This is a genomic window from Halobacillus alkaliphilus (assembly GCF_900113125.1).
Taxonomy (GTDB): Bacteria; Bacillota; Bacilli; order Bacillales; family Halobacillaceae; genus Halobacillus; species Halobacillus alkaliphilus.
In genome coordinates this window covers 140,453-191,387 of record NZ_FOOG01000003.1, presented here as the reverse complement: position 1 = coordinate 191,387, position 50,935 = coordinate 140,453, and the positions used below count along the sequence as shown (strand labels likewise).

The window sequence follows — 50,935 nt, the reverse complement described above, 5'->3', positions numbered from 1 at the left end:
GTGCATAAGGGGCCGCCTCCTTTTGGAAAATTGCAGCCAGCCACTCCATTCGGAAACGTTACGTGTAATCTACCCTACGTGCTTCTCCGAGGAGAGCGACAATCCATGGTACACTTGCTTCCGAAGACCCGTCTCTGTTACGAGTTCTAAGACATCACGCCATCTCGACCTTTGGTAGAAGTCGCTGACTGTACTCTTCTAATACCCGTTAGGAAACCATTTTCATATGTCATGGTGCGAAAAAATTAGCATGAATGTCTCTGTTAAACTTCCGTGTTGATATTACAGAAAAGCTCCCTTTTGTTGAAGACTTGATGTCGAGATATTTGTAGAGCGGAAGGTCCTCCGGGGGACGATTTCGCTTTCCGGCCCTGCAAGACGCAGGGTCGTTCGACGTTGCCACACGACGTGGTGTTCTTAGTCGAACCTCTTCTGAGGTGAGCTTCCTCGGGCTTTGTAGCCCTGCGGGATCGGGATCTCACCGATCATGTTCATCCCGCAGGAGTCTTCATCGTCCCCCTCCGGACCTGGCCGAATCAGATGCTCGAAACCACTTAAGACATCGACTGGTTTATGAGAAAAAAGCAAATGTTCATAAGGCTATTTTCATGCTATAACGATGTGAATTAGCTTGTCATAAAAGTATTTAGGACTTATTAAGAAGGATAGCATTCTCTCTTATAAAAGCGTCCGTTATTTCCCCACCAGCCCCTTCCTCATAGCGTAACGGACCCAATTTATCTCGAAACTGAGTCTTCAACTATCCGGCCCTATTGCGTAATAAGCCTCTTATGAAAAATCAACAATAAACTATAACAAAGCCTTATATTTAAGAGCGGTGCTTCTGGTAGGTAATTGGCCTGGTCATGGTTTGGATTTCGCCGAATATTTGTTCCGTAAGCGGGTCAGCTTCCAAGTAGCTTAAGTTATCCTCTACCTGCTCAATTGAACTAGCTCCAAATACAGCTGTAGCTACGGCAGGGTGGTGAAGGACATATTGCAGGGCAAGTGCGGTTGTTGTTCTTGCTTCACTGCCATAATCCTGCCATTTTTCAGTAAGGGCAAGGATTTCCTCCTGACTATATTCTAAAAAGCCGTCTTCGGCTTTTTGGGAAGCTTTTTGGTGTCCTTTTGATGAAAGCATTCCTTTAGCCAGCGGCCCTCTGGCAAGTACACTAATATCATTTTCGGAAAGTAGGTCCAGTATTTCTTCTTCTGGCCTTCTATCAAAAGCATTATACTGCATCATGACACTGGAGATATTTGATCTCTTAACATATTCACGTATAACATTCGGACGAATAGAAGATATTCCATATTCACGAATAAGTCCATCTTGTTTAAGTTCATCAAAGGCTTCGATCGTTTCGTCCATAGGATCATCAATAGTACCGCCATGAAGCTGATAAAGATCTATATAATCAGTGCCGAGACGCTGCAAGCTGTCTTTAACAGCACGTTTAATATGTTTTTTGGATGGATCCCATGTCCAGCCTTCCTGTCCTGGTGTGAAGTTATTTCCTGCCTTAGATCCGATAATAAGGTCTTCCCTGCGCCCCTGGATCGCTTTGCCAACTATTTTCTCATTGGCTCCAAAATCATAAAGATCAGCTGTATCTAAGTAATTTACTCCAGCGTCTATTGCCCTGTCGATAATGGATTTTGCTTTCTTTTCATCAGTACCTAAAGACATGCAGCCTAAGCTGATTTCGGATACATACAAGTCCGATTTCCCAATTTGTCGTTTCTTCATATTATCATCCTTTCTTATTTTCCCATTATACGTATAGGGATTCTTCGGTCTCTCCCTTCCACATATGATAAACTATCCATAGATTAATGGAGAGGATGAGAGACTGTGAAGAAGTTTGAAGAGAAAACTTACCATACTGAAACAATCTATACGGGAAAGATTGTCCAATTAAATATTGACAGTGTTACTTTACCCGATGGAAATACATCTAAACGAGAGTTAATTAAGCACCCTGGAGCTGTAGCCGTGATTGCCCTAAATGATGAAGGCAAATTAATATGCGTCGAGCAGTACAGAAAACCAATGGAAAAAAGTCTGGTTGAAATCCCAGCTGGGAAACTTGAGCCTGGTGAGGAAGCTTCGACGTGTGCGCTTAGAGAATTGGAAGAGGAAACAGGATATACTACAGATTCTTTGGAATGGGTGACCTCTTTTTATACATCTCCAGGTTTTGCTGATGAGATTGTCCATATTTATTTCACAGATCAAATTAAAGTCCTGGATCAACGTCCAGATGGGGATGAGGATGAATTCGTAGAACTTATGGAGTTAACGCTGGAGGAAGCTGAAGAATTAGAAAGAAATCAGAGGATTCAGGATGCTAAAACCGCCTATGCTCTTTTATACTGGAAGCTTCGAATTTCAGAGTAAAGCTTTTACCCCTTGGGTATAGATACGTGACTGTGTCATAAGAGGAAGACCGTATGATCCACTTCAGAAAGTCTAACTTTCCTGAATGAAAGTGGTTCCCGAACACTTTTTTTACCTGGGCTGGGTAAGGGGCTGAATAATTATGTGGGGCGATCATATTGAGAGAGATCGTGGAGGAATGTTAGAAAGGTCAGTTACTACTATATCCCCTTTGTGAAATCTATGAACATTTACTAGAGAGTGTTCGATTAGACAAGCAGTATCTAAGTGTTGATCTTAAATACATTGAATAGTGGTCTACTTTAATCTCTTTCTTCATAGATTGGTCATAGACCGGTTATGAGAAAGGGTGGAGATTCCATGCAGAATAGTATGCGGGTGGCAGGAAAAGAGATACAGAGCCATGTAAATATTTTCGTTTTTATATTCGTCTTATTTATTATGGGGATTATATTCGGAGCTGTAATTGTTAACAGCATGAATTTTGTTCAAAAGCAGGATCTCTTTTTTTACTTAAAACAATTCTTTGAACAAAATATTTCCATGGATGGAACCTCAAAAGCTACGCTGTGGAAGGACAGCATTCTTTACCATTTAAAATATATGCTTCTGCTGTTTTTATTAGGTATCTCAGTTATTGGCATGCCTATTATTACCGTTCTATTATTTATTAAAGGACTTGTTGTGGGGTTTTCTGTAGGGTTTCTAGTAAACCAGATGGGCTGGTATGGTCTTTTGATTTCCTCAGCAGCTATTGCTCCTCAGAATTTACTTATCATACCTGTATATTTAATAGCTGGATCGCTGGCCTTGATTTTCTCTTTGACGCTTTGTAAACAGCTGTTTATAAGAAGAGTGCATCAACCCATTCTTAAAGGTTTTGTTCGCTACAGCGCTTTATTTGGGGCATTAATGCTTTTACTGATCGTTGCTTCTACTATTGAAGTATTTTTTTCTAATACCATTCTTGACTACGTGCTAAAGTGGATTTATCATTAATTTAACAGTGATAATCATATTCAATTTAGAATGATTATAAAGCATAGATTAAAATAATTTTAATTTGACACTCGTTCTGACTCTGCTTATAATTAAATTGATTACGAGGGAGGGACGAACGATATGGAGCATCGTATTGAGAGAATTAAGAAACAATTGCATTCTCAGAGTTATAAGTTAACACCTCAAAGGGAAGCTACTGTTCGAGTGCTTTTAGAAAATGAAGAAGATCATTTAAGTGCCGAAGATGTCTACCTCCTCGTAAAAGAGAAAGCACCCGAAATCGGTCTGGCTACTGTATATCGTACGCTGGAATTGTTATCCGAATTGAAAGTTGTCGATAAAATAAACTTTGGAGATGGAGTTTCCCGTTATGACCTGCGAAAAGAAGGAGCGGAGCACTTTCATCACCACTTAGTTTGCATAGAGTGTGGATCGGTAGAGGAAATCGAGGAAGATTTATTAGGGGACGTTGAAAAGCTTGTAGAAGGACAATGGGGATTCCAAGTTAAAGATCATCGATTAACGTTTCACGGGATTTGCCGCGTCTGCCAGAAACAAGCCGTAGCCGCCTCGGCATCAGAGGGAAACGAAGAGAATTAATAAACTGCCGCTATGAAAATAACATAGTGGCTTTTTTATTTTTGCGAGACTTTTATTTTCTACAGACGGGATACTTCTCGATCTATTTACAAACTGGCGTAAATCGTGTAGGTTTATCGTAGGTAGAACAATCATGTATATTTGACGTCCATCTGGGCATATCCTTTTACATAAAGGATCTAGAAAAGGGGTAGCAGGATGGTTCATTTTCGTCAAAATATACAGGAATTAGTTAAAGTTCTTATTGTGTTTACTTTATGTACTTGTGTTTTTTATATGGCACTTCGTCTTGTACATGAAGAGTATGAAAGGCAACATCGATATGATCCGCCTAATGGAGCGGCAGTAAAGGTGTACAAGCCGCTGGAACCGGTCTGGCCGGATAGACTGTCGATATTCTTTCAATTAGGAGAGTAGATGGGTCATGGATTACGCGTTAGAAGATTTTTTTCATTATTTAACAGTTGAGCGAGGTTTATCATCGAATACCATCCAATCTTATAAGCGTGATCTAACGCAATACCAGCAGTTTTTACGACAGGAGCTAAATCTCTCAGATTGGGATCAAGTAACAAGATCACATATAATGAGATACCTGCATGATTTGAATGATAAAGGGCGCTCTTCTGCTACAGTGGCCAGGCTGCTGTCTTCCATTCGTCTCTACCATCAATTTTTAATAAGGGAAAAGGTGACAAATGAAGATCCAAGTCTCCATATAGAAACCCCCAAAAAAGAACGGAAGCTGCCAAAAGTACTTTCATCTGAAGAGGTGGACAAACTCCTTAGTGTGCAAACGAAGGATCCTCTATCATTAAGAAATAAAGCCATGCTGGAAATGCTTTATGCCACAGGGCTTCGCGTCACAGAACTTGTCTCTTTAAAAGTAAGCGATCTTCATCTCACGATGGGATTTGTACGCTGTTTAGGTAAAGGGTCTAAGGAAAGAATTATTCCTCTAGGAGATTTGGCTAAGGAAGCTGTGCAAACCTATTTGGAACAAGGCCGTGGGGCGTTGGTCAAAAATAAAAAGACAGAAGAATTATTTGTGAATCATCACGGAAATAAACTGTCACGCCAAGGTTTTTGGAAAATACTGAAAGCGGTTGCCCGGGATGCTGGAATTATGAAAGAACTCACTCCTCATACGCTGAGGCATTCATTTGCTACACATTTATTAGAAAATGGAGCGGACTTGCGTGCTGTACAGGAAATGTTGGGTCATGCTGATATCTCTACCACTCAAGTTTATACACATGTAACTAAAACACGATTAAAAGATGTTTATCGCTCGTATCATCCACGAGCATAAACTTTTTTGTTTTTAGTTGTCTGACATCCTACATCTATAGAAATTAGCGTAAAATTATTAAGTTATGGGAAAGTAAAAAATAGGAGGGATCGTTAATGAAATCATTTAAAAGAGTATTTTTAGTAGTTATGGATTCTGTTGGGATCGGAGAGGCTCCGGATGCTGAACAATTTAATGATAAAGGAGCCCATACGCTGGGTCACATAGCTGAACAGATGAATGGGTTGAATATGCCGAATATGGGATCGCTTGGATTGAGTAATATTAGAGAAATTCAGGGGATCGAGCCTTCAAAACAGCCTAAAGCTCATTATACAACGATGAGAGAAGCATCTAATGGAAAGGATACAATGACGGGGCATTGGGAGATTATGGGTTTATATATTGATCAGCCTTTTCGTACATTTCCTGATGGATTTCCAGACGAACTTTTGAATGAAATTAAAGAAAGAACAGGACGCGGCATTGTAGGAAACAAACCAGCATCCGGCACAGAAATCATTAAAGAACTGGGAGAGCATCACATAAATACCGGTGATTTAATTATCTACACGTCTGCCGATTCTGTACTTCAAATTGCTGCTCATGAAGATGTGGTTCCGCCTGAAGAGCTATACGAGATCTGTGAACTTTGCCGCGAATTGACACTAGATGAAAAATATATGGTTGGACGAGTAATTGCGCGGCCATTTGTTGGAGAACCAGGGTCTTTTGAACGTACTTCCAACCGTCATGATTATGCTTTAAAACCTTTTGGAAGGACAGTTATGAATGAAATGAAAGATGAAAAACTGGATGTCATTGCTATCGGTAAAATCTCCGATATCTATGATGGTGAGGGTGTAACTGAAGCAATTCGTACGAATGATAACATGGATGGCATGGACAAACTTGTCCAATCGATGGAAAAAGATTTTACAGGGATGAGCTTTTTAAACCTTGTCGATTTTGATGCAAAGTTTGGTCATCGCAGAGATCCGGAGGGTTATGGTGAAGCGCTTGAAGCCTATGACAAACGTCTTCCAGAAGTACTAGATCTACTAAATGAAGATGATCTTTTGATCATTACGGCAGATCATGGTAACGACCCAGTTCATCATGGTACGGATCATACTAGAGAGCTTGTTCCATTGATTGTCTATCATAATGGAATTAAAGATGGAAAAGAATTAGATCAGCGTCAGACATTTGCTGATATTGGTGCCACAATATCTGACAATTTCTCGATCAAAATGCCTGAACATGGAACTAGTTTTTTAAACGATATTAAATAGGAGGGGTATAATGTATCACTTACACGTAGAAGAAGCTTCCAAATATATAAGGGAACAATTAAATGGTCAGCCTACCGTAGGATTAATTCTTGGTTCGGGTTTAGGAGTGCTGGCTGATGAAATTCAAAACTCCACGACTATCCTTTATAAAGAGATTCCTCATTTCCCTGAATCAACTGTTTCCGGACACAAGGGTCAATTGGTTATAGGGGAGTTAGAAGGAAGACAAGTCATTGCTATGCAAGGTCGCTTCCATTATTACGAGGGATACAATATGCAGCAGGTTACCTTCCCTGTCCGTGTAATGAAAGAACTCGGTATAGATACTTTGTTTGTAACGAATGCGGCGGGAGGAATTAATGAATCCTTTGAGCCTGGAAATCTAATGATTATTAAGGATCATATTAACAATATGGGTGACAGCCCTCTTATTGGTCCGAATGACGATGAAAGGGGACCACGTTTCCCGGATATGTCAGAAGCCTATGACCGTGCTTTAATCGAGCATGCTAGACAGAGTGCTGAAAGACTTGAAATTAATGTGCAGGAAGGTGTTTACGTAGGTAACACAGGTCCAGCCTATGAAACAGGTGCAGAGGTTCGAATGCTTCGTGTACTAGGCGGAGACGCTGTAGGTATGTCTACCGTACCTGAAGTTATTACAGCTAGTCATGCAGGAATTCGTGTTTTGGGGATCTCTTGTATTTCCAATATGGCTGCCGGAATATTGGATCAGCCACTGACTCACGATGAAGTTATTGAAACCACCTCTCAAGTGAGAGAGGATTTCCTTGATTTTGTTAAAGAACTTTTAAAGTCATTACCAGCCTGAAAACATAAATAGTAAAGGGTGAGTTAAATGAGAATGTACGATATCATTGTTAAAAAAAGAGATGGTGGCGAACTAACGAAAGAGGAGATCTACTTCTTTGTAGATGGATACACCAAAGGGGATATTCCTGATTATCAAGCCTCGGCACTTACGATGGCTATTTATTTTCAAGGGATGACTCAGGAAGAAACAGCTACATTGACACAAGCAATGGTGGACTCCGGCGAGACAATTGATCTTTCTGCTATCAAAGGACATAAAGTGGATAAACACTCAACAGGCGGTGTAGGCGATAAAGTTACCTTCATTGTAGGTCCATTAGTTGCTTCTGTTGGTGTTCCCGTTGCTAAAATGTCCGGGCGAGGCCTAGGGCACACTGGTGGTACTTTAGATAAACTGGAATCAATTAAGGGTCTGGAAATTGAAATGACAAAGGATCAGTTCATCCATAATGTGAATACTCATAAGCTGGCTGTAGCTGGACAGACAGGAAACCTGGCACCTGCAGATAAAAAGTTATATGCATTGCGCGATGTAACAGGAACTGTCGATTCCCTGCCTCTCATAGCCGGGTCGATTATGAGTAAGAAACTGGCATCCGGTGCAGACGGCATAGTGTTAGATGTTAAAACGGGCTCTGGTGCTTTTATGAAAACCCTTGAAGATTCAAAGAATTTAGCTCAGGAAATGGTGAATATCGGTAACAATCTTGGGCGTCAAACAGTTGCGGTAATCAGTGATATGAATCAACCGCTTGGGTTTGAAGTCGGAAATGCTAATGAAATTAAAGAAGCTGCTGAAATTCTGCAAGGAAAGAATGTAGAGGATTTAAGAGAATTATCTTTAGAACTTGCCTCTCATATGACCGTTCTTGCTGAAGTGTTTACTTCCTATGAAGAGGCTTATGAGGCTTTGGCTAAGAATTTGGAAAATGGAAAAGCATTTCAAAGTTTGCGGAATCTGGTGGAAGCGCAAAATGGTGATGTATCGATGATCGATAACTTAGACAACCTTCCCAAAGCCAAGTACAAGATCGATGTGAAAGCGGAGAAGAGCGGCTATGTAGCTGCAATTGATGCAGAGTCCATCGGCATTGCCGCTATGTACTTGGGTGCTGGACGCGCTACCAAAGATGATGAGATTAATCACGGCGTCGGTATTACCTTGAACAAAAAAATAGGAGATTGGGTGGAAGAAGGAGAAGCTCTAGTTGTTCTGCAGAGCGATGATGAAGATTCTCAAGCATCCATTACTAAAGTATTAGATGCTTATTCTATTGCCGAAGAAAAGGTAGAAAAACCTACGCTTATTTATACAGTCATCAAATAAAATTTTGAGTTTTTTCGAGTCACAATATCTCGACCAGAGTTCTTCGCTATCCTTTTAGTGGAGAACTTTTTTTATTAAATTCTTTCCATAAACGACTCCTTAACGTTTTGGAGCAGAAAGGAGGAGGAAGTTTGAATTCTTGTATTTTTTGTTACCCCGAACTGGATTCCTCCCAACGGGTATTTATGGAGTATAAGAATTGTTTATTTCTGCAGAAGGAACAAAAAACCTTACAGGGATCGGGATTAATTGTTCCTAAAAATCATAAACAGACGGTATTTGATTTGACCAGGAGGAATGGGAGGATAAACATCATTTAATGCTTAGGGTAAAGAAGGGGCTCGATGATGAATTTAATCCAGATGATTACAATATAGGCTACAGCTGGAGCGCAGCATATATTCCACGCCCATATGTACATCATATCCAGGTTTCAAGAGGAACCTTATGCTGGAAAGGGAATTCGTCATTGGCTGAAACAGGACACAAATAGAAAAACGTCAAAAAAACAAGGTGTAGAATCCTATTCTGCACCTTGTTTTTCTTTTCCTAAAACGCTGTATAGAAAACCATATAAAGGGAAAAATAGGGGCACTTACAGAAATTGGAGGTCAATTGTATGCAAAAACTCATCGGCTCCATCCTTATTTTAATGGTAACTTTAAGCATTTTACAGCCAGCATCCATAAAAGCAGAAGAGAAATCTGCACCCGATCTGGTCAATTCTGCTAAATCAGCCATATTGTTAGAAAAAAATAGTGGAATGACGCTCTACGAAAAAGATGCCCATCAGGAACTTCCTCCTGCCAGTATGACAAAGGTAATGACCCTTTTGCTTATAATGGAAGCTCTGGAAAAAGAGAGCATTAGTCTGGATGAAAAAGTAAGAATCAGTGAGCATGCGGCTTCAATGGGAGGATCACAGATCTTTCTAGAAGCTGGCGAAGAGATGACTGTTCAGGACTTGTTAAAAGGAATAGCTGTAGCTTCTGGTAACGATGCAAGTGTAGCCATGGCTGAGCGTATCGCGGGTTCTGAGAAAGAGTTTGTTAATCAAATGAATAAAAAAGCACAAGATTTAGGTCTTAAAAACACACATTTTGAAAACCCGACCGGGCTCCCGGCAAAAGGACATTATAGTACAGCGCACGATATGGCTGTAATGGCTCGTGAACTCTTACTGCACGATGAAGTCACTCAATATACAAGTATCTATGATGATTATTTACGAAAAGGCAAGGAGAACGAATTCTGGCTGGTCACTACAAATAAATTAATTAAAACCTATCCTGGTATGGATGGTTTAAAGACAGGTTACACTTCTGAAGCAAAATATTGTCTAACTGCTTCAGCGAAGCGGGATGACATGCACATGGTTGCGGTCGTAATGGGAGCGGAGACACCAAAGGATCGTAATTCAGATATCACAAGCCTCCTTGACTATGGCTTTGGGCAGTATGAAGGAGTCAAGTTGTACGATAAGAAAGATACGTTAAAAACCATGAAGATCACAAGAGGACAACCTGAAAACATTAAACTTTCTCCTGAAAAAGATGTTGTTATTCTCAAGAAAAAGTCCCAGAAAGAACAGGCTTACGACACTAAAATAAAACTAGTGGAGCAAAAGGAACTCCCTCTTTCCAGAGGAGACCATATGGGATGGGTTATCGTTGAGAAAGATGGAAAAGAAGTAGCTAAAGTCCGTCTCGAAACAAAGGAGAAAGTAGAGAAGGCAAGCTTCATCAACTTATGGGAGCGTTCCTGGAGGAATTTGACGAGCTTTCAGAGGTTTTAGCTTTTTGTCACTAGTATTGTTTTTAAGCAGGAATAAGCAGCAGATTTTACGAAAGACTTAAGGACTCTTATAAGTTAGAGGAGGAAACCAATTGAGTCTTCACGTGGAATTTGTTACTAAAGAGAATGTTTTGGTAGTTCGCTTGGAGGGAGAACTTGATCATCATGAGACCGGTAAACTCCGCGCATCCTGGCGGGATCAGCTTCAGCAGAACAATGTTGACCATGTAGTTGTTAATTTAAAAAAACTTAACTTCATGGATAGTTCCGGCCTCGGGGTTATGCTTGGGCGATATAAAGAGGTTCAAGCTTCAGGGAATGAAATGATTATTTGTTCTATATCTCCAGAAGTCAGGCGGTTATTTGATTTATCCGGGATGTTTAAGATTATGAGGTTAGTTGATAGCGAATCGTATGCTCTTGAACTATTGGGGGTGGCTTCATGCGAAATGAGATGACACTCGAATTCTTGAGTGTAAGTGAAAACGAATCACTTGCGCGCGTGGCGGTAGCGGCATTTGTCAGTCAGATGAATCCTACAATGGAAGAGCTTACGGATATTAAAACGGTTGTTTCGGAAGCTGTCACAAATGCGATCATTCATGGATATGAGGAAAATCCACATCAGAAAGTTATGCTTTCATGTGCAATAGATGGCGAACAAATTGAAATTATTATAAAAGATGAAGGTAAAGGAATCAGCGACATTGAAGAAGCTAAAGAGCCTCTCTTTACTTCAAAACCTGAATGGGAACGTTCCGGTATGGGATTTACAATTATGGAAAATTTCATGGATAAGGTGGATGTCACGTCTGATCCAGATATTGGAACCACAATCCGTATGATGAAGCAGCTCACATCAACTAGAGCTTTATGCAATTGAGGCGGTCGCTATGAGTGATACCACTAAAGAACGCTTATCCGACCAAAATGTCAAAGAGCTGATACGAAGAAGTCAAGCCGGAGACCAGGATGCCAGAGACTTTTTAGTCGAAAAAAACACAAGATTGGTATGGTCGGTTGTACAGCGATACTTACGCAGGGGATATGATCAAGACGACCTTTACCAAATTGGCTGTATCGGCTTGCTCAAATCAATTGATAAATTTGACTTAAGTTATGATGTGCGTTTTTCAACATATGCCGTTCCAATGATTATTGGAGAAATTCAGCGATTTATCCGTGATGATGGAACCGTTAAGGTCAGCCGGAGTTTAAAAGAACTCAATCATAAAGTCAGGGGAAAAAAAGAAGAATTAATGAAGAATCTTGGGCGGTCCCCTACGGTGAATGAATTGGCTGAAGCTCTTGGAATGACAAGAGAGGAAATCGTCCAGGCGGAGGAAGTTGGACGATCTCCTCAATCCATTTATGAAACGGTATATGAAAATGAAGGAGACCCTATAACATTAGTTGACCAAATTGCAGAAGAGGAAGATAACTGGTTTGATCAAATCACACTTCAGGATGTATTAAGCCGGCTTGAAAAAAGAGAACGTCTGATTATTTACTTGCGCTATTATAAAGATCAGACCCAGACAGAAGTAGCCGAACGCTTAGGTATTTCTCAAGTTCAGGTTTCAAGACTTGAGAAGAAAATATTGGCTGATATGAAACAGACGATGAATGATACGAGTTAAACTGCGTTCAATTAGAACGCAGTTTTTTTGTTTTGTGTAATTGTATGTTTTTTTCCAATCACACACATAATAAGCCTATGCCACAGACAGGGAGGCGAAATTATGACGACTCCTGTTTATATCCGTATCAAACAATCGATTAATACAGACCCTTTATCGACGATACGATTAGGAGATATAGCCCGTATCACTGGATCTAGACGTTACGAGACTGTGTTACCAAATATGGTTGTTCACAAAGTAAAAGCTGATGACCAAAACATAGTAGTCATTGATGGCTTCATGATTATTGAACAGGTTCTTTCTAAGTTTCCCCAAGTAGAAGTAGAACTGCTCGGTCCGAGCCAATGTGTGGTGCACATTGAAAAGCATAAAAAGCAGCCTTCTCTTTTACTGATTTCAGGAATTTGGCTGCTTCTTTTTATCGGAGCGGCTATGGCCATTATGAACTTTCATTATGACGTAAGCATGGAATCTGTACAGCAAAAACTCCATTTCATGCTTACTGGAGAAGAGAAAGAACACCCGTTATGGATTCAAGTTCCTTATTCTCTGGGTCTTGGAATAGGGATGATCCTCTTCTTTAATCATTGGTTTCAGAAACGTTTTAACGAAGAACCCAGTCCTATGGAAGTAGAAATCTTCAATTATCAGCAAGATTTAGATCGGTACGTAGCTGTAAAAGAAAATAAGGTGGAAAAACAGGATGCAGATCATTGAAGCACTTATCGGACTTGCCTCAGGTATAGCTGTGGGGACCGGTTTCGTTGCTTTTTTAACTGTATTAGGGATTGTACCTCGATTAATGCAGCTTAGCCACTCAGAGTCTAAGCTGCGCTTGTATGAGGCAGCGGTAATTCTGGGGGTATTCTTTGGAATATACTTATCGTTTGGGGATGGCCCCATACAAGTCTCTATCATTGGTCTCGTTATCTGGGGGCTTTTTCACGGAATCTTTATTGGAATGCTGGCAGCTGCATTAACAGAAGTATTGAATGTATTTCCACTTTTATTTAAAAGAGTTGGTGTAGATGGTTTTTTGTTTACTCTGCTTATGGCTCTCGTTCTAGGTAAAATTGCCGGGTCACTTTTTCAATGGCTGATATTTGTTCGATAACCACTTATAAAATAGAGGAGGTATATGCTTTGGACAAACAAAAACTTAACGAACAGAATTATGAGAAGGCTAGTAAAACGTATCAACCTAAACCTCCTTATGTACTTAATGTAATTAAGGCCTTTATTATCGGGGGATTAATATGTGTGCTGGGAGAATTGCTTACAGAAATGTACGTCCATTGGTTTGATTACTCTGAAAAAGATGCGGGCAACCCGACTGTAGCTACGTTAATTCTTTTGTCTGCACTGGCTACAGGATTTGGGGTTTACGATAAACTGGGACAGTTTGCAGGCGCGGGATCAGCCGTACCAGTAACAGGATTTGCTAATTCTATTACATCTGCAGCGCTTGAGCATAAGAGTGAGGGGCTGGTGCTAGGTGTAGCCACGAACTTATTTAAACTGGCTGGATCTGTCATTGTGTTTGGAGTAGTAGCTGCTTATGTTCTAGGTATTTTACGTTATCTTTGGTCGCTTATTTTTTAGGAGGAATACACTATGGGAAAAACAGGAGTGCAATCATGGTCTTTTATTAATCCAGTTTATATACAGTCTTCAGGTACCGCAGTAGGTCCTCTAGAAGGACAGGGACCACTCAGCAGCACTTTTGATCGTGTTCACGATGATCTTCATTGCGGAGAAGATAACTGGGAGTTAGCGGAACGTCGGTTAATGATAGACGCCGTTCATTCTTGTCTTCAAAAAGCGGGAGTGGACGAATCGAATGTTGATTTATTTTTAGCAGGAGATCTTTTGAACCAAAATGTAACTGGAAACTATGTTGCCAGACAACTAGGCATCCCTTTACTCGGCATGTTCGGTGCTTGTTCTACGAGTATGGAAACTTTAGCTACGGCAGCAGCGCTAGTGGAAGCTGGTTACTCAAAACAGGCGTTGGTAGCAGTAAGCTCTCATAATGCTACGGCGGAAAGGCAGTTTAGATATCCAACTGAATACGGAGGACAAAAACCAAAAACCGCAACATTTACTGTAACAGGAAGTGGAGCGGCGTTAGTATCTAAGACTCCTTCCCCGGTTAAAATTGAAGCAGCTACAATTGGGAAAGTAATGGATTACAAAATTAAAGATCCATTTGATATGGGTTCTGCGATGGCACCTGCTGCATGGGATACAATTAAAACTCACCTGGAAGATATGGGGAGAGTACCTGAAGATTATGATGTCATTGCAACTGGCGATTTATCTTCTGTGGGGACACCGATCTTACGTGATCTTATGAAACAGGATGGTTATGATATCACGCCTGTTCATAAGGATTGTGGTTTAATGGTATATCATAGTGACCAGCCTGTATTCAGCGGGGGGAGCGGATGCGCTTGCTCGGCTGTGGTTACTTACGGTAAATTGCTGGATGATTTAAAACTGGGTACTTATCAGCGTATATTAATCGTTGCAACTGGAGCCCTAATGAGCCCAACAATGATGCAGCAGAAAGAATCCATCCCTGGGATCGCTCACGCTGTAGTTTTAACGAAAGGGGAAGTTTCTCAATGAATTTTTTATGGGCTTTCGTCGTAGGTGGAGGAATCTGTGTTATTGGACAGCTGTTACTTGACTTTGCGAAATTAACTCCAGCTCATGTTATGTCGTCTTTCGTTGTAGCAGGTGCGGTTCTTGATGCATTTGACTTGTATGATAATTTGATTGAATTTGCAGGAGCAGGCGCCACCGTGCCAATTACAAGCTTTGGTCATTCGCTTTTACATGGAGCTATGGAACAAGCGGATGAACACGGAATTATAGGTGTAGCTATTGGTATTTTTGAGTTAACATCCGCAGGTATAGCATCAGCTATATTGTTTGGTTTTATTGTAGCTGTCATTTTTAAACCGAAAGGATAACAAGCAATTAGGGAGGTGACATCTTTGACTGAGCGGGTTAAAACACCAATCGTGATGAAATTAGAACAAAATCGAAAGGTAATGAATGAGCGAGTGGGTGTGGGGCAATCATTTGATATAGGTTTCCGGACGTTGCACCTGCTAAATCATGAAATTAATCTTTACTACGTTACCGGATTATGTGAAACACCTATTATTGTAGAGCTGATGAGACAGCTGTTTGAAATGAATGAAGTTGAAAGTGACAGCGAGAAGCGCTCGGTTTTTCAGCAGATCAAAGATGAAATCCCTCACCAGCAAGTTGAAGTGGTTTCTTCAATTGAGAAATGTATAACTCAATTATTATCAGGATTAGTTGTAATCTTTGTACAAGGCGAAACAGAAGCTTTCATCGTAGATGTTCGATCGTATCCTGGACGAACACCAGAGGAACCCGATACTGAGAAAGTTATTCGCGGATCCAGGGATGGTTATACAGAGAATATTATTGAAAATACCGCACTAACTAGAAGGCGAATTCGTGATGAACGTTTGAGGCATGAAATCATGCAAGTAGGAGAGCGTTCAAAAACAGATATCTGCTTGTCGTATATTCAAGATGTAGCAGACCCGGGACTTGTGGAGCTCCTTAAGAAGGAAATAAAAAATATTAAGATTGATGGGCTATCCATGGCTGACAAAACGCTTGAAGAATTTCTCGTTCATCAAGGGCGGAACCCTTTTCCGCTGGTAAGGTACTCGGAAAGGCCAGATGTTACAGCCGCTCATTTATTTGAAGGTCATGTCGTAATTATGGTGGATACATCCCCGAGTATGATCATTACTCCAACTACCTATTTTCATCATGTCCAGCACGCCGAAGAATTCCGCCAATCCCCTGCTGTCGGCACGTTCGTAAGGTGGGTCCGATTTTTTGGGATATTTGCTTCTGTATTTTTGCTGCCTCTCTGGATGCTGTTTGTTATGCAACCGGACTTGCTACCTGAGCAGCTATCATTTATTGGGCCTAATGAAGAAAGCACGATACCAGTGATCATGCAAATTCTATTAGCAGATTTAGGACTGGAAATGCTCAGAATTGCAGCCATCCATACGCCCACGCCTTTATCCACCGCAATGGGTTTAATTGCTGCCGTTTTAATAGGACAAATTGCTATTGATGTCGGGATGTTTGTACCCGAAGTGATTTTATATGTCGCTGTGAGTGCTATAGGCTCATATGCTACCCCCAGCTACGAACTTTCTGTTGCGAATAAAATGTCCCGCGTCCTGCTTGTCATATTTGTCGCTATGTTTGGTATCAAAGGATTTATGATTGGTATGACCCTGTACATTATAATACTTGCTCATACTAAATCTCTAAACACTCCATACCTCTGGCCGTTTCTTCCATTTAATGCTAAAGCAGCTCTTCAGATTGTTTTACGGATGTCTATGCCTTCATTAAAAGTAAGGCCGAGCATTGTTCATCCCCAGAATAATCAGAGGCAAAGATCGTAATTATATTGCCGGCTCTTTATCAATGTGATAAATTAAAATAAATCAACTTGAGAGATGTTCCTTTTATGAAGGAGCATTTTCTTTTTAAGAGGTACAAAAGGCGGTGTTTTTTATGAATTACGAAACAGATCAGCGAGGAGCTCTGCTGATCGGCGGCATTCCGGCCAAAGACTTAGCCGATCAGTATGGAACTCCCTTATATGTATATGACGTGGATAAAATACGAGCAAATGCCAGGGCGTTCGTAAACACCTTTCAGGATTATGACATCCCTGCGCAGGTAGCGTATGCAAGTAAGGCGTTTTCATCAATCGCTATGCTTGAAGTGGCTCGCCAAGAAGGGTTAAGTCTGGATGTGGTATCAGAAGGGGAACTTCATACGGCTCTGGAGTCTGGCTTTCCTGCTGAGAAGATTCATATGCATGGAAATAATAAAAGTATTCAGGAACTGGAAATGGCGGTTGAGAATAATATAGGCTGTATCGTGGTTGATAACTTCTATGAAATTGAACTGCTTCATGCTATTTTACAAGAACAGCAAAAGGAAATGGACGTTCTGCTTCGCGTAACCCCAGGAATAGAAGCCCATACCCATGACTACATTCTGACTGGCCAGGAGGATTCAAAATTTGGGTTTGATTTGTCCAGTGGGCAAGCAGAAGAAGCCTTTCTAAAAGTTAATGAAGCAAGTCGAATAAACATGAAGGGGCTCCACTGCCACATTGGTTCGCAAATATTTGAAACGAGTGGATTTGAAATGGCTGCCCGTAAACTCTTTTCAGCTCTAAATGATTGGTCTGAAAAGTATGACTACCAAGCTTCCGTCTTAAATTTAGGGGGAGGATTTGGAATTCAATATACGGAAGAAGACCAGCCGTTAGACTTGGATCAATATGCCCACTCCTTAATTAAGGAAGTGACAGAGCTTTCTGCCCGTTACAATTATCCTATTCCTGAAATTTGGATAGAACCAGGCAGGGCAATCGTAGGGGAAGCTGGAATTACTTTATATACAGTTGGGTCTATTAAAGATGTGCCGGGAATCAGAACTTATGTTTCCGTGGATGGAGGAATGACCGACAATATCCGTCCAGCACTTTATCAAGCTAAGTACGAAGCGGTTTTAGCTAATAAAATGAAGGAAATAAACCACCAAGAATATGCTATCGCTGGAAAATGCTGTGAATCAGGAGATATGCTAATCTGGGAGACTGAACTTCCAAAAGTCGAACATGAGGATTTACTTGCAGTTTTTAGTACGGGAGCGTATGGTTATTCTATGGCAAACAATTACAATCGCTTTCAAAAGCCGGCTGTTGTTTTTGTTGAGAATGGCAACCATCAGTTGGTTGTCCGAAGAGAAAGTTATCAGGAAATAACAAGGTTAGATTTATCTTATTTAAACAGAGAGGGGTAGGAAGAGATGAAACAAGCAACAATTGAATTTGAAAATGGAGAAAAAATGCTAGTAGAACTATATGATGAGGCAGCTCCTGGAACGGTAGAAAACTTTGAAAAACTTGCGAATAGTGAATTTTACGATGGATTGACCTTCCACCGTGTCATCCCCGATTTTGTTATACAAGGCGGAGATCCTAATGGAAATGGAACGGGAGGGCCTGGATATACGATCAAATGTGAAACAGAAGGCAATCCTCATAAACATAAGAGAGGTTCTCTTTCCATGGCTCACGCGGGTAAAGATACAGGAGGAAGTCAATTCTTTGTCTGCCACTCTCCACAGCCGCACTTAGATGGTCGTCATACAGTATTTGGACAGGTGATTGAAGGTGTCGATACAGTAGACCGCGTTCGCCCTGGAGATGTTATGTACAAGGTTAGAGTCGAAGACAAGTAATCCAATAAAGGAAGACGTTCATGGTTCTCGATGTTTTTCTCCTGCTCTTCTTAATAGCTCCACTTGGTCTATTTATACACGAGATGGGTCATGTACTGTTCGCAATGATTTTTCGTGCTGAAAAATCTTATATTATTATTGGAGCAGGCAGGACAATATACAATTTCCGTGTTGGAAAACTGCAAGTGTATGTTCGTATGTTTTTCTTTAACGGCGGGCACTCAATCAACGAGAAGACACCATCTTTTTCGTTTAAAGAGAAAGCCTGGATAAGTATGGGAGGGCCTCTGTTAAACGGAGTGGTGGCTTCTCTTCTTTTTCTGCGTCCAGTTACAGAGCAACCGGAAGTATTCTTTTATTTCTATTTGTTCAACGGATATCTGGCCATAACCAATAGCTTTCCCTTTTATATCAAAGGTATAAAATCAGATGGCTACCGTTTCTTTCAATACTTTAGGTCGGTCAAATCTTAGAGGGTTACTACAAAGGGTTGCATCTTCAAGTGAATTTGTTATTCTATATTTTGTATGCAAAACCAAATATTCCGGGGGAAGCTGAATGAGAAAGAAGAATTGGACACTGTTTATTTTTCTGCTTGTACTAGGATTTGCCTGGGGCATCTACTACTGGTTTGGAATTGTGCAGTAGCTTATTGCTGGTGAGAAAACTTCACCGCTCTATAGGATTAGCATCGCCGTTCTATAGAATAGATTAAGAAAAGTTATTTTCATAATTGAGGGGTAACTATGTTAATTCGATATAAGAAATCATTTGAAAAGATTGCAATGGGTCTTTTGTCCTTTATGCCTGAGGTATCAGATTTGAAGATGCTTCAAGGAATCATAAAGGAATATGAGACGAATGAAAATTGGAATTTATTCTTATGGAGAGATGAAGATATTCTTGGAACCATTGGAATTCGAGTGGAAGGTCGGAAAGTGATCATTCAGCATGTATCTGTAAACCCATCCCATAGAAACTCAGGTATTGGCAGACAAATGATCCAACGTATACAAGAGAATTTCGGCAGTCAATACGAAATTTGTGCAGATGAAGCCACGGAATCATTTGTGGTAAAATGTGAATCACAAAGACCTTCTTCACAAGTATAGGAAAGGAGATGTCCATGGACATCTCCTTTATTTGTGCTCACTTTTATTTTTTTCTTAATTTATGTTTGTGAATTATATAGTTATTTTGTAAATTACTCGGGCTTCCATAAGCTACATTCCATTTTGTGCATAGGAGTTGAACCTCTTCAAGCAGCTGTTCATCCTTAATAGGAAGATTCATACTCTTGTAAGAATAACCTTTCTCGATTTGTGTTTTCATTTCTTCTAATTTATTGGATAATAAAGAAAAAGAAATTCCTATATTTTCGATTTCATAAATGTTAGGTTCAAGCTTTTCTAAGCATCTATTTATAAGGGTAAGTGCTCCTCGAAGATTACCCCTTCGGTAATGGTATAGACAAACAGCAATTTGTATGAGTAAAACCCAAACAGAGAGGCGGTTCTTAGGTTCAACTAATTTCCAATGCTCTTCCAGCACTTCATGGCATTCAAAATAATCTCTCGTCCCATGAAAATGAGCTAAAAACTCTATATACTTCTCAGGGTACATACAAGATACCTCCGCAAATTTTCACTTCAATTAATTATTGTAAACGACCGAGGAACAGAATCACAAGCTGTAGTGTACAATTCACTTACTTAACATTTTTTGATACGATGATAATCGTCAATTGATAATAACAAAGGAAGAATACGATGACTAAAAGCTATCAAGTTAAAGTAGATGGATTTGAAGGACCGCTGGATCTTCTTTTGCATCTAGTGAATCGTTACGAAATCGATATATATGATATCCCGGTTTCTAAAATAACCGATCAGTATATGAATTATATTCATACGATGAGAGAATTAGAGTTAGACCTTGCCAGTGAATACTTAGTCATGGCTGCTTCGCTGCTTGCCATTAAGAGTCAGATGCTACTGCCTAATCCTATCCTTGAGGAAGTAGATGAGGAAGGCTTAGAAGAAGATCCTCGGGAAGATCTTATGAGAAAGCTGATTGAATATCGTAAATATAAACAGGCAGCTGAAGGGTTAAAAGAAAAAGAAGTAGAAGCAAACAGAATATACACCCGCCCTCCTATGCGCCAGGAAGATGTACAAGAAGAGGCGCCTGCTATTAAGCAGGGAGAGGCGTCTATCTATGATATGATTCATGCTATGAGTAAGATGCTTTCCAGAAGTAATGCAAATGAACAAGTTCAAGAAACCAAAATAAAAAGGGATGAAGTCCCTATTCAAATGAGAATGGAAGAAATTTTGACTCAAGTTGATTTGCAAGAAGGTGGAACCTCCTTTTACCAGTTATTTAAAAAACGATCCCGCCCGCACATAGTTGTTACCTTCATGGCTATTTTAGAATTGATGAAAAGTAATGACATCGTTTGTGTGCAGCAGCAGCACTTTGAAGAATTAATTGTATTTAAAATGGAGGATGCCCCATGGAGTTAGAGGAATACAAAGCCATCGTAGAAGGGCTACTGTTCGCCTCCGGTGATGAAGGCTTAACCCGCAAAAAAATAGGTACCCTTCTCGAAATAAGCCAAAAAGAGTTAAATGATATATTAGAAGAATTAAAACAGGATTACCAGAGCGCTCACAGAGGGATTACTATCATGGATTCCCATGGAGTTCTGCATTTGACCACCAAACCTGAACATGCCTCTTATTATAAGCGGCTGATAGACTCGCCGGGGAATACTCGTCTCTCCCAGGCCGCTCTTGAGACGCTTGCCATTGTTGCTTATCAGCAGCCTATTACTAGGATAGAAATTGATGATCTTAGAGGAGTGAAAAGTGATCGAGCAGTGCAAACTCTTGTTACCAGAGGGTTAATTGAGGAAAAAGGAAGAAAAGAAGCTATAGGCCGTCCTGTACTCTTTGGTACAACAAAGGATTTTCTAATCTATTTCGGGCTTACCTCTTTAAGTGAGTTACCACCGCTTTCAGAACTTAAAGAAGCAGAAAATTTAGAGGAAGAAGCGGACCTTTTCTTTGGTAATTTTACTGCAACTGAGGAATAGATTATTAATCTTATCAGAAAAGAGGCAGATCTATATACTGCCTTAGGCGGTTAAGTAAACAGTTTAAAATAATTATGTCTATCAAAGCGGTTTCAGCTCTAAATCTTATAGAGATGAAGCCGCATTTTTATGGATTCAGTTAAAATTTATAGTGTCTGGGCGATGGAACAAGACGAGTTATTCCCCCGCCAGTCCCCTCCTCATATCGTAACAGACACAATTTATCTCGAAATCGAGTCTTATAGTACACGGCTCAATTGCGTAATAATCCTCTTATGAAAAATCAACAATAAACTTTAACAAAGCCATCGTAAAAAAAGAAAAGAAAACTCCTTGTTCAGTCCACTAGCTTAGGAAGCTTGATTATTAGTTACAGGAGGAAGTACTCATAAGCCTGTACCGGGAAGCATAAGGTAAATCAAATGACGAAAACAGGGAGGTCCCCCGGTGAAAAAGCCTATATTATCTTCTTTATGTTTAGCAATGATTATATCACTCCTTATAATTAAACCCGTCCAGGCAAATCCAAACCTATCCGTTTCTGCTGAGCATGCGGTATTACTGGATTCTGAGTCAGGCCGCGTCTTATACGAAAAAGATGCTTATAAGGCGTCCTTGATCGCTAGTACAACTAAAATTATGACTGCTATTATAGCAATTGAATCAGGGAAGATGGAAGAGAAAGTAAAAGTAAGCAGTAGAGCGGTACATACAGAAGGTTCTTCGATTTATTTAACCGAGAATGAGAAAATACCTCTTAAGGATTTAGTCTATGGTTTAATGCTGCGTTCAGGGAACGACTCTGCTGTAGCGATTGCTGAGCATGTAGGCGGAAGTGTGGAAGGTTTCACACAAATGATGAATGAGAAGGCTCTGTGGCTCGGTATGAATAACAGCAACTTTGAGAATCCGCACGGCCTGGATGGGGAGGAGCACTTATCAAGTGCTTATGACCTTGCCTTGTTAATGGCTTACTCCATGAAAAATGAAACGTTTCGAGAAATTACCGGAAGCGAATCTTTTCGGTCTGAAAACAGAGACTATGCCTGGATGAACAAAAATAAACTATTGACTAAATACTACGCACCTGCAAATGGAGGGAAAACTGGATACACAAAGAAAGCAGGACGCACCCTGGTGAGCAGTGCCGAGAAAGACGGCATGGAATTAATTGCTGTTACTTTAAATGCACCAGACGATTGGAATGATCATCAACGTATGTTTGAATGGGGATTTGAAAACTTTGAGTCGGTCAAACTTCAATCCGAGGGTACAGTTGAAACAAATGGGCAGAGCTATTACTTACCTCGGGATATTTACTTCCCTCTCACTGTCGCAGAAAAGGAAAAGGTGAAAGCAACATTCTATCGATATAATGGGGTAGAACAGGAAAACATGGCGGGTATGCGTCAATTTAAGGCGGGAGAAATTCCGCTCGTACAAGCCTCTGTATGGCATGAACGGCCGAAACGGTCCCTGATATCCGGAATGAAAAACTTTCTTGGTAAGATTACGGGGGTGGTGCCGTGGTCAACTTAATCTGGGCCCTTTTAGCTATTATAGGAATTGTTTATGCAGCCTTCAATGGAACGATGGAGGATGTAAACAAAGCGATTTTTTCTACCCTGGACGAAGCTGTAATGATCGCGCTGAGCCTTGCCGGAGTACTTATTTTTTGGCTGGGACTTATGAAAATTGCGGAAGAGGCAGGACTGCTGAAAGGATTAGCTAAGTTATTCAGACCCTTTGTAAGAAAAATTTTTCCTGATATTCCTGAAAACGACCCAGCTCTTGGTTACATTCTTTCAAATATGACAGCTAACATGTTCGGACTGGGCAACGCGGCTACTCCTATGGGACTAAAAGCAATGAACGAACTTAAGAGATTGTCAAACTCTCAAGAAGCCAGCCGGTCAATGATTACATTACTAGCTATCAACACATCCTCTCTTACGTTAATTCCTACTACTGTAATTGCCATCCGCATGAAGTACGGTTCAGAGGATCCAACCAGCATTGTAGGCGCAACTATTCTGGCCACTATAATATCGACATGTGCTGCTCTGTTGATTGATCGATATTTCTATTACCGTAGAAAAAGGTTGATGAGAACATGATCAGCATATGGTTAATTCCAGGGATTATATTAATTGTACTTATTACAGCAACGCTGAAAAATGTACCTGCTTATGAAGTATTTGTAGAAGGAAGTAAAGAAGGAATTCAAATTGCTATTTCTTTACTCCCCTTTTTATTAGGAATGATGGTGTCGATTGCTATTTTTCAGGCTTCCGGAGCTATGGGAGCTATTTTGCACCTCTTTGAACCTGTCACAAGGGCTGTAGGATTTCCTGAAGAAATCCTTCCTTTGGCTTTTATTCGTCCTATATCGGGTACGGCCGCTTTAAGCATGACCACCGAACTCATTCGAACATACGGGCCGGATTCATTTATCGGACACCTCGCCTCAGTCATGCAGGGAAGCACGGATACGACATTATATATCATTACGGTATATTTTGGGGCTGTAGGAATTAAAAAAATGGGAGATGCTTTAAAGGTTGGACTATTGGCGGATCTGGTTGGTATAATAGCTTCTGTAATAGTTGTAGTCATCCTATTTAGTTGATAGGATGGCTTTTGTGCATTATGCCTATAATGTGTATAATGTTAAGGAGTCGACAAGCCGCGCTGGAGTACCTCAGCGTGGCTTCCTGTTGTGTATAGATTAAAGAGTGAAAAGGTTGGTGACCAGGGATGGCTGAAATGGAAAGACTGCAGAAAGTGATCGCCCATGCAGGTGTAGCTTCTCGTAGAAAAGCAGAACAAATGATTATAGATGGTAAGGTTAAAGTTAATGGTGAAGTAGTTAAAGAACTTGGAACAAAAGTGAGCTCGAATGATGAGGTTGAGGTAGAGGGAGTACCTATCGTTAAAGAGGCACCGGTTTATTACTTGCTCTATAAACCGCGTGGCGTTATTTCTAGTGTAAGCGATGATAAAGGCCGTAAAGTTGTTACGGATTATTTGCCGGAAGTAGATGAGCGGATCTTTCCAATCGGCAGGCTTGATTACGATACATCCGGCTTGCTTCTTTTAACAAATGACGGCGAATTCGCCAATCTTCTTATGCATCCCAAGCATGAAGTTGATAAAGTATATATTGCGAAAACAAAGGGGATTCCTTCACGTGAACAGCTTCAGCAATTGAAAAAAGGAATAAATATTGATGGAGAGTATTTAAAGGCTGTGCACGCCAAGATTAATTCTTCTGATCCGAAAAAAAACAGTGCGATTATACAAGTTATTCTACATGAAGGAAAGAACCGACAAGTACGCCGCATGTTCGAAGCTCTTGGCTATCCAGTCGATAAACTTAAGCGTGAGAGATACGGTACGCTTGATTTACATGGAATGAACGCTGGAGACTCTCGTCCATTAAAACCTCATGAAGTTAAGCAGCTTCGCCAGCTTGCAGAAAAAAATGTTGAATAACGTTCAAATTTTCCGTTTCCAATCAATGTTATAATGAGTTGGGAGTGAATGATATGAAGGAACAAACACTAAAGAAAAAAAGAAAAAGGCTTGTTTTTCGTACGGTTATTCTTGCTGTAATGGCTGGGTTGGTCATATTTGCTCTTATTTCTAATGCAAAAGAAGAGAACTCCGTTATTGCTCAAGGAGAACAAGCTCCTAACTTTCAATTGCAAAAATTTGGGAGCGGTGGAGAGACAATGGCTTTAGATGATTTAAAAGGTAAAGGAGTTATGGTTAATTTTTGGGCAACGTATTGTGGCCCCTGTAAGGATGAAATGCCTTATATGGAAGAGTTATATCCCGAATTTAGAGAAAAAGGGGTAGAAATTCTTGCGGTTAACCTCGATTCCACTGAACTAGTCGTACAGAATTTTATAGACCAATATAATTTAAGTTTTCCGGTCTTACAAGATAAAAACGGTCAGGTTATGGATTTATATAACGTGAGCAATCTGCCTGCGACATTATTCATCAACTCTGAGGGTGAAATTGTAGAGAAAGTAATTGGTCCACTTACTTTAAGTAAATTGGAAGGCCACTTACAAAAAATTGTACCTGAAGAGTAGAGTTTACTTGATATTGTGAGGTTTTAATATGAACGAAATAACATGTGAGTGCGGCCATGTGAACCCTGAAGGTACGGTTCTATGTGAAGCGTGTGGTAAACCTATTGAAGGGAATCAACATATCAATGGCAACGAAGACAAGAAGCTTCTTAACATGCGGTACGATGGCAGTGCACGGCGGTCTCAAACTTATAACCGTACGATTGTGGACAAAGTCTGGAATTTCTTTTCTTCTGTAAAGGTGGGCGTGTGGCTGATTGTTCTTACGTTAATTGCTTCAGCGGTGGGTACCATTCTCCCCCAGGAAATGTACATACCTCCAAACGTAGATCCAGCTTCACACTATAGAGATCAGTATGGGCTGTTAGGACAAATCTATTACCAGCTTGGTTTTCATAATTTATTTAGTTCATGGTGGTATATGTTGTTAATTGCCATGATAGGTATTTCAATTGTCATTGCGAGTATCGACCGATTTTTTCCTCTTTATAAAACATTAAAAAAACAAAAGCCCAAGCGTCATGAATTGTTCATGAAAAAACAACGTATTTTTGGTGTGACAGAGGCTGATCAGGTAGATCTGGAACTTTACAAAAAGAATTTAAAAAAGCGCAGATTTAAAATTTATGAGCAGGATGGCCACATACTTGCTGAAAAAAACCGGTTTGCCCGCTGGGGGCCGTATGTAAACCATATAGGTCTAATTATATTTTTAGTAGGGTCATTGCTTCGGTTTGTCCCGGCATTTTACATTGACGATTTTATATGGGTGCGTGAAGGCGAAACTGCTATGATTCCAGGAACGGAAGGTCAATATTATATAAAGAACAAAGATTTTATCTTGGAAACTTATAATGAGGACGATGAAACGGATGCTCGGTTTAAAGAAGCGATTCAAAAACAAGGCGGACCTATTCCGAAAACCTTTCAGACTAACGCAGTCATTTATGAACGAACGGATGAGATTATCCCTGGTAAAGAACCAGAATTAGCAGAACTGAAAGATACGCAGGCTAAAATGAACCATCCGATCAAATTTGATGATTTCGCTCTTTATCAAGCCAGTTATCAGTTAAATGAGTTTAAAGAAATGACTTTTAAAATTCATGACAAAGGAAATGAAGATACAAACTATGGGGAGTTTACCGTAGATTTGTCTGACCCTAAGAATGAATACACTCTCGATAGCGGCTATCGTGTAGAGATAGATAATTATTTCCCTGAATATGAAATGCAGGAAGGAGCCCCTGTATCGGTCTCCAAATATCCAAAAAATCCTGCTTTCGTCTTTACTCTTTACCCTCCTGATTCTCAAGAAGCAGAAACTAGCTTTCTAGGAATTGGTGCCAATGTGGATGCTAGTGGAGAAAACGACTATAAAATCGGTCTTGTTAATTTTGACGTCCGCGACGTAACAGGACTTACGGTTAAGAAGGACCATACACTTCCGCTTATTGCTTTAGGTGGTGCCATTTTTATGATTGGTGTTATCCAGGGAATGTATTGGAACCATCGGAGAATCTGGCTTCAGCCTAAAGAAAATGGAGTTTGGATTGCCGGGCATACGAATAAGAACTGGTATGCTCTCAGGCAGGAGATAAACAAAGTAATTTCTGGAACTCACATTCAGGAGCCCCGGGATCAGTATGAAAAGAAAGAATAGAATTAATTAGTGTTTGAGGAGGATAAAAAATGGGAGATTTAAGTGCAATTAGTGGAAATTTACTATATGCTGCTTTTTTCCTTTATTTGATCGCAACTTTTTTCTTTGGGGCTACCATCAGGGATAAAAAGAGAGCGAAAAGCAGAACTGCAGGGAATATAGGAATATCTATTACTATACTGGGTTTTATAACTCAAGTGGGTTACTTCATAACAAGGTGGATTGCAAGTCACCATGCACCAGTTAGTAACTTATTTGAATACACCACGTTCTTTGGAATGATGCTCGTATTTGCATTCATTGTCCTGTATTTTATTTACAGAGTGGATCTGCTTGGTCTTTTTGCATTGCCTATAGCTTTATTGATCATCGCTTTTGCGAGCATGTTTCCGACTGAAATTTCTCCATTAGTACCATCTTTGCAATCACACTGGCTCTATATTCATGTCACGACAGCTTCACTTGGCCAGGGTATATTATCAGTCAGCTTTGTTGCAGGATTGATTTACTTAATTTCCCAGATCGATCAGTCCAAAACAAGTAAACACACATCGTGGCTCGAGTTCGTTATTTATACAATAGCTGCTGTGGTTGCTTTCATCGTTTTATCATCTGGCTTTAGCGCCTTGAATTATCAATCAGTTTTCCAAGCGCCAATTGAAGGTCAGCAGACGGAAATTACTTACCAGATGCCTGCCTTTATCGGACCGGCAGATGGAGATTTAGTTACCGAGGGAGCTATGCAGCCCCTCATTGAAGCGCCGGAATGGATGCGCGGGGAGGATGCAGCTGTTAAGCTAAATACCTTTATTCTATCCTTACTTGGCGGTCTCCTCCTCTATGGAGTATCCAGACTCTTAATGAGAAAAAGAGTGGGGGCATTTCTACAGCCTATGCTTAGAAAAAAAGTAAATCCAGAACTGGTCGATGAAGTTTCCTACCGTGCTGTGGCGATCGGATTTCCTGTATTTACTTTAGGCGCCCTTATTTTTGCCATGATTTGGGCTCAGCAAGCATGGGATCGCTTCTGGGGCTGGGACCCTAAAGAAGTGTGGGCTTTGATCACCTTCTTTTTCTATGCTGCTTATTTACACTTGCGGCTTTCAAGAGGCTGGCATGGAATGAGATCGGCATGGCTTGCCGTCGGTGGTTTTGGAATTATCATGTTTAACTTAATTGCGGTAAATTTGGTGATTTCTGGACTTCACTCCTATGCATGATTTATTCTTAAAGGCAGGAAGGGTTTTTACCCCGCCTGCCATTTTTATTTATGAAATGTAATAATTAGTATTAATTAAGGGTGGTTAGACTTATGGAACAAGAAGCCAGAATATTAGTAGTGGATGATGAAGATCGTATTCGACGTTTGATTCGCATGTACTTAGAAAGAGAAAATTATATTATTGACGAAGCAGAAGATGGAGACGAAGCTTTAAAAAAAGCAATCGATGTGGATTACGATGTAATTCTACTCGACTTAATGCTCCCGGGAATGGATGGTATAGAAGTTTGTAAAGAGCTGCGGGAAAAGAAAGCAACCCCAGTCATTATGCTTACGGCCAAAGGGGAAGAAGCAAATCGTGTGCAAGGCTTTGAAGTGGGGACTGACGATTATATTGTGAAGCCATTTAGTCCGAGAGAAGTGGTTTTAAGGGTTAAAGCTTTGCTTCGTCGGTCTTCCTCTACTAAATTTTTGGAAACGGATACTTCTGCAAGGAATGTACTGGTATTTCCGCACATGACTATCGATAATGACGCCCACCGTGTAACAGCCGAAGGAAAAGAAGTAGCATTAACTCCTAAGGAGTATGAGCTCCTTAATTACATGGCACAGTCACCTGACAAAGTTTTTCACAGAGAACAGCTCCTTAAAGAAGTTTGGCAATATGAATTTTTTGGTGACCTCAGAACGGTGGATACGCATGTGAAGAGACTAAGAGAGAAGTTGAGTAAAGTTTCTACTGATGCGGCGGGTATGATCGTTACAGTATGGGGTATTGGCTATAAGTTCGAGGTAAGTGGAGAATAATGTTCTGGCGAAGTGTAGTAGGTAAACTATGGTTTACTATATTATTCCTTGTATGCTTTGTCCTGTTTATTCTAACGGTGCTGTTATTAGAATTTTTTCAGAACTATCATATTCAGCAAGCTGAAAGTCAATTACTTCAGACTGCTTCTAAAATCACAGAGGTAGTTGAAAGGTATGAAGATAGAAACCTGCTTCTTTCTACTACGGCACTTGTTAAGAATCCTGCGAGCCGGGCGTCGATCACTTATGGACCTGATGAAGTCATTATTAGTGATAGCGAATCAAAGTCGCTGCCCAAAATGACTTACAATTGGATCTCCTCCGATAACGATTTATCCAAAGTCATAAGTGAAGGGCAGGATGTGAAAAAAGTTACAGAAATAAAAGAGTTTGATACAGAGGTTATGGTGGTGGGAACTCCTTTAACGGAAAGAAATGGAGCTGTGTTTGTTTATCAATCTCTGGATACAATAGAGGAAACTTCTGAACAAACCACCAAGATTATTTTTCTTGGAGCAGGGATTGCTATTATTTTGACTACGATCTTTGCTTTTTTCTTATCTACCCGTATCACCTCCCCCCTAATCAAGATGCGGGAAGGGGCCCTTGAGCTTGCTAAAGGCGAATTTAACACGAAGATTCCTATTTTAACTCATGATGAAATAGGAGAGCTTGCTATGGCTTTCAACCGCATGGGACGTCAGCTTAAATTTCATATTAATGCTTTAAATCAGGAGAAAGAACAGCTTTCAGGCATATTGCGCTCGATGGCAGATGGGGTTATTACCATCAATCGTGAAGGAGAAGTTCTGATTACCAATCCTCCAGCTCAGCAATACTTGGAAGCTGATAAGTTTGAGAACGATGAAAAAGGAGCATGGAATCCAAACAATTTGCCGGTTCCTCTTTATGAATTATTTGATGAAGTTATATCCAAAGAACAGGGAGCGATGACTGAAGTATCTTTGCAAGGCCGCTCCTGGGTCATTATTATGACTCCATTATACGATAAAAACACGATTAGAGGTGCGGTTGCAGTCCTACGAGATATGACAGACGAGCGCAGACTGGATAAACTTCGTAAAGATTTTATTGCCAATGTCTCCCATGAACTGCGAACTCCTATTTCTATGCTTCAAGGTTACAGCGAAGCAATTGTAGATGATGTTGCGGAGAGTAAAGAAGATAAAAATGAACTAGCCCAGATCATCCACGATGAATCATTGCGAATTGGTCGACTGGTCAATGAATTATTGGATTTAGCCCGAATGGAAGCAGGTCATATCAATCTATATGTGGAATCCGTAGAAATGGCCCCTTATATGGATAAGATCGAACGGAAGTTTCAAGGACTTTCCAAGGAACGACAAGTGGACTTAACCATAAATGTAGATCCAAATCTAGAATGGCTTTATTTTGATGCTGATCGAATTGAACAAGTATTTACAAATCTCATTGATAATGCTATTCGACATACAAGTGAGCATGGCTCCGTGAACGTAATTATTGAGGATGGAGAACATGAATGGATAGCATCTGTCCATGATTCGGGTCAGGGAATTTCCGAAGAGGATCTTCCTTTTGTATTCGAACGGTTTTATAAAGCAGACAAATCAAGAAAAAGAGAAGCATCTAAGCATAAAAAAGGAACGGGTCTAGGACTGGCTATTGCTAAAAATATTGTAGAAGCCCATAATGGAATGATCAGTGTGCACAGTAAGGTAGAAGAGGGGACCACTTTTTCTTTCAGGATCCCTAAGAGGATAGATTTTACAGATAGCTAGTTGCTAAATGTCGGAATCTGAGTTAATCTAGTAATGGATAAATAACTTTATATAATGTGGATTCAGGTGCCTGAAAGGGCTTAAAATGGGAACCCGGTTAAAAGCCGGGACTGTCCTCGCAACTGTATGTGAAGACGAAAAGGAAGTTCCACTGTGCAAATGCACGGGAAGGGTCCTTAGTAGGATGACGCACAAGTCAGTAGACCTGCCTAATCCCTGTGTTTCAAAGCTTCGGGGATTGAGCGTTTGAGACAACCGATCGGTTCTATGTAAATAGATTAACTAACCCATCTGGTTTGTCTTAAGCTTGCCTTCGAACGAAGGCAAGCTTTTTTTGATGGCTGCATAGTGTGTCAGGTTGTCCATTCGTCCTTTCGAAAAAGCTATTACTAAAAAGTGAGAGGATGGAAACAAGATGAACAAACTTTATACTTTATTCTTGGCGATTTTATTAACGGCAGGTATTCTGAGTGGGTGTGGGACTCAGACAGAAGAAAAAGCTAATGTTGGTCAAGAAGAGGAAAAACAGGAAGTCAGTGTCCAAGTAGAGATCTCCAAAAATAATGGTGAGGAAACCTTAGCCGATAAAGATATTTCCGTCGAGGAAGGCACTACCCTGTTAAAGGTGATGGAAAACAATTTTGAAGTGGAACAAAGCGAAGGATTTATAAATAGTATTGAAGGAATAGCAGGAAATCAAGAAAAGAAAATGGCGTGGATGTACACAATTAATGGGGAGGAAGCCCAGGTTGGAGCCAACGAATATGAAGTAAAGCAAGGCGATGTGATTGTATTTGATTATCATTCGTGGGAATGATAAAAAATGAATATTTATAAAATAACCTTACTTGCCATGCTTGCCTCATTAGCTGTTGCGGGAAGAATTGCTCTAAGCCATCTTCCAAATGTACAGCCTGTTACCGCTATCATTATTTTGACAGGATTTTGGATGGGTCCTGCTGCAGGTTTAATTATGGCATTCTTAACCACGGTTGTTTCCAATATGCTGCTTGGTATGGGATACTGGACTATATGGCAGGTAGTCGCATGGTCAATCATCGGTTTGTTTGCCGGCTTAATTGGAAAATATAAACCTGAATTTCCTGTCTGGGGCCTTACGATATATGGGTTTTTGTCCGGTATATTTTTCGGGGTGGTTATCTCACTTACGATGCGCTCCATTGGGCAGCCATTCTGGGCTTATTATTTGGCAGGATTGCCATATGATTTAAATCATGCTATTTCAAATGTCATATTCATCTTAATTCTTTCTCCCGTTTTAGGCACCTTATTTAGACGGTACAAGCAGAGAAATGGACTAACTGAAGAAACAGCATATGTTGGAACAACGAATTATCGGTCTTAACAACACAGGATGCCGGGAAGAACCTGGCACCTGTGTTTTTTTATCTTCTCCTTTTTGGCTCTGTTAACCCCTGTGTTGATTTCACAGTAAAGTTCCCGTTACTGGAAGACTCTGTTTCGAGACATTGGTGGAGCGGAAGGTCCTGCGGGGGGCGATTTCGCTTTCTGGCCCTGCACGATGTAGGGTCAAAGGAAAGTGTTCAAATGTGGAATCATCCCGAAAGATACGAACAGCATAAGCCGAGCATCAAAAGGAAGGTGGTTTTCCGTCCGTAGATGAACGGCTTATGTCTCGAGTGTGTGGGTGGTGGTGGAAGAAGAATTATTTCCCGCCAGCCCCCTTCTTATATCGTAACGGATCCCATTTTATCTCGAAACAGTGTCTTCAAAAATCCGGCTCTATTGTTCAATAAGCATTTGATGAAAATCAACAGTACTTTTTAAGAGAGCGATTATTTTAAAAAGCCCTTTTACAGGCCCTTCCCTTATTTCTTTTTTTTAATCCACATATTAAGATAGTGATGTAACGTTTTTCATACATATAACGACTAAATAGATAAGTGGGAGGTACCATTAGTGAAAACGTTCTTTGACGAACTTTATGAAAATTATCATCATGATTTGTTTCAATATTTAATTTACATGGTCAAAGATCGCGATTTGGTGGAGGATCTTGTCCAGGACGTTTATATAAAGGTGCTTAAATCTTATCAATCTTTTGATGGACGCAGCACTGAAAAAACTTGGCTGTTATCCATAGCAAGGCATGTAGCGATTGATTACTTCAGGAAGCAAAAGCGTAAACGAAATCGTATTATGGGCTTTTTTGATTGGAATGAAAAAGGAGAACAGCTTAAAGATCATTCATCTCTCCCAGATGAAATTGCAGTGCAAAATGATGAAATGAAGCAAGTGTATAAAGCGCTGGATAATTGCACCTTGGATCAAAGAAATGTAATTATTTTCAGGTTCATCCAAGGGATGTCTATTCAAGAAACAGCAGAAATTTTAAATTGGAGCGAGAGTAAAGTGAAAACGACTCAGCATCGAGGAATGAAATCATTAAAAGAGATGATGGATAAGCCCATGGAAGGAGGGGTGCAGCGTGAAGCGTAAATCTTATAGTGAAGACGAATTGAAAGAAATGTTAGGGAAGTTTCCTAAGATGGAAGATAAGAAAAGCAAAGAAGACCTTTATCGTTCCATCGAGCCTGAGCTAAATAAACGAAAAAGAAGGATCGCTCCCTGGATAACTCCAAGTATGGCTACAGCCGCTGTACTGCTGATTCTTGCGATTGTCCTCCCTGTTTTCTTAAGCTCCCTTCCTTCCAATGAATATAGCGGCTCAGCTGATCAGCAAGAAAGTTCAACTGAGTCTGCAAATGAACCTGGGCAGGATCAGGCAGAAACTACTGAACAAAAACCTTCAGAAATCGAGGATTCCAGTAGAGGTGAAAATAATAATTCTACTTTTGATAAGAGCGAAACAGAGGTAAATGAGGGTACAGAATCACCTTTTACCATCCAGGATCGTTCTCCGAACATGGAGTCTTACGTTCTTCCAGGTGAAAATGGAGAGGTGGTCGTACCATTTACTGTAATAAAAAGGGATGATCAGGAAGGTCAAAAAGTTGCTTCACTCGTTAAACCTGAAAATTGGGGACTGGCTGAAGATCTTATTAAGGAGCTAACTTTTAAAATTGACGAAGAAAGAGAACAGGCTGATGTAATCTTTCCTGATAACTTTTCCATAAATGGCAGTGCGTACACATCCATTATTTCAGAGAGTATCCGTTGGAGATTACACCCTTATGATGTGAAAACCATCAACCTTCAGACTGAGAGCGGATCACCGGTCGTCCTCGGCAATTTTGGAGAAGTAAATACTCTTCCTATAATTGAGGAAAATCGATATTTCTATCAAATTTATACTAGTGAGGTCAGCGAACGGCAATTTCTTGTTCCTATTAAAGCTGAGAAAGAGATCTCTATGGAAGACGCTTTAAATCGCATGAAAGAAGAACAGACTTATGGTAACGTAGATCCTGCAGTCCCCGGCCATGTAAATTTTCCTTCTGTTAGTGCGGAGAGATCTACTCTCACAGTGACTGTTGAACATGATTCGTGGTCAAGCGACCAGCAATTAATGAGAATGATTGATGCTGTATTAGCTACGGCTGGTAATTTTGGTTTTAAGGAAGTGCGTTTTCAAAATATTAAACCAGAAAAAAGTTCTTCCTACAAGTTTAGTGAGCCTATTCCTGTACCTACTTACCTGAACCCAATAAATATGAACGAATAAACTTGAGCCCCGTATAATGGATACGGGGTTTTTGATCACTTTAATAGGTAAGCAGGGAGAGGACGTGTTAAAATTAGGGAGACCTAGTAAAGGGGACGGTGCAGGATGAATAAAGAACAATTAAGAAAAGTAGTGTCTGAAAAAATAAAATTAATCCGTGTGGAGTATGGATATACGCAAACAAAAATGGCTGAAGTGCTAGGCTTGTCTAAAAAAACCCTTGTCCAAATTGAAAAGGGACGCACGATTGCTGGATGGACCACAGTGGTTGCCGTGTGTGCTCTTTTTCAAGATAGTGAAGTTTTAAAAGGTGTTCTTGGGGATGCGCCAATTGAAATTGCAGAAACCATTGCTCACCATCAAGTGGTACGTCCGATTGGTAAAACTATGGGAGGGAAAGTCTGGTGGACAACGCTTAAGGAAAAAGAGGATTTTTTACTGCAGCAAAATATGATAAGCAAGCATTATCGGATTATCGATAATCAATTTGACCGCTGGTTTTCTACCTTTGAGGAGGAAGAAGCTTACAGAAGGTTTGGGGAGCTGGGTAAATAATAGGATCCCTTTAAAAAAGAACCCCTTCACATCTGGAAGAGGTCCTGCTTTATTATTCGTGTTTGTACGCATTGCCTTCAAAAGGGGATTCTGCAATCTTAATAGAATCCGTAGGACAGCCATCGAAAGCATCTTCCATGTCTTCTTCCCACACTTCAGGCACTTCCGAAACACCCTGGTTATCATCAAGTACAGAATAAGCAATCCCTTCGTCATCATAATCATATATGTCAGGTGCTGCTGCTCCACAAGCGCCACATGCGATACACGTTTCTTGATCAACCATCGTATATTTAGCCACGAATGATGATCCTCCTTTGTATGTCCACTCACGAAGAGGAAACTGAAAAAATAGGGTACATAGTTATTGTAAAACTCCCGTCTGGAGTTTTCAACTCGAACGATAGATTCCCTGGTATTTGGAAGGAGGAGGCTGGTGTGTTTAACATTATTCTTTTGACATGCGTAAGAAAGTTAAACGGAGAGCGTACGATTTCCGGGATATATAATTTATTAACTGGAAAACGTTCGTCTCAGACATTGCAGGATGCAAAGGGTTACGAATTAGAGGGTTATTTTGGTATTTATGAAGGGTTAGCTCGAGATGAATTTGAAGAAAGATTTAAGCAAATCGAAAACAATCAGTGGATTTATCTTGCAGATCGAACGTCCCCCATTATTACATCTGATGGAGCTCGCTATCTTGATAACTACCAGGGGCCTACGTTTGAATATTTTAGCGGAATGAATAACCACCGGAATATCAGAGAATTTGAACACAGACTTTTACTAGTCATTCAGACCATTACTTCTATACATGCAGGCAACTATTCGTTTATCCCTGTTATCGACGACTCTAAAGCCCAGAGGTGGGTTAAACGTTATTATACTTCTCTTTCCCATAATCTGAATCAAGAAGTCGAAGGAATGTATAATGAAATCTTTGATCTTTTGAACAACCGGTCGCCTTTGGAGTCAGAACTGTTCACATTTCGGTTGAGTGGGGCTGAAGTGATAGGGCTTACTTATGAACAATTGAAGCGTAAGTATGACATTACCACGGAAGATGCTTACGTTTGTATTCAGCATGTACTTTATTATTTATTCCACGAGGCTAGAAATTTACCAGATTCCTACCCGTTCTTATTTGCGTGCACTCGTGGATTAGATGGTGAGACTATGATTACTCAGTCAGCTAAGCATACGTACCATTATTTGGAGCTAGGGTGGACATTGGAAGCGATTGTTTCTAAGCGACGCTTGAAAAGAAGTACAATTCAGGACCATATCGTTGAAGCAGCCCTTGTTATCCCGGATTTTTCAATCGAACGTTTTCTCAGTTTCAAAGATCAACAAAGAATCATAATAGCAGCTAATAACATGAAGACGCTGCGTTTAAAACAAATCCATCAAACGTTAAACGGTGAATTTGATTACTTTCAAATCAGATTGGCTCTGGCTAAAGGTAAGAAGTTAACAGCGAAAGGACAATCTTATGCAGATGTATAATTTATCTTTTCAATTAGAAAAGTTCTTCGGATTTTCACAATTTCGTGAAGGGCAGCAACCGATTATCGAGTCCATTTTATCCGGTCAGGATGTTCTTGGTATTTTACCTACAGGAACTGGTAAATCGCTTTGCTATCAGCTTCCCGCAAAGATTCAACCAGGTACAACGATTGTAGTGTCTCCTCTCATTTCTTTAATGATAGATCAAGTGAAGCAGCTGAAAGCATCCGGCTATAAGTCAGTCGTCGCACTGAATAGTTTTATGGATCGTGCGGAGCGCAAAAAAATGCTGGAACATCTGGATCAATACGATCTAATTTATATGTCCCCTGAGTTTCTCCAGAATGACTGGGTTATGCAGCACCTTGTAAAACTTAGGATCAGTTTATTTGTAATTGATGAAGCTCACTGTATATCACAATGGGGCCATGAATTTAGAACGGCTTATTTAAAGCTGCATCAATCCATTTCTGAGCTTGGGGAACCGACAGTACTAGCATTAAGTGCTACAGCAACTCCAGAAGTCCAAACAGACATTATGGATAAATTAAAACGTCCTCTTATGGAAAAGCATATTTATCCAATGGACAAGCAGAATGTCAGTTTCGCTGTTGAGCATTATGCAACTCCTGATCATAAAATAAATCGAATGATTCAGCTTCTTTCTGATAAGGCGGTTCCTGCCATGGTTTATTTTTCCAGTAGACAATGGGCTGAAAAAGCAGCCTATCTGCTCCAGTCTAAGCTGAAGCAAAGGGTAGCTTTTTATCACGGAGGAATGGAGCAAATGGATAGGATGTTGGTACAGCAGCAATTTATGAATGATCAGCTCGATGTAATTTGCTGTACAAGTGCCTTTGGTATGGGGGTGGATAAATCTAATATCCGACTGGTCATTCATTTTCATCCCCCGTCTCAGCTCGAATCATTTATTCAGGAGGTAGGAAGGGCTGGGAGAGACGGGAAACCTTGTGCTAGCCTTGTACTTTATGGGCCAAGGGACCATTATCTTCCGCAGATGTTAATAGAGAGTGAATTGCCACAAATGGACCTTGTTCAAAACGTATTAAGATATCTGCATATGTTATGGAAGAACAACACTCCGATTCCTTCGAATGAGGAATTTGCTGAACTTCTGGAATTATCGGAGTCGCAATGGAACTTTTTACGTTTTCAGTTAGAAGAACACGGTGTGTTAAAAGAGAGATCTATTTTAAAAGATCCTAAAGGTACTTTTGTTGAGCGAAATCTGGAAGATCTAATAAACAAAAGGTGGAAGTACAAGCAGGCAAAACTTACCGAAATGCTTCAATGGATCCATCATACTTCTTGCAGGAGAAAAAGTCTCTATGAATCCTTTCAAGCTGATATTCGAGAACCTTCAGTACCCTGCTGTGATTCATGTGGATTTACAATGGATACGTTAAGCTTTGAAAAGAACGAGATTAAAGAAGATATTGATACTTGGAAAGAACGATTAGCTATTATCTTTAGACAGGGGGCGAGGTATGAAACGAAAAAAACAGGCAGAGGTTATTAAATTGATGACGGATCAAGAAGTTACGCTTCAACTGATCCTAACCCAGCTTTTACTTCTAATTCTCTCTATTTTAGGCAGCTTTTTTTATTTGATTCCTTTTGGTCAGAATGGAAATCCATATTCGATGTAACGTTGAATGATTGGATATGGTTTGGGGTATTGCCAGGATTTATTGTTCTATTGATCGATTTTATTTTGATGAACACGCTCCCAAAACAATATTATGATGATGGTGGTATTAATAACAAAGTATTTAAAAATCGATCGATCCCAGGTATCATTGGAGTTACATTATTAGTGGCTGTAAGCGAAGAAATGTTATTTAGAGGTGTCTTACATACGGAATATGGATATTGGGCCGCCAGTTTATTATTTGCTCTTTTGCATTTTCGGTATTTATCAAAAATTGTTCTCTTAATCTCTGTATTGTTTGTCAGCTTTTTTATTGGATATATGTTTGAACTAACAGGCAGTCTTACGGTAACAATTACGGCGCATTTTATTATAGATGTGGTGCTTGCCATGTGGATACGTCTAGGGAACAGGGGGGAATCAAATGACTCAATCCCATCATAGTGAAGGTGTGAATAATATGAACGAGAAGAAACTAACCAGTGAAAATATGAACACTTTGGATTTGCCACCGCAACGGAATGAAAATAAATCTAATACTTTCATGACCAAATGGAGTGCCAATCCACTTTGGGTTCGTTATATCATTGCTTTCCTATTAATTTTTATTATCCTGTTGCTTATTTTCTAGTAGTGTAATAATAGGCCAAATAGGAAATACCTCCCCACCTGCTAAGGGCGGGGAGGTATTTCCTATGATATTAAAAAAATTGCTTTCGATCTTTCTCGAATTTAAGAATTTCAACTGCTTCACGAAAACGTTGAGAGTGAACAACCTCTCTTTCTCTTAAGAATTTAAGACTGTCATTTAAACATGGATCATCTGACATATTGATAATCCACTGGTAAGTAGCTCTTGCTTTTTCTTCGGCTGCGATGTCTTCATAGAGGTCTGCAATCGGGTCACCTTTAGCCTGTATATAAGTAGCTGTCCACGGACTGCCTGCAGCGTTATTGTAGTAAAGGGCGTGGTCATGGTTAGCATAATGAGCACCTAAACCAGCTTCTTTCATTTGTTCAGGTGTAGCATCTTTGGTTAATTTATAAATCATGGTAGCAATCATTTCCAGATGGGCAAATTCTTCCGTTCCTATATCAGTTAATAATCCAATAACCTTATCAGGGATACTGTAACGCTGATTTAAATAACGGAGTGCAGCAGATAACTCCCCATCAGCTCCTCCATACTGCTCAATCAAGTATTTAGCAAGTCTTGGGTTACATTCCGTTACTTTAACTGGATATTGTAATTTCTTTTCATAGTACCACATGAAATCCCTCCTTCTCTATTCTTTACAGTTGCCAGGGCCAGGGGCTGTCTTTCCAATTCCAGGGGTAACCTGAAAAACTGCCACCATACTGGCGCAGCGGGCCGAAGTGTTTTTCATAAATTGCTTTCAAATCCCTGCTTTGGACCGCCAGCTCATTAAATTGTTGAATAGCTTGGGAGTCATTTGGATGTGTATCTAAGTAAAGAGTTAGTTCCACAAGAGCAAAGTCTACCATTTGAATTTTTTCCATTAATTCGTATCTTTCAGTTGCAGCTTTCGGTGGATTGTTCATTAATGGTCCCCTTTCCCTAGCGGAGTTGGATAAGGGTCGTAGAAGCAAGGCCAAAGCGTTCCTTTATAAAGCGCCTCCTGCAAAGAGAATTGTGGAAGGTTCGGCTGTTGAAAACCAACATATAGGTTGGGGGGAGTTTGATAGCAAGCCCTCTGCCTAGGAGGACATGGGTCAAATGGACCGTGATACGGTTGATAACACTTAATCAAAGTAAACATTTATATCCCCTTCCTGAACTCATTATCAAAAGTTATGTTTACTCAGCATGTCCTATTCGAATAAAAGAAGGAATTAACCCACTGTTTAGAGAAATGGTAAAAGAAGAATGGATGTATAATAGAATATGGAGAGGTGAGCGTATGTTTGTGAAGAGTATTATGAAGCCTGCACATCGATCATACACAGCTAAGACAGATGATCGCTTAAGCGGCATTTTAAATTTATTGAATGAGCATGATCTCCAGGCAATGCCTGTACTTGATGATCGAAAGTTCTTAGGGATGGTTTCTAAGGAGATTATTTATAGGGCTTATTTTAATGCGGACCAAAGTAAAGAAATCTTTTTAAACGAAACGACCGCAGGCGATATTGCTGAAAATGAGGACTTCTATATCCATGATGAAGAAGTATTTGAACGCACACTGCCAGCGTTTAAAGGTTTTCCTTTACTGGCTGTTGTAGATAAAGAACGGAATTTTCAAGGGCTTGTCACACGTTTTGATGTGATTGAGCAGTTTGAAAGCGCATTTGGAAGTAAGAAGAAAGGTATTCGAATTGCCTTTACTTCAGAAGAGTCAAGCGGACGAATTGAGAGACTCGGAGACATTATTAAAAGTTATCATGAAAATGTCATATCTCTGGCTACTTTTGATGAAACGGATAAGCTTGCACGTAGAATCGTACTAAAAATTGAAAAGAAAGATAATATAGAACAATTTACAAATAAGCTGGAGAAGACAGGGTTTAGAATTTTAAGTGTGAAAGAAGTGTAAAGATTAACTGCTATGACTTGTTCATAGCAGTTTTTTTGTGAATTACTTTTATGGTACGATTAATTTTATTCTATCTTTGGGAGAGTGGGGTAAGTGTTAGCTGGTGTCTTAATAGTAGTAAGTTTGGGATTGTTATTTCTTGCAGGAATGTACTTTAGGGCAGAACAAGACTACTTGGATACACACGTTATCGAAGATTCTGCTTTTCCTTTCGCTAAAGAACTGCACATTGTCTTTATTTCAGATATTCATAACCGCGAAATAAACCCAAAAACCCTTAACAAGCTGAAAAATGTGGATGTGGTGATCATTGGAGGAGATCTAGTTGATAAGCGAACGCCTCTAACTAGATTAAAGAATAATCTAGAGAAATTAAAGCAGTGGAAAGCCCCTGTCTATTTTATTCCCGGAAATAATGACCATGAACTGGAAAAAGCCAGCCTTCTGGATGTTCTTGATAATCATCATATTCATGTTCTTTCAAATTCCGATCATGAGGTAACCTTCCAATCGGAGGGCGGGTTTCTATTAAGTGGAATCGATCCTTATTTTATGAAGCCCAGGCGTCAGGCTGCCTATATTAACGATCACATTAATTATCAAATACTATGTGTCCACGACCCTTACGTTTATCACAAAATGAATCAGCAGGATCAGAAGCAGTTTGATCTAGTACTGAGCGGCCACACCCATGGCGGTCAAATCCGATTATTTGGATTAGGTCCTTATACGAGAGGAGGGTGGTTTGAATCAGAAAAACCGCCTCTTCTTATAAGTGAAGGGTATGGAACCTCACTGCTACCCTTACGTCTGGGAACTAGAGCAGAACTGCATTCAATTATCATTAAATCCTCCTGAAAGGGTTATTCAAATATTATATAAAGAATATACAAATTTTACACGTATTCAACTATTCATATATAATTATAGGAAAAGGAAAGGTTGGAGGAAGGAAAATGGGGACAAAGCAAGCAAAATACAATATAAAGGCTGTATCCCAAATGGTGGGAATTCAGCCTGGCACTCTTCGAGCGTGGGAACGCCGGTACCAAATTGTTCGGCCGTCCCGAAACGAAGCTGGGCATCGTTTATATTCAGATGAGCATATCAAAATATTAAGGTGGTTAATGGAAAAAGTGGATAAAGGATTCACTATTTCCCAGGCTGTTTCCCTTCTTGAGAGCAATGAAAATACAGTGGATGCTTCCAGTCATGCGGCAAGCAGTAACCAATTAGAGGTCCTGGGAGATGATCTTCTGAATGCGCTGCTGTCCTTTGAGGAGAATGAAGCACAGCAGAAACTGGATCATGCTTTTAGCTTGTTTACCCCGGAAACAGTAGCCATTGATATTATAGGTCCTCTCTTAGTTAAAATTGGAGACCTTTGGGAAGAAAACCGGATTACTAGTGCACATGAACACTTTGCAAGCCATTTCCTCCGTTCCAGAATGGGGATGATGCTTCTCTCCATACCTTCTGATTCTATGCTTCCTAAGGCTCTTCTCGTATGTGGTCCTAATGAGCGTCATGAACTTGGACTGTTGATATTTGCACTATATATGAAACGTAAAGGATATGATGTCATTTACTTGGGTCAAAGCATTGCCGGGGGCGACATTGACATTGTTATTGACGAAATAGAACCCTCCTATATGTTTATGTCCTGCACGTTAAAGAAAAATGTTCCTATTACGGTGAGTCTGGCCGAATCTTTACAGAAGCAGTTTCCTGAATTGAAAATAGGACTGGGCGGCCTGGCTTATGATCGTTTATCGGAACTTGATAAAAAACGAATGGAGCCATTCCTTGTCGGAAACACTAAAAAAGATTGGGAGGCCTGGTTGACCAAGCATTAGCGGAAATGAGAATGAAGGATTTAGTAAAAAGGTTGCCCCTGTAAACACACTTTAGATATAATTCGAAAAAAGGTGCCATAATCGCATCAGTCATCATACTATATAGATAACACACATTGTGACAGGGGGCGATCATGTGCGAGTGGAAAGAATGACAAATGAGAAATTTAAAATTTTTCTAACCTTTGATGATTTGTTGGATAGAGGACTATCAAAAGAAGAATTGTGGAGTGACCTTCCAAGAGTCCATCGAATTTTCAGCGATATGATGTATGACGCGGGAATTGAGCTCGGGGTCGAGTTAACAGGTGTGTTACTGGTGCAAGTTTATCTATTACAGGCACAAGGTATGTTAATTGTTGTTACCAAAACTGAGCCAACTGATATGGAAGACGAAGAAGATTATATGGAAATGAAAGTTACACTGGATGAAAGCAAAGAAATGATGTTTTCATTTGAAGATTTTGAAGATGTCATTCAGGCTGGTATTCATTTACACAAGCTAGGTGTTACGGGTGGCAATGTATATTATTACAATGATTATTACTATATGCTTCTTATGGATGAAGACATCATTCATCTGGATATCGATCAAGTTATTGCTTTGCTATCTGAATTTGCCTCTGCCTCCTCAGCTACCTCATATAGACTGGCGGAGTATGGAAAGCAAATTATGAAAGATGATGCTTGCGGGACAATTAAAAATTATTTTTCATAATCCGTTTTGAGTGGACGATGCTTTATAAGCTTCGTTCTTTTTATTTTTAATAGAAGCTCAATATAGAACATGTTACTATAGATAAGGATGTTTGAAATTTTAAGATGGTAAGAAATGGAGTGTCCATAATGAAGATTGCAGTATTGTATGGAGGGACTTCTGGAGAACGGGAAGTTTCTTTATCTACAGGTAAGGGAATAATAAAAGCGTTAAAAAACAAAGGTCATGAAGTGATCGCTATCGATTTTTCACCCGAAAAAATTAAAGATATACTGGAATTGAAGGTAGATCTTGTTTTCCTGGGACTTCATGGACGCTTTGGTGAAGATGGTAAAATTCAAGGCCTGCTTGATATGCTTAACCTTCCTTATGTAGGGTCAGGTGTACTATCCTCAGCTTTAGCTATGGATAAAGCAAAATCAAAACAAATTTTCTCATTAAATGGACTTCAAACTGCAAACAGCAAAACGTTTGATGTTACTGGCTTATTGAATGTGAGCGACATTGTGGAAGATATCAAGAAGCATTTTCCAACGCCATTCGTAATTAAGCCGAACCAGGAAGGATCCACTTTGGGACTAACAATTGTGAAAAATGAAGATCAGATTGAAAAAGCTGTCCAAACAGCAGCTCACTCTGATTCTACTATTCTGGTAGAGGATTATGTCCAGGGAAGAGAAGTGACGGTGCCGGTCATAGGTCAAAAAGGAAAAGAAACGCCGCTCCCGGTTATTGAAATCATCCCTAAGAATGATTATTATGATTTTGACTCAAAATACAAACCAGGTGGAAGTGAACACATTGTTCCTGCCAAACTGCCGGATAATCTTACCGACCGACTAAAAGAAGAAGCGGTGAAAGCTCATCAGTTATTAGGATGTGAGGTTTATTCTCGTGTAGATTTCATAATTAATGAAAACGGGGAGCCGGTGATTCTGGAAGTGAATACACTTCCGGGGATGACTCCAACTAGTTTATTCCCTGATTCAGCCAAGGAAATAGGCTGGAGCTACGACGATCTCATAGAAAAATTTGTAGAACTATCCCAATTTGATAAATAATAGAGCGTGCAATCGCTTACATTTCACGGATTAAAGACACTAGAATGCTAAAACACGCTTTCCATAATAGAGGTGAAAGTGTATACTATTGACTGAAAGAATACCCTGAAAGCGAATGCACGGATATTAGGAGGTAAATGGATGGTAGCGGATAAGCCGACAGATGCTGCAAACGAAAACAATGATAAACTCGATGTTTTAAAATCCACACAGACGGTGGTTAAAAAAGCACTTGATAAATTAGGTTATCCTAACGAAGTTTACGAACTTATGAAAGAACCGGTGCGGATGATGACGGTAAGGATTCCTGTACGGATGGATAATGATCATATTAAAATATTCACAGGCTATCGTTCCCAGCATAATGACGCGGTTGGTCCTACCAAAGGTGGGGTGCGTTTCCACCCGAACGTCTCTGAAAAAGAAGTTAAGGCTTTATCTATCTGGATGAGCTTAAAAGCTGGAATTGTAGATTTACCTTATGGTGGGGGCAAAGGCGGAATTGTTTGTGACCCGCGTGAAATGTCTTTCCGGGAACTGGAAGGTGTTAGCCGCGGTTATGTTAGGGCTATCAGTCAAATCGTAGGTCCTACAAAGGATATTCCAGCACCTGATGTATTTACAAATTCTCAAATCATGGCGTGGATGATGGATGAATACAGCCGTATAGATGAATTTAATAACCCTGGTTTTATCACTGGTAAACCTCTTGTCTTAGGGGGATCACATGGTCGGGAGACTGCCACGGCTAAAGGTGTAACCATCTGTATTGAAGAGGCAGCCAAAAAGAAAGGTATTAGTGTAGAAGGTGCCAGAGTGGTTGTTCAAGGCTTTGGTAACGCCGGGAGCTTTCTAGCTAAATTTATGCACGATCGTGGAGCTAAGGTTATTGGAATTTCCGATGCTTATGGAGGGCTGCATGATCCTGATGGTTTGGATATCGATTATCTGCTCGACCGCCGCGATAGTTTTGGCACGGTCACAAATCTTTTCAAAAATACAATATCCAATGAAGAACTGCTGGAGTTGGACTGTGACATATTAGTTCCGGCTGCTATCGAAAACCAAATTCGCGAAGAAAATGCTCACAACATAAAAGCAAGCATCGTTGTAGAAGCGGCAAATGGACCTACCACTTTAGACGCCACTCGAATATTATCTGAAAGAGGAATATTACTTGTACCCGATGTTTTAGCATCTTCGGGAGGAGTAACGGTTTCTTATTTCGAATGGGTGCAGAATAATCAAGGATATTATTGGACGGAAGAAGAAGTGGAAGAGAAACTCCATAAAGTGATCGTAAAAGGGTTTGATAACGTTTACAAAACCGCAGAGACGCGACGTGTAGATATGCGTTTGGCTGCTTATATGGTGGGTGTACGGAAGATGGCAGAAGCTTCTCGCTTTAGAGGATGGATATAGGTTGATTTGACCACAATTATCTCCTATCATTTACTTGGTAGGAGATTTACTTTTGTTTATTAAATCGAACGTAAGTTCCAGAGACTTCTGGAAAAGGAGAGATTAACGTGCAACAGGAAGAAAAAGTCATTATTATTGGCGGTGGCCCCTGTGGTATGAGTGCAGCCATCGAACTTAAAAAAATGGGTATTAAACCATTAATTATAGAGAAGGGTAATATCGTTAATTCTATTTTTCATTATCCGACTCATCAAACGTTTTTCAGTTCCAGTGAGAAGTTGGAGATTGGAAACATTCCATTTATTACGGAACGTCAGAAGCCCGTGCGAAACGAGGCTCTAGCCTATTACCGGGCCGTTGCTGGCAGGGAAGAGTTACGTGTGAATGCTTTCGAAAAAGTAATGCACGTAGAGCAGGAGAAATCAGGATTCATAGTTAAGACTGAAAAGCGAACAGGTGAACAGGCGGAATATAAAGCAGAGGACCTGGTTATTGCAACTGGATACTACGACCAGCCGAATCATTTAGGAATAAAGGGGGAAGAGCTTACAAAGGTTATGCATTACTTCAAGGAAGCTCACCCCTACTATAATAAAGATGTCGTAGTTATCGGTGGAAAAAATTCAGCAGCCGATGCCACTCTGGAACTGGAAAAATCCGGAGCTAATGTTACCGTTTTATACCGTGGTGAAGAATATTCAAAAAGTATTAAGCCTTGGATTTTACCGCAGTTCGAAGCTCTGGTAAGAAAAGGTGCCGTAAGCATGGATTTTTGTGCGCATATTAAAGAAATTACTGAGACCGAGGTCATTTACGAATGCCGAGGGCAGGAAAAACGCATTTCGAATGATTTTGTATTTGCTATGACAGGCTATCGTCCTGATCATAACTTCCTGACTAAGATGGGCGTTGAGTTTGATAGAGAGACCGGGCGGCCTGATTATAATGAAGATAGTATGGAAACCAATGTTCCTGGTATTTATATCGCTGGTGTAATTGCAGCTGGATACAACAATAATGAGATATTTATTGAAAATGGTCGGCATCATGGCGGAAAAATTGCTCGTGCCATTGGCAGTAAGAAATAATTCATCCGCTTAGCCATCTCCCGCTCCAGAGAAGGTTTGGGAGATTTTTTGTATGAATTATCATTTCGCATCGTTTAAAGGGGGCTTTATTTTGAATAAAGTAGTTTTGCTTACAACGGGAGGTACCATAGCTAGTGTACCTAATGAGCAATCTGGTAAATTATCATCTGGTGCTTTAACTGGTGAGGAGCTGGCTGAAATGCTAAAGCTTCCAACGGATATCGATGTAGTGATCGATTCTGTATTTCAGAAACCAAGTATGCACGTAGGCTTTGAAGATCTTATATGGCTTAAAGAGAAAATTGAAGCTTACTTTGAAGATGATATGGTTTCAGGTGTTGTTGTGACTCATGGCACCGACTCTTTGGAAGAAAGTGCGTACTTTCTTGACCTAACCATTAATGATCAGCGACCGGTTGTTATAACTGGATCTCAGAGGTCTCCAGGCGAGATGGGCAGTGATGCTTATATTAATATGAGACATGCCATTTATTCAGCGTGTAGTCAGGATTTGCATGGAGCAGGGGCGGTAGTGGTTTTTAATGAACGTATATTTCCAGCTAAATATGTAAAAAAAGAACACGCTTCGAATATCCAGGGGTTTAATGCTTTTGGGTTTGGCTACTTAGGGATTATTGATAATGACGAAGTTCATATCTATCAGAAACCGATACACAGAGAGACTTATGATCTTATAACTGATATTCCAAGAGTGGACATCGTTAAAACTTATTCAGGTGCGGATGGAGCTTTTATTAAAGCTGCACGTGAGAGTCAGGCAAAAGGCATAATATTAGAAGGGGTAGGGAGAGGTCAAGTTGCACCCGGAATGATGGCTGAAATTGTTAAATCAATTGAAGCAGGCTTGAGAATAGTAATTACTACTACCTCTGAAGAAGGATCTGTGTACACAACTTATGATTACTTAGGCAGCGCCTATGATCTTTATAAGCATGGCGTCATTCTTGGTGATGATGACGACAGTAAAAAAGCCCGTATTAAATTAGCTGTAATTTTGGCTTCGAATTTTGAGGGAGATATTACTTACTAACGTTCTATAGTATATGCCTATTTTCCACCTCTAGTGAAGAATCTCTCAGCGCTTCCTATCTTAAATTAAGTGGTTCTAATTTTTGATGTGCTATTTTGATCTTGCCTATTATGTTAACCCTCTTTCTTTGATAGAGATGCTTAAAAATAATCAGCAGTCTGATAAAAAAGTACCAGTCACCTGGTGCTTTTTTGATTTTTAACCATTCGAACGTATCCTTTATTCCTTTTCTACATTCTTCATGATACCATTGAAATAAGGCGAAAGAATGAGAGAGGGCTGATTTTTATGGCCTTGCTGACTGCAGCCATATCTCCTGCTATAGCAATTATGACATTCATATATTTAAGTAAAAGAATTGAGCTAGAACCACTTCCACTGATCATCCGAATGTTTATTATAGGCATCATCATGGTATTTCCTTTGATGTTTATTCAATATGCTTTTGAAACGGAAGGGGTATTTCAGACTCCGCTATTGAGGTCGTTTTTCTTAGCTGGGTTAATGGAAGAGTTTTTTAAATGGTTTTTTCTTTTATTTGTTGCCTATAGGCACTCAGATTTTGACCACCATTACGATGGAATTATCTATGGTGTGGCAATTAGTTTAGGCTTCGCAACAATAGAAAATATTATTTATATCTTTTCAAATGGCATTGAGATTGCACTGTTAAGAGCTGTTTTTCCAGTCTCTTCTCATGCTCTGTTTGGAATTCTTATGGGTTTTTACATGGGTAAAGCAAAATTCGCCAGCAAAAACCAAAATTTGTGCTTAAGTTTAGCCTTACTAATTCCAGTGGGTTTTCATACCTTGTATGATTATATTATTACTGTATTGAACCAGACATGGCTGTACTGGATTACACCATTTATGATTGTTTTATGGATGATAGGGATCAGAAAGATAAGATTGGCCAATGAACATCATGAAGACCTTCAAAAAACATGATACAAAGTAAACCGCCGTTGCAACGGCGGTTTTTTTAATGGATAAACATGTATAAAGTTTATAAACGGATGGACACTAATCTTATAAATAATTCTACTGGTCAGGGGTGTAACTCGGATGATATGGAAGAAAACAATAATCGTTGGGCTAGGAGCAGCTATGCTTATCTTTCCTGTTTCAGAATGGACATCTGTCCACTCTGTCGAAGCTTTTTCAAATCAAGTCGTACAGCATGGGGCTACCGGTGATGATGTGATAGAGCTGCAAGCAAGATTACAATATCTGGGGTTTTATAACGGAAACATCGATGGAGTTTTTGGATGGGGCACCTATTGGGCCGTTCGTAATTTCCAGTATGAATTTGGTCTTGAAATTGATGGCTTAGTAGGTCAAGAAGTGAAAAATAAATTGACCAAAGCTAGTAAATATGACAAGGGATTTGTTCAAGAACAACTGCGAAAAGGAAATGATTTCACCTATTACGGTGGTACTCCGAAAACTCAGCAGGTTAAACAGCAGAAACCAAAAGGAACCCAGAAACCTCCTCAGAAACAGGAGCCAACAGCTGTTAATGTTCCAAGCGGGTATTCTCAAAATGATATCCAATTGATGGCTAATGCTGTGTATGGAGAAGCGCGAGGTGAGCCTTATGTTGGTCAAGTGGCCGTGGCATCTGTAATTCTTAACCGTGTGTCGAGTGCAACATTTCCGAATACCGTGTCAGGAGTTATATTTGAACCACGAGCATTTACTGCGGTAAGTGATGGACAGATATGGCTTCAGCCTAATGAAACAGCAAAAGAAGCGGTTATGGACGCTATCAACGGATGGGATCCTTCTGGTCAGGCTATATATTATTTTAATCCGAACACGGCAACATCGGACTGGATATGGTCAAGGCCGCAAATTAAGAAGATTGGAAAACATATATTCTGTAAATAGGAGGTGGAAGAATGGTTCGCTGGATTACAATTGTCGTATTAAGTATAGTAGTTGTAGGGACAACCGTCTGGGGCTACAAGGAAAATCAGGATAAAAATGCAGTACTTATTCAAGCGGAGAACAATTATCAACGCGCATTTCATGAGCTCACTTATAACGTAGATCTTCTGCACGACAAAATAGGTGCTACTCTGGCTATGAACACCAGACAGCAGCTTTCGCCGCAGTTGGCTGAAATTTGGAGAATCACCTCGGAAGCAAATTCAGATGTGGGTCAGCTTCCGCTTACTCTCCTCCCGTTTAATAAGACTGAAGAATTTCTTTATGAAATAGGGGATTTCGCTTATAAAACCGCTATTCGCGACTTAGAGAAGAAACCTTTAAGTGAAGAAGAAATAAAGAAACTGGAAGAGCTTCATCAGCATTCAGGTGAAATTGAAACCGAGTTACGTAAAGTACAAAATGTGGTTTTGAAAGATAATTTGCGCTGGATGGATGTACAACTGGCTCTTTCTACAAACGATGAATCAGGTGATAACACTATTGTGGATGGATTTAAGACCGTAGAGAAAACGGTGAACGGTTATACACAAACGACCGCTCAAACAGGTATAACAACTACCACCCCAGAGAAAAGTTATAAAAATCTACAGGGGGATCACGTGTCAGAAGCAAAAGCCAAACAAATT

The 50,935-nt window shown here is 40.1% G+C and carries 60 protein-coding genes and 1 riboswitch (1 of these 61 only partly in view); of the genes, 54 read left to right on the top strand and 6 right to left on the bottom strand.

Annotated elements, in window-relative coordinates:
- Nucleotides 1–829 precede the first annotated feature (829 nt).
- Nucleotides 830–1,753, bottom strand: a complete 924-nt coding sequence (locus tag BMZ06_RS03670) for an aldo/keto reductase (RefSeq protein ID WP_089750231.1) — start codon at nucleotides 1,751–1,753, stop codon at nucleotides 830–832.
- Nucleotides 1,754–1,858: 105 nt separating this feature from the next.
- Between BMZ06_RS03670 and BMZ06_RS03665 the strand changes: the two genes are divergently transcribed.
- From BMZ06_RS03665 to BMZ06_RS03555, 22 genes are all read left to right on the top strand, one after another.
- Complete coding sequence (locus BMZ06_RS03665) at nucleotides 1,859–2,404, top strand: NUDIX hydrolase (protein ID WP_089750229.1); 546 nt, start codon at nucleotides 1,859–1,861, stop codon at nucleotides 2,402–2,404.
- A 360-nt stretch (nucleotides 2,405–2,764) separates the two neighbouring features.
- Nucleotides 2,765–3,403, top strand: a complete 639-nt coding sequence (spoIIM, locus tag BMZ06_RS03660) for a stage II sporulation protein M (protein WP_089750227.1) — start codon at nucleotides 2,765–2,767, stop codon at nucleotides 3,401–3,403.
- Nucleotides 3,404–3,526: 123 nt separating this feature from the next.
- Nucleotides 3,527–4,006 (top strand): ferric iron uptake transcriptional regulator, encoded by a 480-nt coding sequence (fur, locus tag BMZ06_RS03655; protein WP_089750226.1) that lies wholly within the window; start codon nucleotides 3,527–3,529, stop codon nucleotides 4,004–4,006.
- Nucleotides 4,007–4,204: 198 nt separating this feature from the next.
- Nucleotides 4,205–4,423 carry a DUF4227 family protein gene (locus BMZ06_RS03650; protein ID WP_089750224.1) on the top strand — a complete coding sequence of 73 codons (219 nt, stop codon included), beginning with the start codon at nucleotides 4,205–4,207 and terminating at the stop codon, nucleotides 4,421–4,423.
- A gap of 7 nt (nucleotides 4,424–4,430) precedes the next feature.
- Nucleotides 4,431–5,318 carry a site-specific tyrosine recombinase XerD gene (gene xerD, locus BMZ06_RS03645; RefSeq protein WP_089750222.1) on the top strand — a complete coding sequence of 296 codons (888 nt, stop codon included), beginning with the start codon at nucleotides 4,431–4,433 and terminating at the stop codon, nucleotides 5,316–5,318.
- Between the two features lie 95 nt (nucleotides 5,319–5,413).
- On the top strand, nucleotides 5,414–6,592 hold the full coding sequence (gene deoB, locus BMZ06_RS03640) for a phosphopentomutase (RefSeq protein ID WP_089750220.1): 1,179 nt from the start codon (nucleotides 5,414–5,416) through the stop codon (nucleotides 6,590–6,592).
- A gap of 10 nt (nucleotides 6,593–6,602) precedes the next feature.
- The gene (locus BMZ06_RS03635; protein WP_089750218.1) at nucleotides 6,603–7,424 is read left to right on the top strand and encodes a purine-nucleoside phosphorylase; all 822 of its coding nucleotides are present in this window, start codon (nucleotides 6,603–6,605) and stop codon (nucleotides 7,422–7,424) included.
- Nucleotides 7,425–7,451: 27 nt separating this feature from the next.
- Nucleotides 7,452–8,753: a pyrimidine-nucleoside phosphorylase gene (locus BMZ06_RS03630; protein ID WP_089750216.1), complete on the top strand. Its 1,302-nt coding sequence runs from the start codon at nucleotides 7,452–7,454 to the stop codon at nucleotides 8,751–8,753.
- Nucleotides 8,754–9,372: 619 nt separating this feature from the next.
- On the top strand, nucleotides 9,373–10,548 hold the full coding sequence (locus BMZ06_RS03620; protein WP_089750214.1) for a D-alanyl-D-alanine carboxypeptidase family protein: 1,176 nt from the start codon (nucleotides 9,373–9,375) through the stop codon (nucleotides 10,546–10,548).
- 91 nt (nucleotides 10,549–10,639) lie between these two features.
- A complete protein-coding gene (spoIIAA, locus tag BMZ06_RS03615; protein WP_089750212.1) occupies nucleotides 10,640–11,005 on the top strand; it encodes an anti-sigma F factor antagonist in 366 nt (121 codons plus the stop codon).
- Nucleotides 10,990–11,430 (top strand): anti-sigma F factor, encoded by a 441-nt coding sequence (spoIIAB, locus tag BMZ06_RS03610; RefSeq protein WP_089750210.1) that lies wholly within the window; start codon nucleotides 10,990–10,992, stop codon nucleotides 11,428–11,430. The genes spoIIAA and spoIIAB overlap by 16 nt, the downstream gene beginning before the upstream one ends.
- A 10-nt stretch (nucleotides 11,431–11,440) precedes the next feature.
- Nucleotides 11,441–12,187, top strand: a complete 747-nt coding sequence (gene sigF / locus BMZ06_RS03605) for an RNA polymerase sporulation sigma factor SigF (RefSeq protein WP_089750208.1) — start codon at nucleotides 11,441–11,443, stop codon at nucleotides 12,185–12,187.
- A 102-nt stretch (nucleotides 12,188–12,289) separates the two neighbouring features.
- Nucleotides 12,290–12,907, top strand: coding sequence for a stage V sporulation protein AA (locus BMZ06_RS03600; RefSeq protein WP_089750206.1), 618 nt, complete (start codon nucleotides 12,290–12,292; stop codon nucleotides 12,905–12,907).
- The gene (locus tag BMZ06_RS03595; RefSeq protein ID WP_089750204.1) at nucleotides 12,894–13,304 is read left to right on the top strand and encodes a stage V sporulation protein AB; all 411 of its coding nucleotides are present in this window, start codon (nucleotides 12,894–12,896) and stop codon (nucleotides 13,302–13,304) included. Before BMZ06_RS03600 ends, BMZ06_RS03595 begins: the two co-directional genes overlap by 14 nt.
- A gap of 29 nt (nucleotides 13,305–13,333) precedes the next feature.
- Complete coding sequence (gene spoVAC / locus BMZ06_RS03590; RefSeq protein WP_089750202.1) at nucleotides 13,334–13,792, top strand: stage V sporulation protein AC; 459 nt, start codon at nucleotides 13,334–13,336, stop codon at nucleotides 13,790–13,792.
- A 12-nt stretch (nucleotides 13,793–13,804) separates the two neighbouring features.
- The gene (gene spoVAD / locus BMZ06_RS03585; RefSeq protein ID WP_089750200.1) at nucleotides 13,805–14,821 is read left to right on the top strand and encodes a stage V sporulation protein AD; all 1,017 of its coding nucleotides are present in this window, start codon (nucleotides 13,805–13,807) and stop codon (nucleotides 14,819–14,821) included.
- The gene (gene spoVAE, locus BMZ06_RS03580) at nucleotides 14,818–15,168 is read left to right on the top strand and encodes a stage V sporulation protein AE (RefSeq protein ID WP_089750198.1); all 351 of its coding nucleotides are present in this window, start codon (nucleotides 14,818–14,820) and stop codon (nucleotides 15,166–15,168) included. The genes spoVAD and spoVAE overlap by 4 nt, the downstream gene beginning before the upstream one ends.
- Before the next feature lie 54 nt (nucleotides 15,169–15,222).
- On the top strand, nucleotides 15,223–16,668 hold the full coding sequence (locus BMZ06_RS03575) for a spore germination protein (protein ID WP_089750248.1): 1,446 nt from the start codon (nucleotides 15,223–15,225) through the stop codon (nucleotides 16,666–16,668).
- Nucleotides 16,669–16,780: 112 nt separating this feature from the next.
- Nucleotides 16,781–18,085: a diaminopimelate decarboxylase gene (lysA, locus tag BMZ06_RS03570; RefSeq protein ID WP_089750196.1), complete on the top strand. Its 1,305-nt coding sequence runs from the start codon at nucleotides 16,781–16,783 to the stop codon at nucleotides 18,083–18,085.
- 6 nt (nucleotides 18,086–18,091) lie between these two features.
- Entirely contained in the window at nucleotides 18,092–18,526 is a 435-nt protein-coding gene (locus tag BMZ06_RS03565) for a peptidylprolyl isomerase (RefSeq protein WP_089750194.1), read from the top strand.
- A gap of 20 nt (nucleotides 18,527–18,546) precedes the next feature.
- Nucleotides 18,547–18,999, top strand: coding sequence for a site-2 protease family protein (locus BMZ06_RS03560; RefSeq protein ID WP_089750192.1), 453 nt, complete (start codon nucleotides 18,547–18,549; stop codon nucleotides 18,997–18,999).
- 273 nt (nucleotides 19,000–19,272) lie between these two features.
- On the top strand, nucleotides 19,273–19,638 hold the full coding sequence (locus BMZ06_RS03555) for a GNAT family N-acetyltransferase (protein WP_089750190.1): 366 nt from the start codon (nucleotides 19,273–19,275) through the stop codon (nucleotides 19,636–19,638).
- Nucleotides 19,639–19,681: 43 nt separating this feature from the next.
- On the opposite strand, the gene BMZ06_RS03550 is transcribed toward BMZ06_RS03555, so the two are convergent.
- Nucleotides 19,682–20,149 (bottom strand): DUF309 domain-containing protein, encoded by a 468-nt coding sequence (locus tag BMZ06_RS03550; RefSeq protein ID WP_089750188.1) that lies wholly within the window; start codon nucleotides 20,147–20,149, stop codon nucleotides 19,682–19,684.
- 146 nt (nucleotides 20,150–20,295) lie between these two features.
- Between BMZ06_RS03550 and BMZ06_RS03545 the strand changes: the two genes are divergently transcribed.
- The 16 genes from BMZ06_RS03545 to BMZ06_RS03470 all read left to right on the top strand — a co-directional run bounded on the left by BMZ06_RS03545 (nucleotide 20,296) and on the right by BMZ06_RS03470 (nucleotide 35,424).
- Complete coding sequence (locus BMZ06_RS03545) at nucleotides 20,296–21,051, top strand: segregation/condensation protein A (protein WP_089750187.1); 756 nt, start codon at nucleotides 20,296–20,298, stop codon at nucleotides 21,049–21,051.
- Nucleotides 21,042–21,623, top strand: a complete 582-nt coding sequence (gene scpB, locus BMZ06_RS03540) for an SMC-Scp complex subunit ScpB (protein WP_089750185.1) — start codon at nucleotides 21,042–21,044, stop codon at nucleotides 21,621–21,623. The genes BMZ06_RS03545 and scpB overlap by 10 nt, the downstream gene beginning before the upstream one ends.
- Before the next feature lie 447 nt (nucleotides 21,624–22,070).
- The gene (locus tag BMZ06_RS03535; protein WP_089750184.1) at nucleotides 22,071–23,162 is read left to right on the top strand and encodes a D-alanyl-D-alanine carboxypeptidase family protein; all 1,092 of its coding nucleotides are present in this window, start codon (nucleotides 22,071–22,073) and stop codon (nucleotides 23,160–23,162) included.
- On the top strand, nucleotides 23,150–23,740 hold the full coding sequence (locus BMZ06_RS03530; RefSeq protein ID WP_089750181.1) for a nucleoside recognition domain-containing protein: 591 nt from the start codon (nucleotides 23,150–23,152) through the stop codon (nucleotides 23,738–23,740). Before BMZ06_RS03535 ends, BMZ06_RS03530 begins: the two co-directional genes overlap by 13 nt.
- Nucleotides 23,737–24,252 carry a spore maturation protein gene (locus BMZ06_RS03525; protein ID WP_089750179.1) on the top strand — a complete coding sequence of 172 codons (516 nt, stop codon included), beginning with the start codon at nucleotides 23,737–23,739 and terminating at the stop codon, nucleotides 24,250–24,252. The genes BMZ06_RS03530 and BMZ06_RS03525 overlap by 4 nt, the downstream gene beginning before the upstream one ends.
- A 137-nt stretch (nucleotides 24,253–24,389) precedes the next feature.
- On the top strand, nucleotides 24,390–25,118 hold the full coding sequence (locus BMZ06_RS03520; RefSeq protein WP_089750247.1) for a pseudouridine synthase: 729 nt from the start codon (nucleotides 24,390–24,392) through the stop codon (nucleotides 25,116–25,118).
- A 53-nt stretch (nucleotides 25,119–25,171) separates the two neighbouring features.
- Complete coding sequence (gene resA / locus BMZ06_RS03515; RefSeq protein ID WP_089750176.1) at nucleotides 25,172–25,726, top strand: thiol-disulfide oxidoreductase ResA; 555 nt, start codon at nucleotides 25,172–25,174, stop codon at nucleotides 25,724–25,726.
- A 28-nt stretch (nucleotides 25,727–25,754) separates the two neighbouring features.
- Nucleotides 25,755–27,389: a cytochrome c biogenesis protein ResB gene (resB, locus tag BMZ06_RS03510; RefSeq protein WP_089750173.1), complete on the top strand. Its 1,635-nt coding sequence runs from the start codon at nucleotides 25,755–25,757 to the stop codon at nucleotides 27,387–27,389.
- A gap of 29 nt (nucleotides 27,390–27,418) precedes the next feature.
- The gene (gene ccsB, locus BMZ06_RS03505; RefSeq protein WP_089750172.1) at nucleotides 27,419–28,609 is read left to right on the top strand and encodes a c-type cytochrome biogenesis protein CcsB; all 1,191 of its coding nucleotides are present in this window, start codon (nucleotides 27,419–27,421) and stop codon (nucleotides 28,607–28,609) included.
- Between the two features lie 92 nt (nucleotides 28,610–28,701).
- Entirely contained in the window at nucleotides 28,702–29,418 is a 717-nt protein-coding gene (locus tag BMZ06_RS03500) for a response regulator transcription factor (RefSeq protein WP_089750170.1), read from the top strand.
- Entirely contained in the window at nucleotides 29,418–31,202 is a 1,785-nt protein-coding gene (locus tag BMZ06_RS03495; RefSeq protein WP_175477786.1) for an ATP-binding protein, read from the top strand. Before BMZ06_RS03500 ends, BMZ06_RS03495 begins: the two co-directional genes overlap by 1 nt.
- A gap of 46 nt (nucleotides 31,203–31,248) precedes the next feature.
- Nucleotides 31,249–31,429, top strand: a riboswitch (cobalamin riboswitch).
- A 188-nt stretch (nucleotides 31,430–31,617) separates the two neighbouring features.
- Complete coding sequence (locus tag BMZ06_RS03490) at nucleotides 31,618–32,019, top strand: DUF4430 domain-containing protein (protein WP_089750166.1); 402 nt, start codon at nucleotides 31,618–31,620, stop codon at nucleotides 32,017–32,019.
- 6 nt (nucleotides 32,020–32,025) lie between these two features.
- The gene (locus tag BMZ06_RS03485) at nucleotides 32,026–32,568 is read left to right on the top strand and encodes an ECF transporter S component (protein WP_089750163.1); all 543 of its coding nucleotides are present in this window, start codon (nucleotides 32,026–32,028) and stop codon (nucleotides 32,566–32,568) included.
- Between the two features lie 575 nt (nucleotides 32,569–33,143).
- Nucleotides 33,144–33,683 carry an RNA polymerase sigma factor SigX gene (sigX, locus tag BMZ06_RS03480; protein ID WP_089750161.1) on the top strand — a complete coding sequence of 180 codons (540 nt, stop codon included), beginning with the start codon at nucleotides 33,144–33,146 and terminating at the stop codon, nucleotides 33,681–33,683.
- Nucleotides 33,673–34,869 carry a hypothetical protein gene (locus BMZ06_RS03475; RefSeq protein ID WP_089750159.1) on the top strand — a complete coding sequence of 399 codons (1,197 nt, stop codon included), beginning with the start codon at nucleotides 33,673–33,675 and terminating at the stop codon, nucleotides 34,867–34,869. The genes sigX and BMZ06_RS03475 overlap by 11 nt, the downstream gene beginning before the upstream one ends.
- 105 nt (nucleotides 34,870–34,974) lie before the next feature.
- Nucleotides 34,975–35,424 carry a helix-turn-helix transcriptional regulator gene (locus tag BMZ06_RS03470; protein WP_089750157.1) on the top strand — a complete coding sequence of 150 codons (450 nt, stop codon included), beginning with the start codon at nucleotides 34,975–34,977 and terminating at the stop codon, nucleotides 35,422–35,424.
- Between the two features lie 52 nt (nucleotides 35,425–35,476).
- Here the strand turns inward: BMZ06_RS03470 and BMZ06_RS03465 are convergent, their stop codons facing one another.
- The gene (locus tag BMZ06_RS03465; RefSeq protein WP_089750155.1) at nucleotides 35,477–35,725 is read right to left on the bottom strand and encodes a ferredoxin; all 249 of its coding nucleotides are present in this window, start codon (nucleotides 35,723–35,725) and stop codon (nucleotides 35,477–35,479) included.
- Nucleotides 35,726–35,862: 137 nt separating this feature from the next.
- Between BMZ06_RS03465 and BMZ06_RS03460 the strand changes: the two genes are divergently transcribed.
- The 5 genes from BMZ06_RS03460 to BMZ06_RS03445 are packed head-to-tail and all read left to right on the top strand — an operon-like array spanning nucleotide 35,863 to nucleotide 39,236.
- Nucleotides 35,863–36,933 (top strand): YpbB family protein, encoded by a 1,071-nt coding sequence (locus tag BMZ06_RS03460; protein ID WP_175477785.1) that lies wholly within the window; start codon nucleotides 35,863–35,865, stop codon nucleotides 36,931–36,933.
- Complete coding sequence (locus tag BMZ06_RS03455; RefSeq protein ID WP_089750151.1) at nucleotides 36,920–38,473, top strand: RecQ family ATP-dependent DNA helicase; 1,554 nt, start codon at nucleotides 36,920–36,922, stop codon at nucleotides 38,471–38,473. Before BMZ06_RS03460 ends, BMZ06_RS03455 begins: the two co-directional genes overlap by 14 nt.
- Nucleotides 38,442–38,603 (top strand): hypothetical protein, encoded by a 162-nt coding sequence (locus tag BMZ06_RS21195; RefSeq protein ID WP_342708398.1) that lies wholly within the window; start codon nucleotides 38,442–38,444, stop codon nucleotides 38,601–38,603. Before BMZ06_RS03455 ends, BMZ06_RS21195 begins: the two co-directional genes overlap by 32 nt.
- 2 nt (nucleotides 38,604–38,605) lie before the next feature.
- Nucleotides 38,606–39,049, top strand: a complete 444-nt coding sequence (locus BMZ06_RS03450; protein ID WP_342708396.1) for a CPBP family intramembrane glutamic endopeptidase — start codon at nucleotides 38,606–38,608, stop codon at nucleotides 39,047–39,049.
- Entirely contained in the window at nucleotides 39,030–39,236 is a 207-nt protein-coding gene (locus BMZ06_RS03445; RefSeq protein ID WP_089750148.1) for a hypothetical protein, read from the top strand. Before BMZ06_RS03450 ends, BMZ06_RS03445 begins: the two co-directional genes overlap by 20 nt.
- Before the next feature lie 70 nt (nucleotides 39,237–39,306).
- On the opposite strand, the gene BMZ06_RS03440 is transcribed toward BMZ06_RS03445, so the two are convergent.
- The 3 genes from BMZ06_RS03440 to BMZ06_RS03430 are packed head-to-tail and all read right to left on the bottom strand — an operon-like array spanning nucleotide 39,307 to nucleotide 40,386.
- A complete protein-coding gene (locus BMZ06_RS03440; protein WP_089750146.1) occupies nucleotides 39,307–39,876 on the bottom strand; it encodes a manganese catalase family protein in 570 nt (189 codons plus the stop codon).
- 22 nt (nucleotides 39,877–39,898) lie between these two features.
- Nucleotides 39,899–40,168 (bottom strand): spore coat protein CotJB, encoded by a 270-nt coding sequence (locus BMZ06_RS03435; RefSeq protein WP_089750144.1) that lies wholly within the window; start codon nucleotides 40,166–40,168, stop codon nucleotides 39,899–39,901.
- Complete coding sequence (locus BMZ06_RS03430; protein WP_089750142.1) at nucleotides 40,168–40,386, bottom strand: spore coat associated protein CotJA; 219 nt, start codon at nucleotides 40,384–40,386, stop codon at nucleotides 40,168–40,170. Before BMZ06_RS03430 ends, BMZ06_RS03435 begins: the two co-directional genes overlap by 1 nt.
- Nucleotides 40,387–40,527: 141 nt before the next feature.
- Here BMZ06_RS03430 and BMZ06_RS03425 point away from each other — a divergent pair, with 141 nt between their 5' ends.
- The 11 genes from BMZ06_RS03425 to ypeB all read left to right on the top strand — a co-directional run.
- Nucleotides 40,528–41,160 (top strand): CBS domain-containing protein, encoded by a 633-nt coding sequence (locus BMZ06_RS03425; RefSeq protein WP_089750245.1) that lies wholly within the window; start codon nucleotides 40,528–40,530, stop codon nucleotides 41,158–41,160.
- 93 nt (nucleotides 41,161–41,253) lie between these two features.
- The gene (locus BMZ06_RS03420; protein WP_089750141.1) at nucleotides 41,254–42,018 is read left to right on the top strand and encodes a metallophosphoesterase; all 765 of its coding nucleotides are present in this window, start codon (nucleotides 41,254–41,256) and stop codon (nucleotides 42,016–42,018) included.
- A gap of 98 nt (nucleotides 42,019–42,116) precedes the next feature.
- On the top strand, nucleotides 42,117–43,016 hold the full coding sequence (locus BMZ06_RS03415) for a MerR family transcriptional regulator (protein ID WP_089750140.1): 900 nt from the start codon (nucleotides 42,117–42,119) through the stop codon (nucleotides 43,014–43,016).
- Nucleotides 43,017–43,152: 136 nt separating this feature from the next.
- A complete protein-coding gene (locus BMZ06_RS03410) occupies nucleotides 43,153–43,734 on the top strand; it encodes a genetic competence negative regulator (RefSeq protein WP_089750138.1) in 582 nt (193 codons plus the stop codon).
- Nucleotides 43,735–43,862: 128 nt separating this feature from the next.
- Nucleotides 43,863–44,795: a D-alanine--D-alanine ligase gene (locus tag BMZ06_RS03405; protein ID WP_089750136.1), complete on the top strand. Its 933-nt coding sequence runs from the start codon at nucleotides 43,863–43,865 to the stop codon at nucleotides 44,793–44,795.
- A gap of 141 nt (nucleotides 44,796–44,936) precedes the next feature.
- Nucleotides 44,937–46,217 (top strand): Glu/Leu/Phe/Val family dehydrogenase, encoded by a 1,281-nt coding sequence (locus tag BMZ06_RS03400; protein WP_089750135.1) that lies wholly within the window; start codon nucleotides 44,937–44,939, stop codon nucleotides 46,215–46,217.
- A 155-nt stretch (nucleotides 46,218–46,372) separates the two neighbouring features.
- On the top strand, nucleotides 46,373–47,305 hold the full coding sequence (locus BMZ06_RS03395) for a YpdA family putative bacillithiol disulfide reductase (protein ID WP_245755944.1): 933 nt from the start codon (nucleotides 46,373–46,375) through the stop codon (nucleotides 47,303–47,305).
- A 52-nt stretch (nucleotides 47,306–47,357) separates the two neighbouring features.
- A complete protein-coding gene (locus BMZ06_RS03390) occupies nucleotides 47,358–48,356 on the top strand; it encodes an asparaginase (protein ID WP_089750131.1) in 999 nt (332 codons plus the stop codon).
- A 288-nt stretch (nucleotides 48,357–48,644) separates the two neighbouring features.
- Nucleotides 48,645–49,304, top strand: coding sequence for a glutamic-type intramembrane protease PrsW (prsW, locus tag BMZ06_RS03385; RefSeq protein ID WP_089750129.1), 660 nt, complete (start codon nucleotides 48,645–48,647; stop codon nucleotides 49,302–49,304).
- Between the two features lie 117 nt (nucleotides 49,305–49,421).
- Nucleotides 49,422–50,246 carry a spore cortex-lytic enzyme gene (gene sleB / locus BMZ06_RS03380; RefSeq protein ID WP_089750128.1) on the top strand — a complete coding sequence of 275 codons (825 nt, stop codon included), beginning with the start codon at nucleotides 49,422–49,424 and terminating at the stop codon, nucleotides 50,244–50,246.
- An 11-nt stretch (nucleotides 50,247–50,257) separates the two neighbouring features.
- Nucleotides 50,258–50,935, top strand: the 5' portion of a protein-coding gene (gene ypeB, locus BMZ06_RS03375) for a germination protein YpeB (RefSeq protein ID WP_089750127.1). The gene runs 654 nt beyond the window's last position; the window shows 678 of its 1,332 coding nt (coding positions 1–678); it begins with the start codon at nucleotides 50,258–50,260; the stop codon falls past the right edge of the window.

What these genes read in the sequence shown, in the direction of transcription:
- BMZ06_RS03500 (WP_089750170.1), top strand. Translation starts at nt 28,702, where the DNA reads ATGGAACAAGAAGCCAGAATATTAGTAGTGGATGATGAAGATCGTATT.
- BMZ06_RS03495 (WP_175477786.1), top strand. Translation starts at nt 29,418, where the DNA reads ATGTTCTGGCGAAGTGTAGTAGGTAAACTATGGTTTACTATATTATTC.
- scpB (WP_089750185.1), top strand. Translation starts at nt 21,042, where the DNA reads ATGGAGTTAGAGGAATACAAAGCCATCGTAGAAGGGCTACTGTTCGCC.
- BMZ06_RS03470 (WP_089750157.1), top strand. Translation starts at nt 34,975, where the DNA reads ATGAATAAAGAACAATTAAGAAAAGTAGTGTCTGAAAAAATAAAATTA.
- BMZ06_RS03405 (WP_089750136.1), top strand. Translation starts at nt 43,863, where the DNA reads ATGAAGATTGCAGTATTGTATGGAGGGACTTCTGGAGAACGGGAAGTT.
- BMZ06_RS03395 (WP_245755944.1), top strand. Translation starts at nt 46,373, where the DNA reads ATGAGTGCAGCCATCGAACTTAAAAAAATGGGTATTAAACCATTAATT.
- BMZ06_RS03575 (WP_089750248.1), top strand. Translation starts at nt 15,223, where the DNA reads ATGAAATTAGAACAAAATCGAAAGGTAATGAATGAGCGAGTGGGTGTG.
- BMZ06_RS03650 (WP_089750224.1), top strand. Translation starts at nt 4,205, where the DNA reads ATGGTTCATTTTCGTCAAAATATACAGGAATTAGTTAAAGTTCTTATT.
- ccsB (WP_089750172.1), top strand. Translation starts at nt 27,419, where the DNA reads ATGGGAGATTTAAGTGCAATTAGTGGAAATTTACTATATGCTGCTTTT.
- BMZ06_RS03525 (WP_089750179.1), top strand. Translation starts at nt 23,737, where the DNA reads ATGATCAGCATATGGTTAATTCCAGGGATTATATTAATTGTACTTATT.
- BMZ06_RS03565 (WP_089750194.1), top strand. Translation starts at nt 18,092, where the DNA reads ATGAAACAAGCAACAATTGAATTTGAAAATGGAGAAAAAATGCTAGTA.
- BMZ06_RS03520 (WP_089750247.1), top strand. Translation starts at nt 24,390, where the DNA reads ATGGAAAGACTGCAGAAAGTGATCGCCCATGCAGGTGTAGCTTCTCGT.
- BMZ06_RS03435 (WP_089750144.1), bottom strand. Translation starts at nt 40,168, where the DNA reads ATGAACAATCCACCGAAAGCTGCAACTGAAAGATACGAATTAATGGAA.
- BMZ06_RS03630 (WP_089750216.1), top strand. Translation starts at nt 7,452, where the DNA reads ATGAGAATGTACGATATCATTGTTAAAAAAAGAGATGGTGGCGAACTA.
- BMZ06_RS03620 (WP_089750214.1), top strand. Translation starts at nt 9,373, where the DNA reads ATGCAAAAACTCATCGGCTCCATCCTTATTTTAATGGTAACTTTAAGC.
- BMZ06_RS03390 (WP_089750131.1), top strand. Translation starts at nt 47,358, where the DNA reads ATGAATTATCATTTCGCATCGTTTAAAGGGGGCTTTATTTTGAATAAA.
- lysA (WP_089750196.1), top strand. Translation starts at nt 16,781, where the DNA reads ATGAATTACGAAACAGATCAGCGAGGAGCTCTGCTGATCGGCGGCATT.
- spoVAD (WP_089750200.1), top strand. Translation starts at nt 13,805, where the DNA reads ATGGGAAAAACAGGAGTGCAATCATGGTCTTTTATTAATCCAGTTTAT.
- sleB (WP_089750128.1), top strand. Translation starts at nt 49,422, where the DNA reads ATGATATGGAAGAAAACAATAATCGTTGGGCTAGGAGCAGCTATGCTT.
- spoVAE (WP_089750198.1), top strand. Translation starts at nt 14,818, where the DNA reads ATGAATTTTTTATGGGCTTTCGTCGTAGGTGGAGGAATCTGTGTTATT.
- BMZ06_RS03670 (WP_089750231.1), bottom strand. Translation starts at nt 1,753, where the DNA reads ATGAAGAAACGACAAATTGGGAAATCGGACTTGTATGTATCCGAAATC.
- BMZ06_RS03455 (WP_089750151.1), top strand. Translation starts at nt 36,920, where the DNA reads ATGCAGATGTATAATTTATCTTTTCAATTAGAAAAGTTCTTCGGATTT.
- spoIIAB (WP_089750210.1), top strand. Translation starts at nt 10,990, where the DNA reads ATGCGAAATGAGATGACACTCGAATTCTTGAGTGTAAGTGAAAACGAA.
- deoB (WP_089750220.1), top strand. Translation starts at nt 5,414, where the DNA reads ATGAAATCATTTAAAAGAGTATTTTTAGTAGTTATGGATTCTGTTGGG.
- resA (WP_089750176.1), top strand. Translation starts at nt 25,172, where the DNA reads ATGAAGGAACAAACACTAAAGAAAAAAAGAAAAAGGCTTGTTTTTCGT.
- BMZ06_RS03445 (WP_089750148.1), top strand. Translation starts at nt 39,030, where the DNA reads ATGACTCAATCCCATCATAGTGAAGGTGTGAATAATATGAACGAGAAG.
- BMZ06_RS03550 (WP_089750188.1), bottom strand. Translation starts at nt 20,149, where the DNA reads ATGTACCCTGAGAAGTATATAGAGTTTTTAGCTCATTTTCATGGGACG.
- BMZ06_RS03440 (WP_089750146.1), bottom strand. Translation starts at nt 39,876, where the DNA reads ATGTGGTACTATGAAAAGAAATTACAATATCCAGTTAAAGTAACGGAA.
- spoIIM (WP_089750227.1), top strand. Translation starts at nt 2,765, where the DNA reads ATGCAGAATAGTATGCGGGTGGCAGGAAAAGAGATACAGAGCCATGTA.
- BMZ06_RS03485 (WP_089750163.1), top strand. Translation starts at nt 32,026, where the DNA reads ATGAATATTTATAAAATAACCTTACTTGCCATGCTTGCCTCATTAGCT.
- BMZ06_RS03545 (WP_089750187.1), top strand. Translation starts at nt 20,296, where the DNA reads ATGACTAAAAGCTATCAAGTTAAAGTAGATGGATTTGAAGGACCGCTG.
- BMZ06_RS03425 (WP_089750245.1), top strand. Translation starts at nt 40,528, where the DNA reads ATGTTTGTGAAGAGTATTATGAAGCCTGCACATCGATCATACACAGCT.
- prsW (WP_089750129.1), top strand. Translation starts at nt 48,645, where the DNA reads ATGGCCTTGCTGACTGCAGCCATATCTCCTGCTATAGCAATTATGACA.
- xerD (WP_089750222.1), top strand. Translation starts at nt 4,431, where the DNA reads ATGGATTACGCGTTAGAAGATTTTTTTCATTATTTAACAGTTGAGCGA.
- BMZ06_RS03600 (WP_089750206.1), top strand. Translation starts at nt 12,290, where the DNA reads ATGACGACTCCTGTTTATATCCGTATCAAACAATCGATTAATACAGAC.
- resB (WP_089750173.1), top strand. Translation starts at nt 25,755, where the DNA reads ATGAACGAAATAACATGTGAGTGCGGCCATGTGAACCCTGAAGGTACG.
- BMZ06_RS03430 (WP_089750142.1), bottom strand. Translation starts at nt 40,386, where the DNA reads ATGTTTACTTTGATTAAGTGTTATCAACCGTATCACGGTCCATTTGAC.
- fur (WP_089750226.1), top strand. Translation starts at nt 3,527, where the DNA reads ATGGAGCATCGTATTGAGAGAATTAAGAAACAATTGCATTCTCAGAGT.
- BMZ06_RS03560 (WP_089750192.1), top strand. Translation starts at nt 18,547, where the DNA reads ATGGTTCTCGATGTTTTTCTCCTGCTCTTCTTAATAGCTCCACTTGGT.
- BMZ06_RS21195 (WP_342708398.1), top strand. Translation starts at nt 38,442, where the DNA reads ATGAAACGAAAAAAACAGGCAGAGGTTATTAAATTGATGACGGATCAA.
- sigF (WP_089750208.1), top strand. Translation starts at nt 11,441, where the DNA reads ATGAGTGATACCACTAAAGAACGCTTATCCGACCAAAATGTCAAAGAG.
- BMZ06_RS03490 (WP_089750166.1), top strand. Translation starts at nt 31,618, where the DNA reads ATGAACAAACTTTATACTTTATTCTTGGCGATTTTATTAACGGCAGGT.
- BMZ06_RS03415 (WP_089750140.1), top strand. Translation starts at nt 42,117, where the DNA reads ATGGGGACAAAGCAAGCAAAATACAATATAAAGGCTGTATCCCAAATG.
- BMZ06_RS03400 (WP_089750135.1), top strand. Translation starts at nt 44,937, where the DNA reads ATGGTAGCGGATAAGCCGACAGATGCTGCAAACGAAAACAATGATAAA.
- BMZ06_RS03595 (WP_089750204.1), top strand. Translation starts at nt 12,894, where the DNA reads ATGCAGATCATTGAAGCACTTATCGGACTTGCCTCAGGTATAGCTGTG.
- BMZ06_RS03635 (WP_089750218.1), top strand. Translation starts at nt 6,603, where the DNA reads ATGTATCACTTACACGTAGAAGAAGCTTCCAAATATATAAGGGAACAA.
- BMZ06_RS03555 (WP_089750190.1), top strand. Translation starts at nt 19,273, where the DNA reads ATGTTAATTCGATATAAGAAATCATTTGAAAAGATTGCAATGGGTCTT.